This is a genomic window from Nocardia uniformis NBRC 13702, from assembly GCF_001613345.1.
Taxonomy (GTDB): domain Bacteria; phylum Actinomycetota; class Actinomycetes; order Mycobacteriales; family Mycobacteriaceae; genus Nocardia; species Nocardia uniformis.
In genome coordinates, this window is the sequence record NZ_BDCE01000005.1 from 1 (window position 1) to 57,671 (window position 57,671).

The following is a 57,671-nucleotide window of genomic DNA, read 5'->3' on the forward strand; positions in this document are numbered from 1 at the left end:
GCGCCGGAATGACGGGCTGCGGACACGAAGTGCCCGGTTGGGCCTCGGTCGTCAATCCTGGATTCCGGCATAATTCGCCAGGGAGCGCAGTCCGTAAGTGGCACGACGCTGCTGAGCGGCGGCGGTTTGCAGGGCGGTTTTCACTGTGCCGCTGGCGCGGAAGTGCTCGGGGGCGAGCGCACGCGCCTGATGTAGTTCCTCGATCGCATCATCAGGGCGATGGTTCAGAAGATGTGCGCGGGCGACATCGAGATGGAAATGGCTTACCCGCTCGGTGGCCATATCCTGGGGCAGGACAGTGGAATTAGCGATCTGCAATGCCTTACCGATTTGGCCGAGGTCCACAGCAGCGGCCAGGGCGTGCAGGTTGACATTGGCTGGGCCGACGGTCGTTTCATACACCACCCGGTTGCCAACGGTCTCGGCGACTCGAGCTGCTTCGGCGATGTGCTCCGAGGTGGAATCGGCATCGGCTAGCGATGCCGTGATCGTTCCCGCGCGCATATGCAGGGCCGTCCATACCGCAGCGGCTTCCGGATCAGTCGCGATCAATGGCTCCACCTCATTCATCGTCCGATCGAGAAGCTGCAAAGCTTGCTTACCCGCACCGATCCTCGCCAGGGCGGCGGCGCGCAAGTAGTGAGCGGTGGCAGTGAGTAGTGGGTCGCCGCTGTGCGTGGCCGCCCATTCCATGCGATCCATTGCCGTTAGTGAGAGATCGGCGTAACCAAGTTTGTGGGCCAAGGTATTCGAAGCGCGGTACGCATCGGCCAGCAACGCGTAGGCGGGTTCGCCATAATCCCGTGCGGCGGCGAGCAGCTGCTCGACCAGATCCGGCAGAACGGCCCCGATCCGGCCGTACTTGGTATCACGCCGCCAGGTGTTGACCTGTAATACCTGTTCCCGCAGCAGCTCCAAAGACCCGGGGTCGATGTCGTCGCCGATCAGATCGACCGAAGCCAGCGCGCGACGAATGGAGGGCACCAGCTGGTGCAGTTGCTCCGGACTATCCTGTGCGCCAGTCAATCTCGTGGCATCGACACCAAGAGCTTGGGCAATGGCACCGATCCATGCCGTAGATGCCGAAGCGTGGCCGGTCTCCACCTTCGCCAGCATGCTCTTACTGACCCTGGCACGCTCCGCGAGTGCCCGCTGCGTCATCCCTCGCTGCTTGCGAACTCGCGCAATCCGTACGCCGGCTCGCTCTTCCTCGTTCACGCGTTCAACGCTACTTCCGGGACAAGCCCGTGGGAATGGCAATTTGAAACTTCTTGGAAACTTCAAGTCTTCAACTGTGCGTAGCGTCACATTCAGCACCGAGATCGGAGGGTCCACCAATCGGCCCCGACCTCGACGCTCCGGGACCAGGAACGTTCTGACCAGGAGGAACCCATCATGGACACCATTTTCGGCCTCATGCTCGCCGTGCTGACTTTCGCTGTCGTCCTCACCGCGACGGCGACCCGGCCGACACCACGTCACCATCGCGGTCAGTCGGTCGCCACTATCCAAGCTCGTCTGCTAGCCGAAAGCAGTTCCGCACGAGGTGTTCTCACGATCGGACACCGTCGATGACCCTCTCGAGCGTGCCCGATGGGGCCGACGCCGCGACCGTGCGGGCCATGCTCAGCTGCGGAAATCCGCGGTGGGCGCGGCAGCATCCACACAAAGCCATGCAGGTACACCTCGAATGCGAAGTCGGTATCTGCGCTACCAAGACGGTCGCATTTCTGACCTTGCAGCAGCAAGGTCGAATAGTCCCCGATTCCGGCCGTGACCGATGACCGCGACAGCAACCCCCGGACGAAACCCACACCGTCGCAACGATGTCGGCGTGCACTGCTTCCTGGGTCTGCGCCGGTTCGCGAACGAGGCGAACATCCCCTACGACCGTTTACGACGATGGCGACTCAATGGCCCGGTGTGGATCCCGGACCCGGTCGTGGCCGTAGGGCGCTGGCCCGGATGGCCGCTACCGCTCATCCGGTCGTGGACCCCCGACACGATCGCCGGATCCGGACCGGTGCCGCTGCGATGGCCGCAGCCGACGATCGAATACGCGGACACCACAAGCATGTGCCGCAGATACCGTGTCGCCTCGGCCGGGCTCTGGTCACGCATCAGGGATGGCGAGATTCCGGCACCGGATGTCTGGGTGGACGACAGGCCGGGTTGGGCGATCCATCAGCGATAGCGGTGCTTCTGCGGGTCGGCGGGGCTGGATAGTGTTCCAGCCCGGGCTATTCGGAGTTGTCCGACGACCGCACGAACCAATCGACGATCTCCTCGCCCGCCATGATGCCGGAGGACCGGGTGATGGTGAGGTTGGGGTTGGTCCAGTTCAGCTCTTCGAGTTCGCCATGACAGGGGCGGATCGCGGCGTCGGCGGAGCCGAGTAGGTCGGCGTCGAGAGCGCCGTCACCGGCGGCGAGCAGCCGGGCGGCTGGGGCCAGTGCGCCGGAATCGGTGAGGCGGCGGCGGACTTCTTGTACGGCACGGCTTTTGCAGACCACTTTGGGCATGGTGTAGATCTTGCGGCCCTGTTGGGAGGCGGACCAGCCGCGCGGGCGGCACCAGGCATCCCATTCGGCGAGGAAACCGTCGGGGACGGCTTTGGGTTTGACGACCAGATAGCAGAAGAGGTGATCGGCTACTCGGAATTTGTCGACCCAGGAATCGTCTATGCGGGAGCGGAGTTCGGCGTTGATCTCGGAGAGCGTGGCGCTGGTGGCGCGGACTTCGGCGTCGAGGTCGATACGCCAGCGCATATCGGGGATACCGTTGACGAGGATATTGCCGCCGTTGCTCGTGACCGCGTAGCCCCACGGGGCTCCGGGTAGTCGAATCCGATTGAACTGCTTGATGGTTCGGGTAGTGGTGGGGATGACGGCGGCCGGGCCGGTGAGGGTGCGCATCCGCTGGGCCGCCGTGGTGGTCATGTATGACAGCGGTGCGCCCTCTAGGTGTTCGACGCAGACGGTGTGTAGGTCCGGCGTCGCGCCGAAGGCGTTGCGCGAGTAGATCATGGTGCGGTCCAGGTCTGTCGCGACCAAGGTCGCCCTGGCGGCTGTCCGTCTTCGATCGAGCACTATGTCGTCACGTCCTTGATAAGGCCCACACAGGAGTAGGCCAGGTCGGGCACCACCTCGACCGGCACGTCACGTGCGGCGGCCAGCAGGCGGATATGAGCGTGCTCGGGGGCGTCGGCGTCACGTACCAGTACGCGCCACGGCACCCGGCGCAGCAGTACCCGGGTGGTTTCGCCGACACCGGGTTTCACGAAGTTCACACTCGAGATTCCATATTCCGCACGGACCTTCTCCACTGAATCCCACCCCGCCCAGGTCGGTGAGCGGTCGGAGCTGCGTATGGCGGCGACGTTCGCGGCGACCTGGGGCCGCACCGTGTCGAAACAGGCGCTGACCGTATCGATCAGATGCCTGGACACGTCGTCGGCGGCCAGTTCACGGTAGAACTTGGCACCGTGGAAATCATCGGGGCCGATCAGGGCGTCGTTGAGCACCGTGCGTGAAACCAACCCGGACACCGTGGAGTTCAGGCTGGCCGAGGCTATGAGGAAGTCGTCGCGGGTGCCGTAGGTGCGCACACAGCTGCCGGGATCGGCCAGCACCGCCAGGTCGTCGTTGAACCGGGGCCCACCCGCGGCGTGATAGGCATCGAGCGCGGCGCTCAGTTCACGCGTGATGGCACCCTTGCCGGTCCAACCGTCCACAAAGACAGCTGACGCCGGATCATGGTGGTGGGCAATATAATCCAGGGCCACCGTATCGATACCGCGCCCCCGGACGATCGACACCGCGTAGTGCGGCACATCCAGACTCGGAGGCCGGTATTTCAACCAGCGGCGCATGAGAACCCCGATGGGCGTACCCGCTCGCGCCAGCGACACCAGCACGATGTCGTCGCCGCGTTCAGCCACCACCAATTCCGATACGGTCGCCACGGCCAGCGCCAGTCGTTCGGCACTCCGCGCGAGCACCTTCTCGAACAGTTCGCGATAGGCCGCGTCGGGTTGGAACTCCACGGGCAGGGATTCCGCGTAGTGCGCGATCCCGGCCTGGATGCGTCGTTCGCGTTCCGACACATCACCTTCCAGGTTCACTCCGGAAAGGTCCTTCAGCAGCCAGGCGACCTCATCCGGTGGATACGACCCGAATTCCGGTCCTCGCAAGGGTTCCGGGAGGCTACGGCGCTCCGCGAGCCGCTCGGCACGCAGCGTGCGCGGGTCCGCGCCGCGTACCAAAGCCACCACCACGTCGGCACCCGATGCGGTCAGCACGTCGACGAGACCTCCCGCGCCGGTGAGACGTTCGGTATCGGCGGGTTCGTCGATCACGACGAGCAGGATCGGTTCGAGCGCACCGGGTTCGGGCCAGTGCGCGTTGTACAGGTACCGCGGTTCGGCTTCACCGTTCTCCGGCGCGATGAACCGAAACCCGCGCCGCAGCGGATATCCGGGTTCGTCCAGCACGTAGGCGGGTGAGCGCGTGGTGGTTTGGTAGCGAGCCGGGACACCATCGTCCGCGAGGCGAGCCGCCAACCGCAACGGCAGGTACATGAATTCCTCATGCGCGAGCACAACGACCGGCCGCGCATCAGTCGGGCCGCCCCAGGGCAGTGCGTCGATATCGCGCCGGAGCGCATCGGCGGCCTCGGTCACGGCCTTCTCGAAAGCGTCGGTATCCGAGCGCAGCAGGCCGTGCCGACCACCCTCCGGCACATTCCCCGGCCAGGGCAGTTCGATCCGGGCGAACGCGCCACGCGTGGAGGCCGTCGGGTTCAGCGTCGGATCCGGCAGGGTGGCAACAGAATTCACGAGACCGGCGGGAAGTACCGTCATCCCGGATGCGAGACACACGGTGTCGATGCGCGCGCCCAGTTCGACCGCCGCGACTTCGAAGGCGGCGCGATCCGCCTCGGTGCGCATATCCACCAGCGACGCCAGGATGTAGTGCGATCTCGGCGTGAAGGCGTGCAATGCGCGGATCGCGTCGAGGGCGGTTGCTCCGGTGGAGATCTCGTCATCGACTAGCACCATCGGCAGGTCGTCACGGAATACCTCGGCGGGCATGGGTTGCAACTGGTGTGAGGTGGCATGGGAATGCCCCTCCTCGAAACCGGTCAGGGTGTCGGCGGTGGGCACATTACGGCGCGTCGAGTGCAGATAGCACTCCGCTCCGATCCGGGCTGCTACGCAGTGTCCGAGTCCTGTTGCGGTTTCGGCGAATCCGAGTACCACGGCTGCGGCGGATGGTTGGTCGGGGTGGATTCCGGCCAAAAGCATGCTGGAATGACGGGAGGATGACGCACCGGAATGACCTGGGGTTGGCGCAGCCGAGGAACGGGGCGAATTGGTGGTGGCGTGACTCGCGAGTGCCTCGAGTACCAGGTCACCGAGGCGGTTACCGGCGTCGATGACGCGGTGCGGGTCGGTGGGCAGGTGTTTGCCGAGCACCGTGGAAACCAAGAGGTGGGCTCGGCGGGGATTGCGGCGCAACCCGAGTTCGAGCAGGGCGGGGACGCTCCACTGCTGCGGCTCGGTCGGGACGTGCGTGTGCTCGTGGCGCACCGCGAATCCCAGTTCCCTTGTCGCCCACGGCGCGAAACTCACAATGCCACCAGCACTTTCAGCAGATCCACGAACGAAACCCCTTTATTGGTGACCCCGAATATCCGGGCCCGCAGCAATGTCTGCAACGCCCAACTGCGGTGGGGCCGCATCTCGTTCATCTTGTTGCGGTATTCCGACGCGGCGACGCCGCCGACATCGTCTTCCAGAATGTGCAGGGCGTCGGCGTATTCCTCATGGGTGACCACGGAGAGCGCGTGCACCGCCGCGACGTGCGACGGGTGGATGACCGTCTTGCCCTGGATGCCATTGGCGCGGTCGAGGGTGATCTCGCGCAGCAACCCGTCCAGGTCGCGGCTGACCAGGTATTGCCGGAACGGCACCGCATCCGATTCCGCGAACGGCGAGGTGCGCAGCAGCGGCCGGAACATACGTTCGTGGTCGGCGAAGTACTCCCAGACCGGGCCGGTAATGGTGAAGCCGGTGCCATCGGTGCGGCCCAGGTAATTGACGATATCGGCGATGACGTCGGCCACCACCCGCACGTCATAGATGGTGAGGTCACGGTCGCGGCGAATACCGAAGGTGGAGCACATATCGGTGGCGCCGATCCGCACCGCCAAGACCCGCTCCCGGTGTCGGGCGAGCAGCTCCTCGATACCGCGTAGTTCGTGGTCGCGGGTCTGCCGGTGTACCAGCGCCGGTGATTCCAGCACCGGCATACCGAAGATGGTGCGCCCCAACCGTTGCGAAGCCTCGACAATGGCGTCGAGGTATTTGGCCCCGCTGGTGGTGTCGAATTTGGGGAAGACGAATCCGGTGAGCGCGCTCGCGCCGCCGCCCAGCATGTCCACGATCTCGCCGATGGTGTCGGCGTCGCGCACCCGCACGAACAGCAGCGGATGCGGATCGGTCCCGGATGCGAAGGCGTCGAGGGTGGCCACCACCTGCCGCTTACCCAATTCCAGCTCGTGGTCGGCGACGGCATCCTCGAGGTCGATGACCATGGAACACACCCCGTGTTCGGCGCGCCGGGAAATGGTGGCGATCAGATCCTCGCGGGTGGCGGGCACATAGAGCGTCGCGCCCAGCGCCATGGCCAGCAGATCGCGGTCGGTGGAGCCGCCGAAGGCCTCCGGTGCGCGGTGGAACATGCGGCGCATCTCGGGGCCGGGAAGTTGCCGGAAGTGCCGGAGCGGAGTGCGTTTGAAGAGCGAGACCGGGACGGTCACGATGTGCGGACAGGTGGTAATCGCGGCCATCGGCCCCCGTTTCCTTCTGCTCGTACGGCTATTTTTTGGCTTTCCGCATCCGGTCGACCACCCCGGCGATGAACGCGGCGGACGCGTCCAGCTCGGATACGAACGCCCAGTAGTCAGGATGCCGACCGGTCAGTCCGGCGGTGGCCCGATCGATTCGGTCGGATTGAGCATCGAGTACCGAACCCCACTCCGCGACCAAGTCGCGGTGCACAGCCAACATCTGCGCGTCACGCAGTTTGAACCGGACAGCTTTTACCTTCTGCTGTGGGTCGGCACGCACCTCACGCAGTAGCGCAAGCCGGTCGGTCACGGCGTCGGCCCGCTCTTCGGCGGTAGCGAGGTGTGCGCGCGCGGATGTGGTCAGGTCAAGGGCTTGCTCCGGGTCATTCTTTGCCAGCGCCGCTCGGGCACGGGTGAGTTCTGCCTCAGCGGCGCGTATATATTTCCGACTTTCCCGCTCATTGTTCGCTAAATCCGCCGAACTCGCAGCGTTGAACTCACGCAGCAGCGTCGAGAATGCCGGACCGACGCGCTCACAGCGATGTTCGGCCGCCGATAGCCGAGTACTCGCCGACGACAGCGCGATGGACGCCGAATGTTGTTTGCCGGGAGCATCTTCCAGCGCACTCGACAGCGCCCGGGTCAACGTCTCGAGCCGAGTCGCCGCGTCCCGCGCCGCCCCCACACCGGTCGCGATGGCACCGTCGAGTGTGACCAGGCCCTCATCCACAGCGGTCGCGGCCCGACGCACCGAACGGTATCCCGCGTACGCGGAATCAGCCATGGCCAACAGCGCCTCTCCGGCCGCCCCACGCACCTGCTGCACCAATTGCGGCACCGACTCGAACACCGCGACCGAATGCTCGAGGTGCGCCTGGTTGCCGCGGTAGAACTCGTCCACCCCCCGCGCGGCATCGCCCAGGCGCCGGATAGCGGTGTCGATCTCCGGCTGCGGCACCCGCGGTCCATCACGTTCGGCCAGGTCCAGCCGTTCGCCCAGAGCTAAATACGCGGTGGCGGCGTCATAGCAGCGGGCCCGTACCGGCTCCCACCGCCGCACCATCGCGCGTTCGGGAAACATCTGTGCGGATGCGGTGACGGCGGCCTCGGCAATGCTTTGTCGACGATCCATATCGAGGAACGCGGACGTCAGCGCATGCCGCGCCTGCTCCACCCATTCGTTGTTCCGGGACGACCGAAACCATCCGCGTCTACGCCCTGCCACACCGCCGATGGTAGGAGATGCGGCGGCTGTGTGGCCCCTACGTTCACATCTGCGGCCAGCCTGGCGATTCACAATCGCAGCCCGCAGGTTGTTGGCTACCAACTCTGGCGAAAACTACTACTGTCGTACTCACGGACCCGGCGATTCGGACATGCCGGGAACCATTCACGACACAAGACTTTCCAACGGAAGGAATCCCGCATGGGTGTCAGTCTGTCCAAGGGCGGCAACGTTTCACTGTCGAAGGCAGCCCCGAACCTGACCGCCGTAGCGGTGGGCCTGGGCTGGGATGTACGCACCACCACGGGGACCGATTTCGACCTGGACGCCAGCGCCATCGCGCTGAACCCGGACAAGAAGGTTGTCTCGGACGGGCATTTCGTCTTCTTCAACAACCTGAAGTCCCCCGAGGGCTCCATCGAGCACACCGGCGACAACCTCACCGGTGAGGGCGAAGGCGACGACGAGGTCATCAATATCGACCTCGCCAACACCCCGCCGACCATCGACTCCATTGTCTTCCCGGTCTCGATCTACGAGGCCGAGCCCGCAGCCAGAGCTTCGGCCAGGTCCGCAACGCCTACATCCGCGTCGTCGACCGCGCCAACGGCGCCGAGCTGGCTCGCTACGACCTCACCGAGGACGCCTCCACCGAAACCGCCATGGTCTTCGGTGAGCTGTACCGCAACGGCGCCGAGTGGAAGTTCCGCGCCGTCGGCCAGGGCTACGCCTCCGGTCTGGCCGGGATCGCCCGCGACTTCGGTGTGAGCGTCTAACCCCCATTCGCTCGACGTTGAAGGGGCTCGGGACACCGAGCCCCTTCCGCGTATCATCCGCTCGCCCGTACCCCTCCTTTGAAAGGCCACAGCCGGTGCGAATATTCGGCCTCTCCATCATCGTCACGATCATTTCCCTGATCGTGGCGTTTGTGTACGGCGGACCGACCGCCCTGGCGCTGTGCGCCATTCTGGGCATCCTCGAGGTGTCGCTGTCCTTCGACAACGCGGTCATCAACGCCACTGTCCTACAGCGGATGAGCGAGTTCTGGCAAAAGATCTTCCTCACCATCGGCGTGGTCATCGCCGTCTTCGGTATGCGCCTGGTGTTCCCGCTGGCGATCGTCTGGATCACCGCGGGCCTGACCCCGGTGAAGGCATTCGACCTGGCGATGAACCCGCCCCCCGACGGCGCGCTCACCTTCGCCGACGATAGCCCCAGCTACGAGAAGCTGCTCACCGACGCGCATCCCTCGATCGCGGCATTCGGTGGCGCCTTCCTGCTGATGCTGTTCCTGAACTTCATTCTCGAGGAGCGGGAGATCACCTGGCTCAGCTGGCTGGAGCGGCCGCTGGCCAAGCTCGGCAAGTTGGACATGCTGGCGGTGGTGCTTTCCCTGGTTGCCATCGTGCTCGCCGCAGAAATCGCCGCCGCCGACAAGGACCGCCCCACCGTGCTGTTCGCCGGAATCCTGGGCGTGGTGACCTACGTGGTGGTCGACGGGCTCGGATCCATGTTCCACACCGAGGAGATGATCGAGGAGGCCGAACACACCGGACCATCGGGGCTGGTCAAGGCCACCGGTAAGGCGGGCTTCTTCCTGTTCCTGTACCTGGAGGTTCTCGACGCGTCGTTCTCCTTCGACGGTGTGATCGGCGCGTTCGCCATCACCTCCGACCCGATCATTATCGCGCTGGGTCTGGGCCTGATCGGTGCCATGTTCGTCCGCTCCATCACCGTGTACCTGGTCCGCAAGGGCACCCTGTCGGAGTACGTGTACCTGGAGCACGGCGCGCACTGGGCCATCGGCGCGCTGGCGATCATCCTGCTCGTCTCGATCGGCGTCCACGTCAACGAGCTCTTCACCGGTCTCATCGGTGTCGCGTTCATCGGCGCGGCCTTCATCACCAGCCTCATTCGCAATCGTCGCGAGGGCGAGGCCGAAACGGTGGATGCCAAGGAAGTAACACCGGTAGGCTGATTTTGCCTATCAATCGACTTCCCGCACCCGCCAACGCGATTCACGGCGGCGGGTGCGGGAAGATCACGAAAGTCCCTGAGGGGGGATGAGATCCATGGTCGGCAATCAGAATCCCGGCATGAATCTGCCGAAGGTAACGCTGTCCAAGGCCACGCCATCGGTGAATCTCACCAAACCCGGTGACAGCCAGGGCGCCATGCGAGTGAACCTGAACTGGTCGCAGGGCAAGAAGCGGGGGCTCTTCAAACGTTCCAGCGCAGTCGATCTCGATCTCGGCTGCCTCTACGAACTCGCCGACGGCACCAAGGGCGTCGTGCAGGCCATCGGCAATAACTTCGGGGCGTTGAATGCCGTGCCCTACATTCAGCTCGACAGCGACGACCGCACCGGGGAGGCCTCGGGCGGCGAGAATATGCACATCAATCTGGCTCGGCCGGATACCTTCCGCCGCATTCTGATCTTCGCTTTCATCTACGAGGGCGTACCCAACTGGGCCGCCGCCGACGGTGTGGTGACGCTCTACCCGACCGATGGACGGCAGATCGAAGTACCCCTGGACTCCCCGGTGAGCGGGGCCCGCTCCTGCGCCATCGCCCTGCTGCAGAACAGCGGTGGCGGGCTGACCGTGCACCGAGAAGTCAACTACATCAACGGGAATCAGAGCGCCATCGACCGCGCCTACGGGTGGGGTATGGACTGGCAGCCCGGTTCCAAGTAGTCACCACGCCCGCGCGGATCACATCGCGGTACACGAAGGGCCATTCCGGACACTTGAGAAAGTAAAGTGTGTGGAATGGTTCGGAGCTATGGCCAGTACTGCGGTCTCGCCCGGTCGCTCGATGTCGTGGGTGACCGGTGGAATCTGCTCATCGTTCGCGAGCTCCTCACGGCTCCACGCCGCTACCGCGAACTGCTCGACGGAATCCCGGGCGTGGCCACCAATCTGCTCGCCGACCGGCTGCGCGATCTCGAGAACGCCGGGGTGGTCGAGCGGCGGCTGGCCGGAGATGGCAATGCCATCGTGTATGCCCTCACGCCATGGGGGACCGAGTTACGGGAACCGATCGAGGGCCTCGTCCGCTGGTCCACACCACTCATGGTGCGCGGACCCGGCGACGACCATTTCCGACCCGAATGGCTCCTGGTCGCCCTACCCGCCCTCCTCTCCCGCAGGACACCGACGGGCCGCTCGGCAACAATCGGGATCGCCGTCGACGGCGTACTGGCCCAGGTGCGGGCGACATCCTCCGGCATCGAGGTGAACCCACACGACGGTCGAGAGCTCGAAGCCGTGCTGCGCGCTGACGCCGGCATCGTTCTCGGGTTGGCGGCGGGCGTGCTCGCTCTCGACGACATGCTCGGGGTCGTCGACATCGACGGCGATCAGGCCGCGGTTCGAACCGTGTTCGGCGAGCCGGTGCCGCCCGCCTGAACCGCAACGTCTCGCAGCCCTCTCTCGGCACTGCGACTTGCGGCTTTTGCGTTGTCTCACAACAGCTTCACTGCTCACCCGACTGCCCGTGTTGACAGGGACTGAATGCAGTGTCATTATTTGCATGTACATTCAATGCATGTACATGCACAGTCTTGAAGGAGATAAGCCATGACCGCACAGCGCATCGAGAAGATCGCCACCACGCCCGACTGGTACGAGCCGTACAAGATCTCGCAGGCGATCAAGGCGAACGGTTTCCTCTATGTCTCCGGGCAGGCCGGGATCGACGAACGGGGGCGCACCGTCTCCGACGACTTTCTGACGCAGGGACGGCAGGCGTTCGCCAATATCGCGCGGGTGCTGGCCGAGGCCGGAACCGACCTGCGTGACGTAGTGAAGGTCGGCATCTTCGTCACCGATATGGCCGCCAACCTCGACAGGGTCATCGCGCTCCGCGCGGAGTTCCTCAGCGAGCCCTACCCCGCCGACACTCTGCTCGAGGTGTCCGCCCTTGCCCAGCCCGACTGGCAGATCGAAGTAGAAGTCATCGCCCTCGCCCGCTGACCCCGATCCGCCTCCGTGAAAGGAAACCCCATGTCCGACAGCCCTTTGCTGCGTCCCTACCGGCGCGGCGCGCTCGACCTGCCGAACCGCATCGCCATGGCCCCGATGACCAGGGGCCGCGCGGACGACACCACCGGCGTCCCGAACCCGCTGACCAAGGACTACTACGCACAACGCGCGAGCGCCGGATTGATCGTCACCGAGGGCATCTACGCCAACATCCTCGGCAAGGGCGGCCCCGGTATCCCCGGCCTCGTCGATGAAGCGCAGGTCGCGGGCTGGCGCGAGGTGACCGATGCGGTACACGCGGCGGGCGGGCGCATCTTCGCCCAGCTGTGGCATGTCGGCCGGATGACCCACCCGCTGATTCTGCCGGGCGGTGCGACTCCCCTGGCCCCCTCGCCGGTTCGGATCACCGGCTCGAAGATCTACACCAGCCAGGGGTTGGTGGACCATGTCACGCCGCGAGCGATGACCACCGCCGAAGTCGACGCCACGGTCGAGGATTTCGTCGCCGAGGCGCGCAACGCCATCGCGGCCGGATTCGACGGGGTCGAGGTACACGGCGCGAACGGCTACCTGATCCAGCAGTTCCTGGCGGAGAACACCAACCAGCGCACCGACCGCTACGGCGGCTCGCGCAACGGCCGCCTCCGGCTGGCCGTCGATATCGTGACGGCCGTCGCCGCCGAGGTCGGTGCCGAACGAGTCGGCCTGCGCATCTCACCGGACAATCCGGAAAACGAGATCGCGGAACAGGATCCGCGGGACACCTACCGCACCCTCCTGAACACCCTCGACCCACTCGGCCTGGCCTACCTCCACGTCATCGAGCGCGGCGCATACGCCGCCCTCGCCGACCTGCGCCCCCGCTGGTCGAGCACCCTCATCGCGAACTTCAACGGCCCCACCCCGACAACCCGGGACGCGGGCGAAAAGGTACTGGAAAACGGACTGGCCGACGTCTTCTCATTCGGACGGCTGTTCATCGCCAACCCCGACCTGCCCGCCCGCTTCGCCTCCGGAGACCCGATCAACCAGTACGCGCGCGACCTGGTTTACGGCGGCGGCGCCGAGGGTTACACCGACTATCCCGTGCTGCAGGCCGAACGGGTATGAGTCACAGTCGAATACCGGAAGGGCGGCACCAAATGCGCCGCCCCTTCCGCGATTTGCCGCACGACCCCGGCCACTAATCACAGTCCTCCGCTCGGACCGGTGCCGACCAATACGCCGTGGGCGAGGAAGTTGTGGGTGCCGGGCACGGTGGCGCCGTAGACCTCTTGCTCTCCGAGACACGTGACCTCAGCAATGCAATCCCAGAAGAGGTCGCTTCTCGCGAACGTCGAGAGGAGGGGATCGTCGAGGATTTCAGCGACGCGAGCCAAACGCGAGCGGCTGGGTGCGTACTTCCACATCGTAGAACCGCAGAACTTGGTTCCCATGGCGGCCTGGAATTCACGATGGCGGATCTCTTTGGTTGCGAGCAGATTACGCACCCTGCTCCAGATCTCCTTCGGAACAGTGTCCACATTGGTGTTGGGGATCAGCTCTGCCAGTTCGACGAGCGCGCCTTCAGCGGCAACTCCGCGGGCTCCATGAGCGCCAATATCTTCCAGGAAGCTCCGCTGATTGATCATGCCGTCGACAGTAAGATGCCAGCAATCGCGGTAGCCGGGCTTGGTGACGCGTTTTATGCGTCCGTGAACCTCGAGGCGAAGCAGCAGACGTGCGACATCGTGAATCAGCCGAAGACTAGTCGATCCGTAATAGATTCGGGCTTGGCGCGCCCGCGCGTCCCATCGAACCGAGCCGTCGGTGGCCCACAGATGCCGGAGAAAAAGCGCGACCTGATCGGTGGGCAGTGTGAAAACAGGTTCCGGAACGAACTTCTCGTAGCTGCGCAAACCGAAGAGGCCGAGCTCATCGAGCCATGCCGCAATCGGATTACGTCTGCCATGAGTGAGCCGAAAGGGCGCGGGCAAACGGAGCGTGATGACCCGAGCCGCCGGGTACTCGTCCCGAACGGCGGTAATACCGAAGTGTCTCGCTGCCGCTGCTACCGCTGCGAGATTCTCTTCGTCGATACTCGCATAGCGGATCGGTTGGCGCTTCACGCAGGAACCGTCACCGATCATGTGAGCCAGCAGAATCACCTCGGCGTCAGGCATTTCCACCGCAATGGCGGGCGCAGGAGTCCACCGCGGAATGGCCACGCGGGCACCGACCGCCAACTGTGCGACCTGAGTCCATCCATCTACAGTCAGGAGATTGAGGTCTGCCGACGCCTCGATGACACAACCGGAGGCAAGCTGCACTCGCAGGACCCCCTGCCGGCCGTCCGCGCAGACGTGCACCATCTGGCGAGCGACCATACGCATGTGCTGGTCCGCCGACCACACGGCGGGTTGCTCACCGCTGCGCAGTATCGAACCCAGCGAAACCTCAGCTCCATTGTCTGCCCGTAGAATTCGTGCCGATTCGGGCAAATGGCCGATTTGGAGAAAACGCGACGTATCCACTCAAATCCCCCTGTCTGCGACTGCAATCGAAGCAATTATTGCGCAAAAGACGGGGGATTGAGCTAGAATCGAACGTAGATTCGATCAGCCTCGAGCCATATCCACAAAGCGACTGAGGTGCAGCTGATGTGCCACCGTAATGGTGGCAGTCGGACCATTACGATGTTTACCAACAATAAGGTCCGCTTCACCGCCGCGAGGGTCATCTCTTTCGAATGCATCAGGCCGATGGAGCAGGATGACCATGTCAGCATCTTGTTCAAGACTTCCCGACTCGCGCAAATCAGACACCATTGGCCGCTTATCCGTTCGCTGTTCCGGACCACGGTTCAACTGCGAAATAGCGATTACCGGAACCTCTAATTCCTTGGCCATCAACTTGAGGCTTCGAGAGAATTCCGAGACTTCCTGCTGACGTGATTCGACCTTCTTACCGGAGGTCATCAGCTGCAGGTAGTCGACCACGATCAGGCGTAGGTCGTGGCGCTGCTTGAGCCGCCTAGCCTTGGCGCGAATTTCCATCATGGTGAGGTTCGGCGAATCGTCCACGAACAGAGGCGCTTCGCTGATTTCGCTCATACGCCGGGCCAGCTTGGTCCAGTCGTCGTCACTCATCCGGCCCGCGCGCATATCGCCTAGTTTGATCTTCGCTTCAGCGGATAGGAGACGCATGACGATTTCGGTGCGGCTCATTTCCAGGGAGAAAATAACGCTCGCCAAACCGTGCTTGATCGAGCAACTCCGCATAAAATCCATTCCGAGGGTCGATTTACCGACACCCGGCCTCGCCGCAACGATAACCATTTGGCCAGGATGTAGGCCATTCGTCAATTCGTCGAGTTCGGTGAATCCCGTTGGTACGCCCAGGGAAATTCCGCCACGGCTGGCGATGGAGTCGATTTCGTCCATCGTGGGCTGGAGGAGGTCCTCGAGGGGGAGGAAGTCTTCGCTGGCTCGGCGTTCGGTGACGTCGTAGAGCTCGGCCTGGGCTCGGTCTACCACCTCGGCTACGTCTTGGCCGTCGGCGCCGGCGTAGCCGTACTGGACGATGCGGGTGCCCGCTTCGACCAGGCGGCGGAGGATGGCCTTCTCGGCGACGATTTCGGCGTAGTAGCCGGCGTTGGCGGCGGTGGGGACCGTCTGGGTGAGCGTCACCAGGTACGGGGGGCCGCCGATGCGCTTGAGTTCGCCGCGGCGGTCGAGGGTGGCGGAAACCGTGACGGGGTCGGCGGGTTCGCCGCGGCCGTAGAGGTCGAGGATCGCTTCGTAGACGGCTTCGTGGGCGGGGCGGTAGAAGTCGCCGGGGCGGATGACCTCGATGACGTCCGCGATGGCGTCCTTGGACAGCAGCATGCCGCCCAGGACCGATTGCTCGGCGGCCATATCGTGGGGAGGTTGGCGGCCGAAATCCTCGCCGGGGGGTTCGTAGGAGGAGCCGCCCTCGTCGTGGCCGCGATCGTCGACGACTGCCATCAGACTCGACCGTCCTCTCTCATCCCGCCCGGAACCACCTTCGTTGTACGCCTCGGCACCGACATGTATCGGTATCTGTCGCGGCGTTGCGAGCGCGCGTCGGCAAACGCTTGGTGCCGAGCGCTGGGTACGTGAGACCGTGCCATCCCGGGTCCGTGGTCACGGCACTGGAGCGAACCTAGGCGACCGTCCGGGTGCCCGCCAAACCGACCTGTGCACATAACTGGGGACAACGTGGGCATTGTTCACCAGCTGTTGTGCACCCCCTGTGTATGACCTGGGGAGAAACTTCGGCGGAATACATCAATCCGCAGGTAGCGGCCGGTTTCACACTGTTCGCAACTGTGGATCAATTCGGTGCGGCGTGTCGCTGGACATGAACATTCGGGCGTGTTGGATGAACAGCATCCGTCATGATGTGGCTTGCGACACAACCAGGAGGGTCGGTTTGCTAAGTCATCCACAACCCCGGCAAACACCGAGAAGCGGCAAATGTTCCACCGACCCGACGAGCACCGGCAATGTGCGAAAGCCAATCACCAGCAAACCACAAAAGGGGCAAACAGAACCGGAGGCCACCTCCGAGATTGAAGATGGCCTCCGGTCGACGCCTTACCCCGCAATTACTCGGCGGCAGCGACCTGCAGGTCGAACTTGGCGACCACGGACGGGTGCAGGTGCACCACGACATTGTGCTTGCCAGTGGACTTGATATGCGCCTTCGGCAGCTCGATGCTGCGCTTGTCCACAACCGGACCGCCGGCGGCCTTGATGGCCGAGGCGACGTCGGAGGTGGTCACCGAACCGAACAGCTTGCCGGTGCCAGCGGTCTTGACAGACAGCGACACGGCAGCCAGGCCCTCAATGGCCTGCTTCAGCTCGTTGGCGTGGTCGAGGTCGCGCACCTTACGGGCGTCCTGCGCCCGGCGGATGCCCTCGACCTGCTTCTCCGCACCGCGGCTGGCAACGATCGCCAGGCCGCGGGGCAGCAGGTAGTTACGGCCGTAACCGTCTTTGACCTCAACGGTGTCGCCGGGCGCACCGAGGTTGTCCACATCAGCAGTCAGAATCAACTTCATCGCTGTGCTTTCCCTTCTCAGCGAGCCGTGGAGACGTAAGGCAGCAGGGCCACCTCACGCGAGTTCTTGACGGCAACAGCGATATCGCGCTGGTGCTGGACGCAGTTGCCCGTCACCCGACGAGCGCGGATCTTGCCGCGATCGGAGACGTACTTACGCAGCATCGTCGTATCTTTGTAGTCGATATTGACGGTGCCGGACTTGGCTTCCTTGCAGAACGCGCAAGCCTTCTTCTTCAGCACCTTTTCGCGCGCCGGTGCTTTGGCCATGGTCATCTACTCCGTAGTTTCGGGAGCCTTCAGGCTCCAATGCCGTTGTTCAGAACGGCGGTTCATCGTCCATATGCCCGCCCCCGAAGGAGCCGGCCGCGGGCGCGCTGCCCCATGGGTCGCCGCCGCCAGAGCTTTGCTGCTGGCCGCCACGAGCGCCGCCACCACCGGAAGAGTTGGAGTTGGCCGAGTTGCCGCCGCCCCCACCGCTGCCGCCGCCGAAGCCGCCGCCCCCACCGCCACGGGTGGTCTTGGCGATCTTCGCGGTGGCGTACTTCAGCGAGGGACCGACTTCGTCGACCTCGAGCTCGACGACCTGACGCTTCTCACCCTCGCGGGTTTCGTAGGAGCGCTGCTTGAGTCGCCCGCTCACGATCACTCGTGAGCCTCGGGTCAGGCTCTCGGCGACATTTTCCGCAGCGTCACGCCAGATGTTGCAGCGCATGAATAGCGCTTCGCCGTCTTTCCATTCATTGGTATTACGGTCGAAAATGCGGGGAGTCGACGCGACGGTGAAGTTCGCGACGGCCGCTCCCGCGGGCGTGAATCGAAGCTCGGGGTCAGCCGTCAGGTTTCCGATGACGGTGATGACCGTGTCGCCTTGAGCCATGGTTCCTCCTGCTCTCCGGTGCAGTCCGCAGTGCACACGTTCGTTGCGCTCAGCCTAGAGAAAGGGACCGACGCGAAACGAGCGCACATGCTGGAGGACTGGACTTACTTCTTGTCGAGGCGCAGCACCTTGGTGCGCAGCACCGATTCGTTGAGACCGAGCTGGCGATCGAGCTCGCTCACGGTGGCGGACTCGGCGGTCAGATTGACGACCGCGTAGATGCCTTCGCTCTGCTTGCTGATCTCGTAGGCCAGACGGCGGCGACCCCAAATATCGACCTTGTCGACTTTGCCGCCCTCAACCGTCACAACATTCAACATGCTGTTCAGGTTCGGGCCAACGGTGCGCTCGTCCAGGCTCGGATCGAGAATAACCATCACTTCATAATGACGCACGGACCTCATCACCTCCTGTGGACTGTAAACGGCCCACGGACTGTCCGTGGGCAGGAGGGTTCGTTGCGTCAGCAACCCGACAAGGCTACATGAGGGGTTCGCGAGACCGCGAATGGGGCGTACTCAGGGGTTTTGGTCCGTCGATCCCGAAGCGAAATGCCGGGGTCCGGCGGCTTCCGGGGGCAACCCGGGCCGACGGTAACCTCGGCCGCCTAGTCTGGTGGCCATGCCGAACCGACCCGCCGCCTCGGAGCCGGTCGCCGACCATCGAGATGTCGGCCGTCGTGCGGGTGTGGCGGCGAATCTGGTGCCCGCCGTGGTGTCGATGCTGGCGTGCGCCGTCACGCTGCTGCTCGCGTATGCCAATAAGGCGCGGTGCGCGGTGGGCGCGGTCGACGGTGACGGGCGCAGTCTGATCTTCGACACGATCAAGGATTCGAACGCCTGTTACTCGGATATCCAATTCCTATGGCTCGGGCGCGATATCAATGAGCACGTCTTTCCGTATGTGTCGGGGGGTATCACGCCGGATGGCACACTGACCGGTGGTGCGGTCGAATATCCGGTACTCAGTGGACTTCTCATGTGGCTCGGGGCGCTCGGCGCCGATGATGATGTCGCATTCCTGCTGCACTCCGCGCTGCTGCTGGCCCCCTTCGCGCTGCTGACCGCGTGGCTGCTGGGGCGGATGGCCGGTGGGGCGGCACTGCTGTGGGCGGCCGGACCGCCGCTGGTGCTGTACGCGTTCCACAACTGGGAGCTGCCCGTGGTGTGCACCGCGGTGGCGGCGGTGTATGTGGTGCTGGTGCCGACCCGCTATTCGTTGCGGGCCAGGGCGATCGCGGCGGCGGTGCTATTGGGGATCGGGTTCTGCCTGAAGCTGTATCCGGGCATCTTCGTACTGCCGTTGGCCGTGTATGTGCTGGTCGCCGACCGCGACTCGGCCGCGGACAAGCGCTATGACGTGCGCGGCGCGCTCGCGGTGGTGGGGGCGGCGATCGGCACGGTGGTCGCGATCAATCTGCCGTTCGCGCTGGTCGGCTATGAGGGCTGGCGGGCATCGATCACTTTCCAACAGTTGCGTCAGGCCGATATCACCACGAATTCCATTTGGTACTGGGGCCTTCGACCGCTGTTCGATCCGAGCCTGGAGGCGGAGGCCGCCTTCCAGGACGTGGTGTCGATCGCCTCGCCGCTGCTGATACTGGCGGCCTTCGCACTGGCCCTGTGGCTGGGGTGGAGGCGCTACGCGGGCACGGGCGTATTCCCGTGGATCGGGGTGAGCGGGGCCATGCTGTGTGGATTCCTGCTTTTCCACAAGGTGCATTCGCCGCAGTACACATTGTGGCTGATTCCGTTTCTGGTGCTGCTCGAGGTGCCGTGGTCCGCGATCGCCGGATATCTGATGGCGGACGCGGCCATCGGGATCGGCGTGTTCCGGTACTTCTACGCGCTCGGCGCGGGGCATTCGGCGGAGCTGGAGGAGAATATCGTGCAGTTCGGGGTGTGGGGTCGCGCCGTCCTGTTGATTTTCTTCTTCTTCGCTTTCATACGTGCAGCTCAACGGGGTTCGCACCGCGTGCCGGAGACGGTTACCGATCAGCGTCGGGGCGCTCTCGTTCCGGTCTCGTAATGACCGATTACATCTCACCCCAGTAACGCCCAGCTTTCCGATCACGACGTTCTCCTTGACACATGGCCTGTCGGGGGGCCTGTCCGTCCACCTGTCGGTAGTGAAATGGGGAACTGGGCATGGCTCTTCGGGAGTTCTTTGTGCGGCATAGAACGGCTTCGGCCGGTGCCGCATTGGCCACCTTGGCGGTCGCTGCGATCGGCGCGGCGTCAATGGGACTGACATCGACGACGCGAACAGCGGATACCCAGCTGAAGTCATCGGTTACGGAATGCCATGAGATGGTGACGATTTCGGTGGCCGGGCGCAATGACACGCCCGTCTCCGGCACCACGAAAATGCTGGTCGACGCGAACGGTAAGGAATTGCCCGCCGCGCTGGCCGGTGACTACAACAGTAGATGGCTCGATCCGGTCGTCAATGCCCCGGACGCCAACTCGAACGCCGCCATTTACATCGCGTATCCGGCGAACCTGGATACCTATGAAGAGGCCGTCACCACCGGCGTGACGAATACCAAGCAGGTCATGCGGGAGATCGCGGCGGCCTGCCCCGACACGAAGTTCTCGATCGTCGGCTACAGCGAGGGCTCCGACGTGGTGCGGCGGGTCGCGATGGAGATCGGGAATCAGCCCGAGGGCGAGTACGGGATCGTGAATCCCGATGATGTCCTCGGTGTGGTCATCCTCGCCGATCCGGGTCGCAAGGCGGGCGATGGGACGTTCATCGGTGCGCAGGATCCGAATAATCCGGACGGCTTCGACCTGAAGTACGGCGGGAAGACCGCGGGCGGTGCGGGCGCACTGCCCGGTACCGGTGGTGACTTCGGTGCCCTCAACGGCAAGATCGCGTCGTTCTGCTCCGACGGTGACCTCACCTGCTCCGCACCGGAGAACATTTCACTGCTGACCCTGGGTATCAATGTGGGTCGGCAGATCAATGTCGATGCCCTGCAGCGCGACGGGCTCACCCCGGCGACCGGACAGGATGTCGCTGTCACTCTCGGCAATATCGCCTTGGCGGCGTTCGCCGATATCCAGTCGAACCCGAATTGGTGGACGAGTGACGAGACCTTCCTCGATGTGCTGCTGAAGGTGTCGGATCCGGCCTATAAGCCGGGTGAGTCCAAGGCTCCCGCGAAGGCGGACGCCATCGCGGGCGAGCAGATGGCGCCTTTGGCCTATCTGCCGCAGAAGATCTTCAACGAGATCATCGGTCTCATCGTGACGAATCAGAACACCGTTCCGGTGATCATGAACGACCCGTACAAGCAGACGCTCGGGGATAACCACGAGGGTCATCACTTCGATTACTGGAAAGACGCTGATCCGGCCAATGGCAAGGACCTGACGTCGGCCGAGTACGCGGCGGCCTGGCTCACCCACCTGTCGAAGCAGGCGCAGGCCGGCGAGAAGGTCGATACGTCGGCCAAGCCGAACAAGGAGGACCTCGCCACCGTCTACCAGGTGACGGCCGCCTCCACGGCGCCGACCACCACGACGACCAAGAGCACGACGTCGTCGTCGACCAAGTCGTCGTCGACCACATCGTCGACGTCCACCAGCACCACGAAGACCACCACCTCGACGACCACCCCGGCTCCGACAACCACGGTGCCGCCGACAACGACCGCACCGTCGGAGACCTCGAGCACGGCGGTCACACCGGAGGCGACGACAACGGCGTCTCCGGCTCCGGTAGCGGCGTCGCCCACGGAGACCACCAAGCCCGAGACCACCAAGCCCGAGACCACCAAGCCCGAGACCACCAAGCCCGAGACCACCGAGCCCGGGACCACCGAGCCCGCGGCGGCACCGAAGGCGACGACCACCGAATCGGACACGACGACAACGACATCCGCGGCGCCGACTCCCACGAAGTGAGGACCGGTGAGGGCAGCGTAATCGCGCGTTGAGCGAATCGATCACCGGCGATCAGCTTTCGGCTGATCGCCGGTTTTCGTTCCCTTTGTGCCCGATTGTCGGTTATGGGAGAGTCGAGCCGCTGTATCGGGGCGTGCAGGGCGTCGCGGCAGGAGGGGCTCGGAATGTCATTGGTGTTGCTGTCGAAAGATGCTGTCGAGGGGCCACTTTCCGTAATGGGGGCTTCGGGCGATATCTATGACATCGCACGGGAAGTATTCGGGTCCGGTGGTGCGGGGTCGGAGCTGCACCGGTGTCGCGATCGGCAACAGCGGGAGCGCCTGTACAAGCTCTTCGAATCCCCGATTACCGATGCGAATGCCATCGAATGGATCGCCCGCGCAGCCGATTTCGGCCGTGAGGTGGTGCTCGCCGCCGAACAGCGGGTGGGCTCGTCGGGGGCGGCCTCGAGTTCGATCACCTGGCCGATCGACCTGGTGCAGCGCGGCGGTGCGCTGGTCGGAGTAATCCTGCCCGCGGGACCCGGTGACTTCTCGCTGGCCGATGCCTCGCCGCTGACCTTCGACCGGTTGTATTCGGCGCTGGAGAGCCCACCGGACGCGTATCTGCGTGTGGCGCTATTGATTCGCGCCTGCGAGATCGTCGAAATGCTCGATGAGCGCGTGCTGGTGTACGGCGAGCGGTTCAGCCTGGCCGTACTCATCTATCGAGGTCTGTTTCTCGCGCCGGATGCGCCGCCGAGCGAGGACGGCGTATGGCAGTCGTCGGCGGGTATCCCCACCGATCTGGATCCGCGCCTGCGAGCGCTGTTCGATCGGGCGTTCGGCGGACCCTACACCCGCCCCTCCGCCGGGGAATGGCGCACCGGCCTTCGCGAGGTATTCCTGACTCCTGACGGCGCGTTCTACCGGCAGGACTCGATGGTTGTACTCGATTGGCACACACAGCGATTCCGTACTACCGGCGCGGCACCGTCCGGTGGACCGGTGCCGTCGGCGGCACCGGTGGCGATGGAAGCACCGGTCGCGGCGGAAACACCGGTCGCGGCGGGAACACCGGTCGCGGCGGGAACACCGCCTCCGCCACCGGCGACGGTGGGAACACCGTTCGCGCCGACGCCGCCCGGCCGGTCGCCTGCGACATCCCCCGCACCAGCCGGTAATTCGGGAGCTTGGCTCACGGGCATCCTGATCGGAGTCGCGGCTCTGGTCGCGGTGGTCAGTCTGGTCGCACTCAATATGCGCGATACCAGCACCACGAGCAATGTGGCCTCGACAACCAGCTACTCCCATTACTCCTCCGACACGACGACAAGCGGTTACGTCACCCCGACCGCTCCCCCGTTCGACTGGAATTCCCTCGGCAACGCGGCTACCGACAAGACCCCGTTCACCTCGGACGCGCTACTGCCCCAGAGCTTCCGGGATTCGAAGAATGTGGAGTACACCCTGCGAGCCGGTGGCCCGAAGGACTGCATTACCCGAGATATGTCGGAGAATGTGAAAAATATTCTGTCGCAACATAATTGCGAGCAGATGATCGCCGGTTCGTATGTCGATGCCTCCGATCAGATCCTGGTGTCGATCAATGTGCTCGCCTTCCCGACGACCGCCGACGCGGACAGCCTGTACGAGACCATGAGGGGGCAGATACAGGATTGGGCGGTGTGGTGCCCGCAGGACGGGGCCGGAGCGTCGGTGTGCGACAACTATGCCGGCTACGCGACGCGCAGCGGCTGGGGTGCCACGAACTACCGCTACGTCTTCGAATCGACCGCGCTCTACATCAATCTGACTCAGGACAGCGATATCAAGGACTGGTTGGACGCGGCCGCGAGCGCGGTCGTCACGGAGGCCGGGCCGGAAAACTACTGGCAGAAGTAAGCGGGTGGTCGGAAGTACCGCACGTTTGGCGGCCGGGCTGCCCGCAGACACCGATCTTCCTGAACACCGGGACGGCGGGTGCGCGGACAGCCCGCGATACCTACCGTCGACTGGAAGCGGGGATCCGGCGAGGAGTTGCGGTGACGGTCTGGAATGAAGAAGTCGATGTGCTGGTCGCGGGGACGGGTGGCGGCCTCGCCGGTGCCTATACGGCGGCGCGCGAAGGACTGAGTGTGGCGGTTGTCGAGGCGACCGACAAATTCGGTGGCACCACGGCGTACTCGGGCGGCGGCGGTATGTGGTTTCCGGGCAATCCGGTGCTGCGGCGGGCCGGGGTGGACGACAGTTTCGAGGATGCGCTCACCTATTACCGTGCGGTGGTAGGGGATCGGACGCCGGTGGAGCTGCAGGAGACCTACGTGCGAGGTGGCGCGCGGGTGATCGAGTACCTGGAGCGCGACGAGTCCTTCGCATTCCACATGTACCCGTGGCCGGACTATTTCGGTAAGGCGCCCAAGGCCCGGGTGGATGGGAAGCGACACATCGTTCCGGCACCACTGCGCGCGGCCGAACTGGGTGAGCTGAGCGAATCGGTGCGCGGGCCCCTGTCGACCGACCGCCATGGCGCTCCACAGCCGGAGTCGTTGATCGGTGGGCGGGCCCTGGTCGGGCGGTTCCTGCTGGCAATGTCGAAGTATCCCAATGTTTCGCTGCGCCGGAACGCACCGCTGGTGGAGCTGGTGGTCGAGGACGGTGGGGTGGTCGGTGCGATTGTCGAGGTCGAGGGTGTACGGACCGCGATCCGGACTCGAAGGGGAGTCCTGCTGGCGGCGGGCGGTTTCGAGGGCAACGACGAACTGCGGCAGCGCTTCGGCGTACCCGGCGTCGCACGAGACACCATGGGTCCCTCGGGAAATCAGGGCAGGGCGCACGAGGCGGCGATGGCGGTCGGCGCGGATACCGATCTGATGGATCAGGCCTGGTGGTCGCCCGGCCTGATCCATCCGGATGGTCGCGCGGCCTTCGCATTGTGGTTCACCGCAGGTATTTTCGTGAATCAGCGGGGCGAGCGTTTCGTCAATGAATCGGCCCCCTACGACCGATTGGGCCGCGAGGTCATCGCGGGTATGGCCAACGGTTCGGTGACGCTGCCGTACTGGATGATCTACGACGACACCGCGGGTGTGGTCCCACCGGTGCAGGCCAGCAATGTGCCGATGGTCGAAACCGAGAAGTACATCGAGGCCCGACTGTGGCATACCGCCGATACCCTCGAGGAGCTGGCCGCGAAGCTCGACATCCCGGGAGATAGCTTGGCCGCGACGGTTATTCGTTTCAACGAACTGGCCGACAAAGGCGTGGACGAGGATCTCGGGCGCGGCGACGAAGCCTACGATCGAGCCTTCACCAATGGCGCATCGCCACTGGTCCCGATCCGCAAGGGTCCGTTCCATGCGGCGGCCTTCGGTATCTCGGACCTCGGCACCAAGGGTGGTCTGCGGACGGATACGGCGGCGCGGGTGCTGGATACCTCGGGCGCTCCGATTCGGGGTCTGTACGCGGCGGGGAACACCATGGCGGCGGTCAGTGGCACCGCCTACCCCGGCGGCGGCAATCCCATCGGCGCCTCGGTGCTCTTCAGTCACCTGGCCGTCCTGGACATGCTCGACCGTTAGCCCGGTATCGGTCTCGGCCGTCCTACAGTCGATGTCATGACTGAAGTCGCGAACGTGGTGCGGACGGCGTACGACAAGGTGGCGGAGCTGTATGCCGCCATGTACGAGCGGGCGCTCGGCCAGATGCCGTTCGACCGCGCCATGCTCGGCGCATTCGCCGAGTTGGCGGCGGACACCGGCCCGGTCGCCGACCTCGGCTGTGGACCGGGGCGGCTCACCGGTCACCTGCACGCTGTGGGGCTGGATGTATTCGGGGTGGATCTGTCCCCGGAAATGATCCGGCTGGCCCGCATCGCCCATCCCGAAATCCGGTTCGAGCAGGGCAGCATGGCGTCCCTCGACCTTGCCGACGGCGCACTGGGCGCACTCGTGGCCTGGTACTCCATCATTCACACCCCACCGGAACAACTCCCGACCATCCTCGACGAGTTCGCCCGCGTACTACGGCCCAATGGCCTTGCGCTACTGGCATTCCCGGTCACCGATGCGTCGGTGGAGGCCTTCGATCACAAGGTCGCCACCGCCTACCGCTGGTCGCCGGAGAGCCTGGCCGAACTATTGGACCGGCACGGCCTGCGCACCACCATGCGCATGGTGCGGGAGCCGAATGAGCTCGAGCGCGGCAGGCAGGCGTGCCTGCTGGTGGAGAAGGGCGCATGAGGCCGACCCGGGGCCGCTATGACGTGGTGATTGTCGGCGGTGGCCACAATGGTCTGGTCGCGGCGGCGTATCTGGCGCGGGCCGGGAAGTCGGTGCTGGTGGCGGAGCGGCAGCGGCACACCGGCGGGGCGGCGGTTTCGGAGCGGGTATTCGCCGGGGTGGATGCGCGGTTGTCACGGTTTTCGTATCTGGTGAGTTTGCTGCCGGATCGGATTGTTCGGGATCTGGGGCTGCGGTTCGCGGTGCGACGGCGGCGCATTTCGTCGTATACGCCGGTGGGGACGGGTGGGCTGCTGGTGGACGGCGGGTCCGAGCAGCGAACCAGGGAGAGCTTCGGTCGATTGACGGGTTCGGACCGCGATTTCCGTGCGTGGCAGCGGTTTTACGAGGGTACCGGGGAGTTGGCGCGGCGGGTCTTTCCGACGCTGACCGAGCCGCTGCCGACGCGGACCGAGCTGCGCGGGGTGGTGGGCGATGACGCGGTGTGGGAGGCGGTGTTCGAGCGGCCGCTCGGGGAGGTGGTGGCGGCGACCTTCGCCGATGACACGGTGCGCGGGGTGGTGCTCACCGATGCGTTGATCGGGACGTTCACGCACGCGCACGATCCGTCGCTGCTACAGAATCGGTGCTTTCTCTATCATGTGATCGGCGGTGGGACCGGGGAGTGGAATGTGCCGGTCGGCGGGATGGGCGCACTGACGGACGCGCTGGCCGACGCGGCGCGGGCGGCCGGGGCCGAGATCGTAACCGGCTGCGCGGTGACCGGTATCGAAACCGATGGCAGCACAGCGGAAGTCCGTTTCGACAATAGTGCGGTAGGTGCGAAGTATGTGCTGGCCAATGCCGCGCCGTACGAATTGGGGCATCTGCTCGGGCAACCCGTCCAGAAGCCCGAGGGTGCGCAGCTGAAGATCAATATGCTGTTGCGTCGGCTGCCCGCGCTGCGGGATACGACGATCGATCCGCGCGATGCCTTCGCCGGGACCTTCCATGTCGCCGAATCGGCCGCACAGCTCGAGCGCGCCTACGCGGAGGCTGCGTCGGGCCGAATCCCTTCCGCGCCACCGTCGGAGATCTACTGCCATACCCTCACCGATCCGTCGATTCTGTCGCCGGAGCTGATCGCGCAGGGTGTGCACACCCTCACCCTGTTCGGATTGCACACTCCCGCGCGGCTTTTCGATAAGGATCCAGCCGGGGTGAAGGCTGCCCTGGTCGATGCCACGCTGGCAGAACTCGATTCGGTACTCGCCGAACCCATTCGCGACTGCCTGGCCCTCGACGGGAACGGCAACCCCTGTCTGGAAGCCAAATCGCCGCTCGATCTGGAGCGGGAGATCGGCATGCCCGGCGGCCATATCTTCCACCGCGATCTGGAATTCCCTTATCGCGCCGATGATTCCGACGAAAATCCGTCGACCCACTGGGGCGTTTCGACCCCGCATCGCAATATTCTCCTGTGTGGCGCTGGCGCGGTTCGCGGCGGCGGAGTCAGTGGTATCGGCGGTCACAATGCCGCCATGGCCGTCCTCGAAAGTCACTGAGCAGAAAGCGTTTACGATAGATTCGTGACATCGTCCGGTGCGCAGACCTCGAGGCAGCATTGGATGAAATCGCCGACCACCGGATTGGCGTCGGAGGAATCGGGCCAGGCGACCGCCACGCGGCTGGGCCCGATCCCCCGGACCGGCCGGTAGACGATGCCCGGGCGGGGGTAGTAGCGGGCGGCGCTGGCGGGCGCGAAGCTGATGCCGAAGCCATTGCCGATGGCGGTGAGCCATTCGTCGGTGTTGTGCGCGATGGCCCCGATGATCACGGTATCGGCGGGGCGTTCATCGCCGCCGATCCAGAAGTCGCGCCACCAGCCGTTTTCGGGCGGCGAGGCGATGTACGCCTCGTGCCAGAGGTCCACGAAGTCGATCTCGTCCCGGGCCGCCAGTCGATGGTCGGCCCGCAGGACTATCCAGCGTGGTTCGGCGAACAGCTCGCGGGTGCGATAGCGGTGGTCACCCGGGAAGGGCAGCCGGATCAGCGCGGCATCGACCTCACCGTCGTCCAGACCGGCGGACGGGTCGGTCCAGGCGTTCTGGCGCATATCGATACGCCAATCGGGATGTGCGCGCCGGAAGGCAGCGATAATCTCCGGGGTGAATTCGTTTGCGGCGCTGGCGATGAAGCCGATGCGCAGCAGCCGGGCGGCGCGACTGGCACCGCTCTTCGTTTCCCGCAGCATACGATCCCAGCCCGCGAGCAGACCCGCCGCGTGTTCGGCGAAGATCCGGCCGGGTTCGGTGAGGGTCATACCGCTGCGGGAGCGGGTGAACAGTTCCACGCCCAGTTGCTGTTCCAGGTATTTGATCTGTTTGGTGAGCGCGGGTTGCGATACGTAGAGGCGTTCGGCCGCGCGGGTGAGGTTGCCCTCGTCGGCGACGGCGGCGAAATAGCGCACCAGTCTGGTGTCGATATCCATTACGACGGTCGCCGGTGTCCGTCGGCCGACTGGCCGATCACATCGGAGCAGCAGCGGATGAAATACCGCACCACCGGATCGGTTTCGGAGGCGTCGGGCCACACCACGGCGACGCGCGTCGGGCCGATGCCCTGGACGGGGCGGAACACCACGCCGGGCCGCGCGTGGGTGCGGGAGGTGGAGGCGGGGGTGAAACTCACGCCGAATCCCTTGGCAATGGCCATGAGCCATTCATCGGTATTGCGGGCAATGGCGCCGATAATGGCGGTATCGGCGGGCCGGGCGTCCAGACCCATCCAATAGTCGCGCCACCAACCGGTTTCCGCCGGGGAGGCGACATACGGCTCATCCCATAGCTCACGGAAGGCGATATCGTCGCGCTCGGCGAGCGGATGGTCCTCCGGGAGCGCTATCCAGCGCGGCTCGGTGAACAGCTCACGCAGGTGGTATTCGTCCTGACCCGGAAACGGCAGGCGCAGCAGGGCTACATCCACATCGCCCTCGTCGAGTCCGGCGGTGGGGTCGGTCCAGCCACCCTGCCGGATATCGACCTCCCAGTCGGGATGTAGCCGATGGAAGACCCGGACGATTTCGGGGATGTGCCCGTCCGCGGCGCTCTGCACACATCCCAGTCGCAATACGCAGGCCGCCCGGCTGGCATCGCTCTTGGTATCTCGCAGAATTCGGTCCCACCGGGAAAGCAATGCCGGTACCTGTGCGGCGAGCACCTTGCCCGGCGCGGTGAGTGTCATGCCCGCCCGGGACCTGATGAACAGTTCCATACCCAGCTGATTTTCCAGCTGCTTTATCTGGGTGGCCAGCGCGGGTTGGGCAACGTGGAGTCGCTGTGCCGCCCGCGGCAGGTTCTCGGTTTCCGCGACCGCCATGAAGTAACGCAGCAGTCGCGTATCGATGTCCACACCCTAAGGTTACGAACGCGTCTACCCCCAGGCACACCGCGGCGTCCGCGGCCGGGCCTCGCACCGGATGCTATTCGCGATTCCGGCGCACCGTTATTGCGACACAGTGCGCTTTCCCGACACGAATCAGTGGAAGCTCGGACGGACGACCGCGGGGGCGGTGACGCGGTAGGTGGTCAGCAGCACACCATTGTCGAGGGCCCTGTTCTCGCTCAGCTCCAGGGTGGCCTCGGCGTCGACCGATTCCCAGAGGCGGTCGCCCTTGCCGAGCAGGACGGGGTAGACGACCAGGCGGTATTCGTCGATGAGTCCATGGGCGTTGAGGAAGTGGACCAGCTTGCCGCTGCCGAAGACCAGCAGGTTCTGCTCGGCCTTCAGTTTGGCGATGGAATCGGCCAGGTCGCCCTCGATGCGGCTGGCATTCCATTCCAATTCGGACTGGGAGCTGGCGACGTGCTTGGGCATGCTGTTCATCTTGTCCTTGTACCAACCCTCTTCCGGATGGGTCGGCCACGCGGAGGCGAATCCCTCGTAGGTGGTGCGGCCGAGCAGCAACGCGTCGACCTGCCGCATCTCATCGCTCTTGTAGTCGGCGATGGCGTCGTTCCAGAACGGGGCGGTCCAGGCCGGATTCTCGATGATTCCGTCCAGCGAAACGAATTCGGCGACAACGATCTTGCCCATGGTTTCCTCACTCTCTCGGTACTTCCGCTTCAGCATGGCCGTGCGGTTTCGAACATGCAGACCGAACCAGCGGGAAATATTCATCGGTGCGCCACGGGATGAATTCAGCCGACGACCAGGGTGCTTTGTTGCGAAGAGTTCGCTGACCAGGGGCAGGAGGGTTCAGCCGAGGACCGGCAGTCCTGGGTCCGGTTCGGCCAGCCACACTCGCATGTGGGCCGGAGGGTTGCCAGGTGATTACGAAGACGGCGAACCAGACACGCCGGGCCGTCCTCGGCGATGGGCTCGTCCCCTCGCGTGGGTGCGACGGGTTACCGTAACCGACGAGTAGGTAATCGGGTCCGCCCGGTAACCGACCGCCCCCAACCGAGCCGACCATGGGACCGAGGCAGTTCCCACGATCCGAAAGCGCCTATAGGACATGCGAGTCGACGGACGGGAAATTCCCGTCGCCGGCAGCCTGCTGCAGCCGCGGGTCCGGCGGACCAGCGACATCTTGCGGGTAGTGCTGTCGGCGCTGCTGGTCGCCGTCGTCATCGCGGGTTCGCTGATCACCCGGCCGCAGTGGGAGGCCCTGGAAAAGTCCCTGTCCGACATCATCGGATTCCTGACGCCGGAGCAGTCCAACGCCGTCTATATCGTCTACGGCCTCGCGATTCTGGCCCTGCCGTTCGCGGTGTTCGTACGACTGATCCTCGGGCGACAATGGAAGCTGCTCGGCGGCTACCTGTCCGCGGGCCTGATCGCGGTGCTGGCGTTCTCCATCACCGGGGGCGGACTCAACGCACCGCGCTGGCATCTGGCAGAACCGGAGCAGGTCAATACCTTCCTCTCGCAATTCCTCGACGATCCGCGCTGGATCGCCATGCTGGCCGCGACGCTGACGGTGGCCAGCCCCTGGCTGCCGCCGCGCGCCCGCCGCTGGTGGTGGACGCTGCTGCTCGCCTTCGTACCGATCCACCTGGTGGTCAGTCTCGTGGTGCCCGCGCGGGCCTTGCTCGGCCTGACGGTCGGCTGGTTCGTGGGTGCGGTGATCGTGCTGCTGGTGGGGACGCCCGCACTCGAGGTGCCGCTCGACGCGGCGGTGCGAGTGCTGGCCCAGCGTGGGTACCGGGTGACCGCCTTCCGCGTACTGCGGCCGGCCGGGCGGGGGCCGCTGACGTTGGCGGCCAGCACGACGCCGGAGCCGGGGTTCGGCGCGGCGGACGTGGTGCCGGGGGCGGAAACCCGCCGTGCCGACAGACCGGGCGATAGCGAAATCCGGGATCCCGGTGGCCCCGCTGAAACCGAGACCCGGGATCCCGACAGCCTCGCCGCGAGCGAAACCCCGCAGGCAGGCAGGTTCGCCGCAAACGAAACCGGTCATTCCGGCGTGGTTTTGACCGGGATCCACACCGCTGAGACTGCTACTGAGGGTGGTGGATTCCGGCCAAAAGCACGCCGGAACGAGGAGAGCGGGACCGGCAGGTATGACGAGGGGGGGTCGCACGGAAATCCTTCCGGACATGGTGCCGCTGCTACCGAGCGTGTCGCGGGCACCACGATCGTCGCGGTGGACCACACCGCCGAGACCGCTACCGCCACAGTCGACTCGACGCCGAACACCCCGCTCGAGGACGAGCTCGTCGTGGAACTCTACGGCGCGAATCAGCGCAGTCGAGGTGCGCTGCAGGCCCTGCGGCGATGGCTCACCATTCGCAGTGGCGAGTATCCGGCGCTCTTCACGTCCATGCGTCGGGCGGTGGAGCATCGCGCGCTCATGGGTATCGCGATCGGCGATCTGGGGCTGGGCAGCAATAAGCCGCTGACGGTGGCGGCGCTGGATCGCGGTTGGATGCTGTACGCGCACACCGTGCCCGCCGGCACCCCGCTCAGCGAAGTCCATCGGGGTCGGCTGGCCGAGGTGTGGCGAGCGCTGGACACCATGCACCAGGCGCAGGTCTCACACGGCGAATTGCGTGCCGACGATATTCGAATCACCGACGGCGGCGTGCTGTTCGGCGGTTTCACGCAATCGGAGTTCGGCGCCTACGACGCGCGGTTCGAATCCGATGTGGCGCAGTTGCTGCTCACCAGCGCGGCCCTGTACGGCGCGGAGACGGCCGTTCGAACCGCCATCGAGGTCCTGGGCAAGCAACGGGTGCTGACGGCCTCCAGGCGACTGACCAAGATCGCTATTCCGGTGCAGGTGCGCGGTTCCGTACCGGGCGTCAAAGAGGTCATGAAGTCCATCCGCGACGAGGTGGTGCGGCAGACCGGGCAGGACCGGATCGAGGCCGCGCAGATCACCCGGTACTCGCGCAATCAGATCATCCAGCTGGTGCTGTTGATCGGCCTGGTGTACGTGGCCTACCCGTATATCAGTGCGGTGCCGACGTTTACGTCGGAGTTGAGCAATGCCAACTGGTGGTGGGCACTGCTCGGACTGGTGGTGTCGGTACTGAAGTACATCGGTGCGGCCATGGCGCTGTGGGCGTGTGCGGGCGCGGCGGTGAACCTGCGCAATCTCATGCTCATGCAGGTGGCCAATACCTTCGCCGCCACCACGACCCCGGCCGGTGTCGGCGGCCTCGCACTGAGTGTGCGGTTCCTGCAGAAGAGCGGATTGGGCGCCGTCCGAGCGACGGCGGCGGTCGCCATGCAGCAGTCGGTGCAGGTCGGCACACACGTCGTGCTGCTGATCTTCTTCAGTGTGGCAGCGGGTATTTCGGCGGATCTATCGCATATGTTCCCCGATGCCACGGTGCTGTATCTGGTCGGCGGCGTGCTGCTGGGCCTGCTCGGGGTCTCCATTTTCCTGCCGACGGTGCGACGGTGGCTGCGCACCGAGGTGCGGCCACAGCTGGCGGAGGTACTCACCCAGCTGAAGGAGTTGGGGCGCAGCCCCCTTCGGCTGGTCATGATTATCGGCGGCTGTGCGGCCACCACCCTGGGTGCGGCATTGGCGCTGTGGACGAGTATCGAAGCCTTCGGCGGCAGTACGACTTTCGTGACGGTCACCGTGGTCACCATGATCGGTGGCACGCTGGCCGCGGCCGCACCGACACCCGGTGGTGTGGGCGCGGTGGAGGCGGCGCTCATCGGCGGTCTGGCCGCCTTCGGGGTGCCCGCCAGTATCGCGGTGCCGTCGGTACTGCTCTACCGCGTACTCACCTGCTGGCTGCCGGTATTCATCGGCTGGCCGATCATGCGGTGGCTCACCAGGAACGACATGATCTGACAGTGCCCTGCCATACCCGACGACGTAGGGCCCGTATCCGAGTGGATACGGGCCCTACGTCGGCTGAGATGTGCACGGCGGGTCACTTCGCGATGAGATTGCGGCGCAGCCCCTCCGTGGCGATCACGAGGGCGGGCACCAGGACGAGGTGCATCACCGAGAGGGCAATGGTGGAGGCGGTGTCGAATTCGGCGGCGACCGTCATGGCGATGGTGGCGACCGTGAGCACCGAACCGGTGATCGCGGCGAGCCGCAGCACACCGACCCAGCGGTAGGACAGCAGGGCGGCCGCGGTCAGGCCGATCAGCAGCGGCACGGCCGACAGGATGATTACGCCACCGGGTGCGACGCTCTGCATTTCGGTGCCGTTGGGGACCTCGAAGGAGCCGCCCGCCGCGGCGCCGATCAGCCATACGACGATATTGGCCGCCACGGCGGCGATAACTGCGCCGAGTACGGCCGTCGGGCGGTTGAGTGCGGGGATACGGTCGCCGATCCCGGCGGTGGCGGTGGCAGTTGTGGCGGTGGCGGTGGTGCTCATTTCGGGCTCCTCATCAAATGCTCTGCGCTTGTTCTGGATTCATCCTCATACCTGAACAATTGTTGAGGTCAAGCCGACGCATAGTGACCCCGCTCACAGGGTGTGGTGCGCAGTCAGTGCCGGGTGACGTGCAGCTGCTCGAAGACCTGACCGGAGGACAGGCAACCGGCGGTGACCAATTCGAGGTTGGCCAGCGAGGTGGCGTGCGATTCGGGGGTCGCGGCGGCGACGCAATCGGCGATCGGGTGGACGAAGAATCCGAAATCCGTTCCGTGCCGGGCGGTTTGCTCGACGGCCATATTGGTGGCGACACCGGTAATGAGCAGGGTGTCGATACCGCGGGCGGTCAACCAGTGCGGCAGGGCACTGCCCGCCAGTGCGGAGAGCTTCTGATTGTCGAAGACCGCGGCCGCCGCGGCCTGCTCCACCATTTCCGGAACAATTTGCGAGCCTGGGGAATCCGGCCGGAACTCGGTCTGCGCCGCCGCAACCGAGCGCATGAACCCGGTATTGCGCACCAGCCCGCCGCCACCGACCGGAATGCTGAATCGGGCGAATACCAACGGTAGTCCGGCCGACAGCATCGCCTCGTGTAGCGCCGTCGCGCGGTCCACCACCCCGCTGATAGCGACCGGCTCGGCGAGCATGGGCCCGAAAAACCCTTCGGGCCGAATGATATTCACCTGCCAGTGCACGGCGAGCACAGCGGTGTGGGCGGGCTCGAGCATCATCAATCAATGGTGCGCCCGCCCCGCCATCTGGGCGAGCCTTTGGCCGGGATCCACACTTGCTGTGCCCCAACAGTTATCGGTGGATTCCGGCCAAAAGCACGCCGGAATGACGAGAGGGCCACGCCGGATCGACGAGAGCGGGTGGCGCGCCGGACAGGAGGTCCGGCGCGCCGATGATCAGGCGTCGGCGAACTGCTTGCGCAGGTCCACCTTCACGACCTTGCCGCTGGCATTGCGCGGCAGCTCCGCCACGATCACCAGATCCTTGGGGTGCTTGTACCGCGCCAGATTCTCATTGAGGAACGGCGTCAGTTCCTCGAGGGTCAGGTCGGTATCGGGCAGCAGCGCCACCACGGCAACGGGTACCTCGCCCCACTTCTCGTGCGGGCGACCGATCACCGCGGCCTCGTGGATCTTGGGATGGGCGAAGAGCACGTTCTCCACCTCGGCACAGTAGATGTTCTCACCGCCGGAGATGATCATGTCCTTCTTGCGGTCCACCACCCAGACGAAACCCTCCGCATCCTGCTTCACCAGGTCGCCGGAGTGGAACCAGCCGCCCGCGAACGCTTCCGCGGTGGCCTCGGGCCGGTTCCAGTAGCCCTGCATGAGAGTCGGTCCGCGATAGACGATTTCGCCGATCTCGCCGGGGGCGACATCATTCATCTCATCGTCGACCACGCGCGCCTGAATGGTCGGGATGGGCTTGCCGACCGAGCCGAGCTTGCTCAGCGCGTCCTTACCCTCGAGCACGCAGGTAATCGGCGACATCTCGGTCTGGCCGAAGACCGCCACACTGAACGAATTCGGGAAGCAGTCGGCCATGGCCCGCAGCACCGTATCGGAGGCCGGAGCCGCGCCCCAGCACAGCGCCTGCAACGCCAGCTTGCGGTCCTTGACGGTCGGCTCCTCGCAGATCATCTGCCACTGCGCGGGCACACAGAACGCGGTGGTCGCCTGTTCGGTCTCCACGGCATCGAGGTATTCGGTGGCATTGAACGCACCGAGGGGATGCAGCACGGTCTTGCCGCCGAGCATGAAGTACGGGGTGAGGCTGCCCAGACCCGCGATGTGGAAGAGCGGGGAGGTGCAGAAGCCGATGGAATCCGGGGTGATCTCCATGGCCCGAATACAGGTCAGCGCCTGGGCGTTCATATTCGCGTGCGAGAGCACCGCGCCCTTCGGACTACCGGTGGTGCCCGAGGTGTACATGATCAGGCAGGGGGTGTCCTCCGAGATATCCAGCGGCGCATGCGGTTCCCCCGCTTCGGCAATGAAGTCGTCGTAGCCGATGACACCCTCGCCGGTCTCACCGTTGATGACCACGCAGGTTTCCAGTGCTGGCGCCTGCGCGACCATGGCGGTGGCCAGCGGCTGGAGCAGGGAGTCCGTGACGATGGCCTTGGCACCCGAATCGCCCACGATAAAGGCGACCTCGGGTGGAGTGAGCCGGAAGTTCACCGGCACCGCGATGGCACCCACCGCATTGATGCCCATCACGGCCTCGATGTACTCGGTGTAGTTCAATGCGAGCAGGAGCACGCGATCGCCGAACCCGACCCCGCGACGGGCGAGCGCGTCGGCGAATTTCTCCGACCGCTCGTGCAGCTGTGACCAGGTGGTGTCCACACCCTTGAAACGGAACGCGACATCGTTCGGACGCATGGCGGCGTGGGTCGCGATCTGATTGACCCAGTGATTGCGCCGCGACCGGATGGGCTCGTCGAGCGGCTGGAAACCAACGGTCATTCTGATTCCTCTCGGGCGTGAGCGGAGGCCCTCCGGGGTTACGCGAGCTGTCACCTCCGGACCTTGACCGCTCACGCCCAGGTGCTCCTCTCGGACCGTCGTCGCTGACCTGCACCGGGTTGGCCCGGCGGCGTCGACGGCTGAACTCAGGCGAGAATAGCAACTAACTTTTTGGCGTGACAAGGGTTACAGAGAAGGTTTCAGGGAAAAATTATCATTCCTTCATTAACCAGTTCAGAGCAGTAAAATTCGATCTCGCCGAGGTCGGCAGCTACCGAAGTTATCCCCAGAAGCGGCGCAAGTGGGTAGCCAGCTGTGCAAACTCCCACTCACATCAAGGTTGAACACCCGGGCGCGTACGTGCGACGATCGACGTCAGTTCGGGCGTGTGCACGACCCGGAGGGTCGCCGCGCCGCGCGGGGCCGCCAGAGGCGAGAAGGAGAGCGCGATGCTGCGTACCAAGTTCACCGAGACTTTCGGGGTCGAACACCCGATCGTGCAGGGCGGCATGATGTGGGTCGGCCGCGCCGAACTCGCCGCCGCGGTATCGGAGGCCGGTGGCCTCGGCATCATCACCGCTCTCACCCAGCCCACGCCGGAAGATCTGCTGAAGGAGATCGAGAAGGCGCGTTCGCTCACCGATAAGCCCTTCGGCGTGAACGTCACCATCCTGCCGTCGATCAATCCGCCGCCGTACCAGGAGTACGTGCAGGCCATCATCGAGTCCGGTGTGAAGATCGTCGAGACCGCGGGGAGCAACCCGGAACCCTTCCTGCCGTATTACAAGGAAGCCGGAATCAAGGTGCTGCACAAGTGCACCAGTGTGCGGCACGCCCTCAAGGCGCAGAAGATCGGCGTCGACGGCGTCAGCATCGACGGTTTCGAATGCGCGGGCCATCCGGGTGAGGACGATGTCCCCGGCCTCATTCTGATTCCGGCCGCCACCCAGGTGCTCGATATTCCGGTGATCGCCTCCGGCGGTCTCGCCGACGCCCGTGGCCTGGTGGCCGCGCTGGCGCTGGGCGCGGACGGCGTGAATATGGGCACCCGCTTCATGTGCACACAGGAGTCGGCCATTCACCAGTCGGTGAAGGAGCAGATTGTCGCTCATACCGAGCGCAATACCCAGCTCATCTTCCGCACCATGAAGAACACCGCGCGCGTGGCCGATAACGAGATCAGCCGCAAGGTGGTCGAAATCGAGAAGGCGGGCGGCAAGTTCGAGGATGTGCGTGACCTCGTCGCCGGAGCGCGTGGTCGCCGGGTGTTCGAAGAGGGCGATCTGGATGCGGGCATCTGGTCGGCCGGTCAGGTACAGGGACTCATCAATGACATTCCCACCTGCGCGGATCTCATCTCGCGCATGGTGACCGAGGCCGAGGCGCTCATCAATTCGCGTCTCGCGGGCATGATCGCCTGATGTTCTGACGGCCGGGTGCCGGAGGATTGAGACGTAGGGCCCTCGGCGAATCCGCCCGGGGCCCTTGTCGTTTCAGCGGACAGGTGTCAGGCGCGTCCGGCGCAGGCCTCGAAGTCGTGGGACGCGATGAGCTCGATGCCGTCCGGGAGCGCGTGTAACCGCTGGATCGTTCGGAAGGCCGCGTCGCGGTCGGTATCGAAGAGCAGGCCCGGCATGGGCGCCTTCTCGCGAATCAGACTGACCTGCAGGTTGTTCCAGACGGCGTCGCCCGCCAGCAGTACGCGGGTGCCGTCGTCCACGGCGAGGAGGACGCCGATACTGCCGGGCGTATGGCCGTTGAGGTCGACCAGGATTACCGAGCCGTCACCGAAGAGGTCGTGGCTGCGCGGGAAGGTCAGTACCGGCGGACCGTCCAGTTCAAGGCTGCCGATCTTGCGGTCGCGCACGGTCTTGCGGACCACGCTCATCGGGGCGCGCGCACCGGACATGGCCCACTCGTATTCGACTGCCGGAAGGCGTAGTTCGACCGATTCGGGAAGATCCAGCAGACCGGACACGTGATCCCAGTGCAGGTGGGTGGCGAGCGTGAAGTCGATGTCGGTACCCGCGAGATCGCGTGCGGCCAGTGCGTCCACAATCCCCGACACCGGTTTATCGGGCGCCACCAGCATCGGCACCGGGAAGGGCAGACCCGGTAGCACGCGTTCATGCACATTCGTACACAGGGCGGGGTCGACCAGGAACCGGGCCTGTGGATGCTCGATCAGGAACGCGCCCATGGCCATCGGCAGCTCGCGCAGGCTCCGCACACCCTCGGCGATGATGGTCTCGGGCGCTGTCATGCGTCCTTGAATCAGCGCGGTGAGCCGCACCGTGGTGCGCGCGGGCGGTGGGTCGACCAGCTCCAGCCCGGCGAGAAATATCCGATCCGGCTGTCGAGGCCGTAGCAGCCGCGCGGGTGTCGCGGCCAGCGCGACGCAGCAGCGGGCGATAGTGCCGAGAGTGGATGGGCGACCGTCGGTGACGGAGTCATGGCTCACCCGCTTCACGCTAGGCGATCGGCCACGGCTGGGAAGGTCCGCGGGTCGAGGGCGACACCCGCGGATCATCCGCACGTCCCCCATGTGGTAACCCGACATTCCTCGTGAAAAGACCAGTCCGACAGGCCAACTCGGCGGCCACCACCGCCGCCGCCAGCAACGGGCGATCGCACCGCACGTCGATACGTGCGCGGATACAGGCGCATCGGCTCCGCGAAACCCTTTCGGGGCAGGGTGGATTCTCGGCATAATCGCGGGGGGTACCTCGGCGGCCGGGACCGCCGGACGCGGGAGGGAATTCCTGTGCGGCAGAGTTCGACGGCATCGGCCGGATCCACCCCGCGCCACCGGCACGCGCGCGGTATCGCCATGCCCACCCCAACCAGAACCGGACCCCCTCGACTCGTGCGCGGCACGTCATGAGCGGAACCGCCCCCAGCCACCCAATGCCCGCCCCGTCCCTTCCGCCGGTAGCTATCGTCGGAATCGGACAGCGCAGACCGACGGGAATCGCAGGGCCCGACCGAGATCGGACGACGACACCGACAAACGGCGCGCTGAGTAGCACTGCACCAGGAGGCGAGGATCGGCGGCTCGATGCACCAATCATCAGTGGCCGGTCAGGCGCAGCACCACCCGTCGGTGGGCGGTCGGGCACAGCACCAACCATCGACGAACGGTCGGACGCAAGGTCAGCGGGCGGCGGCCGGTCGGGCACGGCACCTGCCGATGGCCGCCGCTCGGGCACCGTACCTGCCCATGGTCGCCAGTCGGACGCGCCGTCCGGCAAGAGCGGCAGCTCGAGCAGTGGGCCGAACGAACATGACCGGTCGGGATTCGATGGTTTCGACAGTTGCTGGTTCGGGATGACGGATCAGGAAGCGGCGGAGCTGGACTCGTGGCAGCGGGTCGGTCTCGAGGTGGCGGTGGAGGCACTGGATGACGCCGGTGTGGGGTATTCCGCGCGGGGATCGAATGCGGCCGTGGTGTTCGGGGCATGTGGGTGCGGGGGCGTGATGCCCTGCCGGTACGGGTCGTGTGGGGATGATGCCGCGCGGAATGTGAGCGCGCGGATGGCAGGGGATGGTGCGCGGCGCGCGGCGGTCAATGTCGCGCATCGACTGTCGCGGGTTCTCGAACTGCGCGGGCCCAGCCTGGTTTTGGACAGCGGTGGATCGTCGTCGGTGGTCGCGGTGGATATGGCGGTGCGGTTGCTCGCCGATGGGACGGTGCCGTTCGTTCTCGCGGGTGGGGTGGATCTGGCACTGCGGCCGGGCCTTTCGGACAATCAACGGGGGCTCGTCGCGGCTGGCGCCGAACCTGGCACCTGCACGGTGGTGGTGCTGCGACGGACAACCGACGCCCGGCTCGCAGGCAGTCGGATCTACGCGGAGATCGCCGGCACCACTGGATTCCACAGCGCCGGAACACATATTCCGCTTCGCGAGGATCGGACCGCCGCACTCAACGACCAGGTGGCTCGGCTGGATCGCGGTGACGAACCACCGGTATTGATCCCGATCGGTGGCCGGGACGTCAGGGAGGTCCACGACACCGCGATGCGGTGGGCCGCGAGTATCGGTACCTGCCGTTCGCTGCGTGAATTCGCGGCGGCCGCCGGACGATTGCTCCCGAGCGATACTCGTGCGGCGATTCTGGCCCGCGATCGCGATGACGCCGCGGTACAGCTGCGGGAACTCGCCAGACGGGTGGCCGCCACGAACCAGCCGGTCTCCGCCGCCGAACGTCGGTCCGGTGCGAACGATACCGCCGTGCCGGGCCGCGCCGTCACCGCCGACGTGTTCGGTCCCACGGGCGGGGCACCCGCCGCCGAGCGCGGTGCTGAATCGCTGCCTGGCAGTGGTGGGCTGCTGTTCTTGTTCTCCGGGGCGAGTGAGCCGTATCCGGGGATGGCGCGCAGTTTGGCGGCCCGGTATCCGGTTTTCGCGCGGGGGCTGATGGATGCCACGGATGCGATTGTCGCGGCGGACGGTCCACGGGTGTGGACGCCGCGGTTCGGGTTCGGGAGCGGTGGTGCCGGCGGACATGGCCGGGCGGGCGGGAATGGTGGTGCTGGCGGGGAGTACGGCGACAGAGGCGAATTCGCGCAGGCGGCGACCTTCGCCTACCAGGTGGCCATGGCGGGACTACTGCGCTGGTGGGGTGTGCGCCCCGACGCGGTGGCCGGATATGGTTCGGGTGAGGTCGCGGCGGCCGCTGTGAGCGGGGCGTTGTCGGTCACCGATGCGGCACGGGTCGTGGTGGCGCGCAGTCGAATACTGTCCCGGCTGGGCGATATGGATGTGTCGGCCGTGCTGGAGGCGACCGCGGTAGAAGCCATGCGTCTGGTGGAGCCGATGCGCGCCGCCGTCGCGGTGGCCGCAATCGACAGTCCGCGCTCGGTCACCATTTCCGGCGAGCCGCGCTATATCGACGCGCTGGTGCGCCGCGCGCACCGGCGGACGATCTTCGCCCAGCGCACCCTCACCAATGGTTCCTGGCACCCGGCCATGCCCGGTCCACGCGCCCGCGACCTGGCACCTGAATTGGTCGCACGCCTGCGCGAGATCACACCGAATCACCCCGGGGCGACCATCTATTCGACCACCCGGAACGGCGCGGCAATCCGCGGTGCGGAGATGGATGCCGAATACTGGGGCGAGAACATTGCCGGCCCGGTGAATCTCGCCGCCGCCCTGGATCAGGCTGCCACCCATGGGGTTTCGTCGATACTGGAGCTCGCGCCACAGTCCTCGCTGCACACCGTTGTCCGCGAACACCTCGCCTTCCGCGACTCCACCTATACCGTGGCAACCCGCAGCGACGAAGCTCCCGCCCTCATGCGCGCGCTGGCGCACCTGCACCTCGAGGGCCGCGCCATCGACTGGATAGCGCTCGGCCCGTTCACCGCGTCTCCGCCGAAACGGAGTTGGCGACGAGAGGCCGCCACCGCTCCGATGCGGCAGCATGAGCAGGAGAAGCCATCGGGGCCAGCGGGTCCGAGCACCAATGACGGTCAAACACTGCGGAATTCACCTCAAACGGTCGCGGCGCTGGACGAGCAATCGGCCTCGGAGGCACCGCCGATTCCGGTGCGCGAGCTGTTCCCGGTCATGGATATCGTCCCGGAGCGCACCTATGTGGTCACCGGCGGACTCGGCGCGGCCGGGGTGGCGGCGGTGTGCTGGTTGCTCGAGGCCGGTGCGTACGATGTGGTGCTGCTGACTCCCGCCCCGCGAGCGCTGCCACCGGCGTTGCACGGGATGGAGGACCGGATCGTCCTGGTGCGCTGCGATATCGCCGATCGCGAGGATCTGGCACAGGTGCTGCACGATTTGCGGGAGTGCGGGCCGCCGATATGCGGAGTGGTGCATGCGGAGTCGGCCGCCGACGGCGTCATCGATCGGTATGGAATACCTGCCGTCGAACTGGCGGCCAATGTTCTCGAACTCACCGCAGCCGACGCCACCGACTTCACCGTGCTGGTCGCGACCGATTCCAGGGACGCCACGGCGCTGGACAAATTGGCTGGGGCGCACGGGTATCGGCAGGTTGTGCGGGTGGATTGGGATGATGGGACCCATCGTCGGCGATGACCGGGCACTTCGGTCACGAAACGCGCGGTACTTCTGACCACCCGCTCAGTCCTCGGTACGCCCCAATAGCCGATCCGTTTCGCGGCGTTCACGTTTGGTGGGGCGGCCGGTCCCGCGGTCGCGGCGCGGAAGGGTGGCGACGATGAGGGGGTCGGGCGGCGGCGGGCTGCGGTCGATCAGACACTGGGCGGCAACCGGCGGGCCGACCCGTTTGGTGATTACGCGCTCGACAATGACGATGCGCTCCAGACCGGCTACCCGAACCCGGATTTCGTCGCCTGGCTTGACCTGGTGGGCGGGCTTTACCTGTGTGCCGTTGACGCGCACATGCCCGGCGCGACAGGCTGTCGCGGCCGCGGAGCGGGTTTTGAACAGGCGAACGGCCCAGATCCACGCGTCAACGCGGGCCTGGGCCGATTCACTCGCTGGAGCAGGAGCCACGCACTACACGATACGGCGTGCGGTGACGATCTGGTCGGAGCGGAGGTTGGTGTAGGAGACCGGGGTGCCGGACTGGACCGCATTGAGCAGCTTGCCGTCACCGGCGTAGATGCCGACGTGGCCGCCGCCGTTGGTAATGACGATATCGCCGGGGGCGAGGTTCTCGAAGGCGACCGGAGCGCCCACGTGGGACTGCTCGAAGCTGGTGCGCGGCAACTCGACACCGGCCTGCTTGTAGGCCCACTGCACGAGGCCGGAGCAGTCGAAGTTGTACGGGCCGGACGCGCCCCACGAGTACTGGGCGCCGACCTTGGTCTTGGCGGCTTCCAGCGCGATATTGGCGGGAGCGTTGTCCTGCTGCATGAAGCCGGGCATTTCGAACTGCGGCACACCGATGCCGGGGAGCTGAGCTCCGCCGCCGACACCCAGGCCGCCACCGAACTGGTTGGACTCGGGGTTGGTGACGCCCTTGGTAAAGGCCTGCACCTGCGAATTGACTGCTGAGGCATCCTGATCCGACAGCGGAGTGTCGAAAGTGCCGATGCCGGGGATCTCGATCGGCGCGGCATTGGCGCTGATCGCCGGGAACGTACCCGTGACAACCGCACCCATAATGAGGGCGCCCTTCACGGAATTCGGCAACCGAGATTCCTGTTGCAAGCTGTGCTTACCCACTGAGCCGCATCTCCGATCTTCCTTGCTCTGACCACCGACCGAGTTAGCTGACGGGTTCGGGCCGGCAAGATCGGCCCTACCCCATCGACCCTGTGGCCGACGAGGATTCACCCCATGAACTCTGGGTCCCCGGCTCGACATCGGTAACTGACCCGATAGTCGATTAGGCGGTAACGTCGCGGGCCGCCTCTCCGATGAAGCGACAGACTCCGCTAAGTCACGAGAAGATTACGGCCAGGCCGCTGTGTTGTCCACCCCACAGCAGGGTGTGTCGCGGCGAGTCGCGAAATGTCCCGCTGAGCGGACGATTCGCGCACTTCGCGCCCGATCACAACCTGGTCTCGACGGACGTACCCCCGTTATCGGAACGAAAACCTGGTGACCAGGCATCAAGGTCACAAACCAGCACGTCCGGCGGCATCCGATGCGCGGCAAACCATCCCGATCCGGGCCCCCGCGGTCGGCATCGACGGAATATAACGACGCATTTGCGCCGCGGCCACCCGCGGTCACGAAATCTCACCCGCGCACCTTCGTCTCGAGCACCCGGTCGACTCAGTTGCCCGGATCGACGCTCCGCTCCAACTGCTCGATCCGCCGCCGCGCATCGGCCAACTCGACCTCGAGCTTGCCCAACGCCATCACCAATGGCCCCACCGCCAGATCGGCGACCAACTGCGGATCGTCGAAGCCACGCTGGATGGCCACCAGAATGTTCTTGCGGATGCGCGTCGCCACGACCGCCTCGTCCGGCACGTTCCAGGATCCGACCACCTCCGCGACGGTGGGCACGGGCACGGCTTCTTCCGACATGAACCCTCCTGCGCTGGATCGTCCGAATCAGACACAAGAGTAGAGAGCAGTGCTCGGCTACGGCGCGGTCTGAACTTCCCGTTCGCGCGGCCGCTTCGACCTGTTCCCGAATCCGGCTGGTATGCCGGTAAATAGCTGTCTCTACGGCCTTTCGTAGACACCCCGATATTTCCCCGATTTCCCGCTACGGTTGGGCGGCATGGATCCCGTACGCAACCCGTACGCCCCCGGGGCGGGTCAACGACCGCCCGAACTCGCGGGCCGAGACCGGCAACTCGCCGCCTTCGATGTGGTGCTCGAACGGGTGGCGCGGGGGCGGCCGGAACGCAGTGTCATGTTGACCGGATTGCGTGGGGTCGGGAAGACCGTCCTGCTGAATCAGCTTCGCTCCGCGGCTCGTTCGCGCGGGTGGGGTACCGGCAAGTTGGAGGCGCGGCCGGATCAGGAATTGCGGCGGCCACTGTCGTCGGCGCTGCATATGGCGGTGCGGTCCATTGCGGTATCGCATCGCAATCCGGAGCAGGTGGACGACTTCCTCGGCATTCTCAAGGCTTTCGCGCTGCGCTCCACCGCGGATAAGGGTATGCGGGAGCGCTGGAATCCGGGTATCGATGTGCCCGCGGTGACCGGTCGCGCCGATTCCGGCGATATCGAGATCGATCTGGTGGAGCTGCTGCTGGAGGCGGCGCAGCTGGCGCGCGACTGCGGTGTCGGGATCGCCCTGTTCATTGATGAATTGCAGGATCTGGGGCCCGCCGACATTTCGGCCATGTGCGGCGCGTGCCACGAATTGAGCCAGGACGCAGCGCCTTTGATCGTGGTGGGGGCCGGACTACCGCATTTGCCCGCGGTGCTGTCGGCGTCCAAATCCTATTCCGAGCGACTGTTCTCCTACCACCGCATAGACCGCCTCGATCGCGACTCCGCCGACCAGGCTCTCATTGCTCCCGCCGAGCGGGAGGATGTCAAATACGCCGAGGCCGCCCTGGACGCGCTCTACCAAAAGGCGGACGGCTACCCATATTTCGTGCAGGCGTACGGCAAGGCCACCTGGGATGTCGCCGCCCAGAGCCCCGTCACCGCCGAGGATGTGGCCGTGGCCGCCCCGGCCGCCGAGGAGGAACTGGCCGTGGGCTTCTTCGGTTCTCGCTATGAGCGCGCGACTCCGGCGGAGCGGGAGTACATGCGCGCTATGGCGGAGCTGGCGGGCGACGAGGGACCGGTCCCCACGGCATCGGTCGCGAAACATTTGGAGCGCAAGCCCGCATCCCTGTCCCCCGCCAGAGACGGCCTGATCAAGAAGGGCCTCATCTACTCGGCCGAACGCGGAACCATCGGATTCACGGTGCCGCATTTCGGCCGGTATCTGCGCGGGGTTCAGTAGCACCGGCTCTCGGCAGCAGGGCGAGGAAATTGCGGATGATCGGTCGGTCATCGTCGATCCGGTTGGCAACGTAAACGGTTGTCTCGGCGTCGGTCTCGGTGAGCGGCAGGATGCGTACGGACGCGGGTGCGGTGAAGGTCGCGCTGCGCGGCGCGATGGTGACACCGAGGCCCTCGGCCACCAGGTAGAGAATGGTGGTCCAGGTATTGCCCTCCTGCACGATCCGCGGACTGCGCCCGGCGCGCAGCAGCGGAGCGAGATTCTTGTCGTGCGCGAGTCCGCCTGCGGCCCTGGGGAAGAAGACCAGGGGGTTGTCGGCGAGTTCGGCTCCGGTGATGGTGGCGTGATCGGCGTCGGGGTGGTCGGCGGGGAGTACCGCCACGAAGGGTTCGGTAATCAGGGGTTCGATATGGATCCCGGGTAATTCGTCGGGGTCTCGCACAATGGCCGTATCCAGCCCACCATGGCTGAGCTGCTCCATCATTCGGGAGGAGTAGCCCTCCACCAGTTCCACCCGGACCAGCGGGTAGCGCTCGCGGAACCGCCGCACGCCGCGCAGTGGTTCCAGGGGCAGCACCGAGGGGACGAAGCCGAGGTGCAACCGCCCCTGGCTGCCCTGGCCGATGCGGGTGACCTCCTCGAGGTCGCGGGCGGCGTGGCCGAGAATCGTGCTGGCGCGTTCGCGCAGCACCGTACCGGCCTCGGTGAGCGCGACACTGCGGGAGGTGCGGTCGAACAGTCGTGATCCGAGCAGGGTTTCGAGTCGCTGAATCTGCTGGGTGAGGGCGGGTTGGGCGATATGCAGGCGGGCGGCGGCCCGGCCGAAGTGCAATTCCTCGGCGACGGCGAGAAAGTACCGCAGGTGCCGCAACTCCACCCCACTATCCATAAGTTGAGCGTATCAATCGCAGCTATCAAGTATTGGACGTTATGGTTCTGCTCCGGCCATGCTGGTCCGGTGCCTCAGCAAACGCAATCCATCGACTCCATCGTCATCGAACCGATGACCACCGCCGCGCACGCGCGAGCCTTCAAGGAGCTCAACGAGGAGTGGATCCGCGCCATCTTCACCCTCGAACCCGCCGACTCCGTACTGCTCGACAATCCGGAGCGCGAGATCATCGCCAAGGGCGGGCAGGTACTGATCGCCCGCGACGGTCATGAGTTCATCGGTTGCGGCGCGGTAGTTCCCGAGGGGCACGGGGTCTACGAGATCTCGAAAATGGCTGTGTCGCCGCGCTATCGCGGTCGCGGCATCGGCCGCCTCGTACTGGCGGCGGCCATCGACCATGCCCGCACCCTGGGCGCGACATCCCTGATCTTGGCCAGCAGTACGAAATTGACCAATGCCGTGCACCTGTACGAGTCGGTGGGATTCGTCCATGTGCCGCCGGAGGAGCTGCCACCGAGCCCCTACGACCGGGCGGATGTGTACATGAAATACGACTTGACCAATTAGCTACGAAATTGCCGCTTATTCAAGATCATTGCACAATAACGCATTTCAGACCGGCAACAGATCTACCGGTGGGTAACAAACGCTCCTACACTCGAATGTGATTCCGATCACGGTCGAGGAGGACATCATGGCGACTACCGCCAAAGTCGACGCCACCGAGGAACAAGCCCGACAACTCGTCGAAGAATCCCGCGAAACCACCTGGGCCAAGCCCTCGTTCGCGAAGGAGATGTTTCTCGGCCGCTTCCGGCTTGACCTGATCCACCCGTTCCCCCGGCCCAGCGTCGAGGACACGGCGAAAATGGACGCGTATCTGACACGACTGCGCGCCTTCTGCGAAACCATCGACGGCAACCGAATCGAGGCCGAGGGCCGCATACCCGACGAATATGTCCGGGGGCTGGCGGAGCTCGGCTGCTTCGGCCTGAAGATCCCCGAATCCCACGGCGGGCAGGGTCTCACGCAGGTCGGGTACAACAGGGCGCTCATGCTGGTCGGCTCCGCGCATCCCAGCCTCGGCGTACTGCTGTCGGCGCATCAGTCCATCGGCGTGCCGGAACCGTTGAAGCTCGCGGGTACACCCGAGCAGAAGCGAGAGTTCTTGCCGCGCTGCGCCGCCGGGGCCGTGAGCGCCTTCCTGCTCACCGAACCCGATGTCGGTTCCGATCCGGCGCGGATGGCCTCCACCGCCGTCCCGACACCCGACGGCGAAGCCTACGAGGTCAATGGCGTGAAGCTGTGGACCACCAATGGCGTGGTCGCCGAACTGCTGGTGGTCATGGCGCGGGTGCCCAGGAGCGCGGGCCATCGCGGCGGGATCTCGGCCTTCATCGTGGAGGCCGACAGCCCGGGAATCACCGTGGAGCGGCGCAATTCGTTCATGGGTCTGCGCGGAATCGAGAACGGTGTCACCCGACTGCACAATGTGCGGGTACCCAAGGAGAATCTGGTCGGGCGGGAGGGCGATGGGTTGAAGATCGCGCTCACCACCCTGAACGCGGGCCGACTCGCCATTCCGGCCATGTGTACGGCGGCGGCCAAGTGGGCGTTGAAGATCGGTCGCGAATGGTCCGGCACCCGCGTGCAGTGGGGGCGGCCGGTCGGTGAGCACGCGGCGGTCGGGGCCAAACTGTCCTTCATCGCCGCGACGACTTTCGCGCTGGAGGCGGTACTGGATCTCTCCGCCACCATGTGCGACGAGGACCGCAATGACATTCGGATAGAGGCGGCGCTGGCGAAACTGTGGGCGTCGGAGATGAGCTGCACCATTGCCGATGAACTGGTGCAGATTCGCGGCGGTCGCGGATACGAGACCGCGGCGTCGCTACGGGCGCGCGGTGAACGTGCGGTCGGCGCGGAGCAATTGGTGCGCGATCTGCGCATCAACCGCATCTTCGAAGGCTCCAGCGAGATCATGCGACTGCTCGTCGCCCGGGAGATGGCCGATGCGCATATGTCGGCGGCCGGAGCGCTGGTCGATCGCAATGCCGAGATGAAGGCGAAGGCGAAGGCCGCGGTCGGTGCGAGTGGGTTCTATGCCAAGTGGTTCCCGCAGCTGACGGTGGGCGCGGGCACCGTACCCGCTACCTTCGGCGAATTCGGTCCGCTGGCGAGGCATATGCGCTACGTGGAGCGGATGGCCCGCAAGCAGGCGCGCGCGCTCATGTACGGCATGGCGCGCTGGCAGGCGAAACTCGAATACAAGCAGGGGTTCCTGGGTCGGATTGTCGATATCGGGGCGGAACTGTTCGCCATGTCGGCGGCCTGTGTGCGGGCGCAGTCGGAGGTGCTGAAGGGCGGACCGGAGGGCGAGGCCGCACAGGAACTGGCCGATGTCTTCTGCCGCCAGTCCCGGCTGCGGATTCAGCGCCTGTTCGACGCGCTGTGGGACAACACCGATGACGCCGATACCGATATCACCCGCGGGCTGCTCGACGGGCGCTATCGCTGGCTGGAGGACGGCGCGCTGGATCCCAGTGAGGGCACCGGGCCGTGGATCTCCGAATGGCAGCTGGGGCCGTCGACAGAGCAGAACCTGCTGCGGCCGTTCCTGCCCTCCACCAGGGCTTCCGCGGCCAAGTAGAGACTCCGGACGCCGAACCGGAAAGGGCCTGAGCGCTCGCGTTCAGGCCAATCTGCCCCTATCTAGCTCTGACCCTAGATAGGGGCAGATTTTTGTCGTAACCGAGGGGGTCACAAGAATCTCAGCCTATCTAGCGATTCTCCTAGATTTATCTAGATTAGGCGAGATTCGCCGCTCGTGGTCGTTCGCAGACAACTGATTTCGTAAGGATCGGGGTAACTCGCCGGGTACGCCCAGAATTGGATTGGCTCCCAACCGGCGGCACGCGTGCGAAACGGTCGACGGCTCTCGGGTCCGCGCTGAAGTCTCGGGGAGGCGGGGGAGTTCGCGTCGTATCGATCATGTGCGTCAGTTGGACAACTTGTGCATAACGCCTGGTGTAGGTAGTTAACGCGGCGGCTATATCTATCGACAACCGGGCAAAAGGCGAACTCTCCCAAGGAGCCGTCATGTCCTTTCTCCCTCGCCCCGCCGCCGACTACGACGGCCACCACACCACGGTTTCCGCCGACGATGGCACCCCCATCGCGGTCCGCGAGTTCGGCGCGGCCGACGCACCGGTCACCATCGTGTTCGTCCACGGCCACTGCCTGCGTACCGAATCCTGGGTATTGCTGCGCGAACATCTGATGCGATATTGGGGCGACGAGAACCACCTGGTCTTCTATGACCATCGGGGACACGGGGATTCGGGCGTGGCCCATCCGCGCACCTACACCATCGACCAGCTGGCGCATGATCTCGATGCCGTCCTGCGCACCATCGCACCCGTGGGACCCATTGTGCTGGTCGGACATTCGATGGGCGCCATGGTGATGCTCGCCTACGCGCGGCTGTTCCCCGAGACCATCGGAACCCGCATTGTCGGTGTCGGCCTCATCGCCGGTGCCGCCAACGGTGTCACCCGGGTCGGGCTGGGCCGTTTCCTGAGCGGACCCGCGGTCACCTCGCTCCAGGTCGCCGTGCGCCGCGCCCCCCGCGTCATGCAGGCGTCGAAACACCTGAGCCGCCGCATTTTCGAGCCCATGATGCGCGATGCCGCACTCGGCACCCGCAAGGTCAGCCCGCGGGTGCTGGCGGTAGCCACCACCATCCTCAACGAGACCCCACTGCTGACCATGTCCAGCTTCCTGGATTCGCTCATTCGCTTCGACGAAACCGCCACGCTGCATCGCCTCGGCGCAATCCCCACCTTGGTACTGGCGGGCTCCGCCGACATCGTGGTCCCGTTCGCGCACTCGGTCGTGCTGGCCTCCCAGCTCGAGAATGCCGAACTGGTCCGGCTCGACGGCGCGGGACACAGCGTGATTCTGGAGCGCGCCGAGGAGGTCGCGGCGGCCATTGTCGGCCTGGTCGGCCGGTCGGCGGCGGCGGTGCACGGGCGTGGTCCGGAATTCGGGCCGGAGTACGCGGTCGCGGGGTGAAACGGGGGCGACGCTCCCGGAGCATCTCCCGCTGAGCTGCCCTTTTCCCTCCGCGACGAGCCAGATCGCCAACCTTGCCGTACTGTGTTGTAGATCACGATGTGTGGTCTGTCACACGGCTCGAGGAGGTTTCGATGACACGCAGCGAAATTGCGGAACTCAGCTACGCGGTCGGCCAGCTCCGGCAGTGCGTCAACGCTCTGCGTTCCCACTACGGGGACGCCGGCTCGGTGCGTCGCCTGGAGAACGACCTCGAACGCCTCGCCATCGATGCCGACGAGTTCGAGCAGGCCCCACCCCCGGAGGTCGCCACCCGGGGCGGGCGCGAGGTTATCTACGTCCCGGACTCCAAGTCCGACGAGGCCGCCTGGATGGGCGCGCAGGACGAGGGCCTCGGCTTCCACTCCCGCCCCCGCACCACGTAGCGCCGGATTTCCTTTACGCGTCCGCCGCGGCGGACGCGTAAAGCACATTCGCTATACAGGCGTAAAGCTCGGCCGTATCGTGGGGTACATGACGAAGCCCGTGAACATGCGCCTGCCCGACGATCTCGTCGACGCGGCCAAGCAGATCGCGCAGCGTGAGGGCATTACGGTCACCGCCTTCGTCACCAGGGCGATCGAAGCCGAGCTGCTACGCCAGGAGTTCACGGATCACGCAGCCATGGTGACAGCGGCCGAGTCCAACGATGCCGGTCGCCTCGCAGAGAAGTCGGTCGCCATTCGCAAGGGCCTCGCCCACTGGAAGCGGACACGTTCCAGCGGGGCCGCGTGAGACAGGGCGATATCTATATCTCCGACCCCTCCCCACTGACCGATGAGCGCGAGTTGTACCTGATCGTGTCCAGCGACGCGTACAACGACGCGGGTGGCCCGACGGTGGTAGTCGTCGAGATCGAAACCGGAACCCGATATCGCGCAACACCTTTCGGTACTGCTGTTGAGACGCCATTCGGCGTAGCCCTCGCCGACCGGCTGCTCTGGTTACCACGCACCCATGTGGGTGAACGGTTCGACGGCTTGGACCCGGATCTGACTCGCCGTGTCGTCGATGCGAGTTGCCGGGTGCTGCGGGGCGCACGCTGAGACATACCGCACCACCCCATCTCAGGCGCGATGGCGGCCGGAGCGGCGGGTGCGCGCGCCGTGGAAGCGCGCTCCCCTGGGAGTTGGTGCCACCGGACGGCCGTTCGCGGATTCGAAGACCGCGGCCAGGGATTGCGAGGGGCCGGAAGAGGTGACAGCGAGGCCGCGACCGCCTTCACGGCGGGTCAGTTCGTGCAGCAGGGTGGTGACCATGCGCAGGGCCGCCGCACCGCCCGGGTCGCCCAGGGCTATCGCGCCTCCGTGCACATTGAGGCGATCACCTTCCGGATCCCAGTCACCCCACCAGCGGTGCAGCGCCAGGACTTCCACGGCGTCGGTTTCGTCCACCTCCACCAGATCCAGGTCGTGAATGTCGAGTTCAGTGCGGGCCAGTACTTTCGCGGCCGCCGCGGTGGAGGTGGGTTGTGCGCCATCGGGTTCGGCGGCATCGGCGGTGGCCCAGCCGACCAGGTAGCCCATGGATTCGAGCCCGAGGTCGGCCAATCGTTCCTCGGCTACCACGAGGCAGGCGGAGGCGGCGAAGGTGCGCGAGCTGCTATTGGCGGCGGTGATCACGCCGCCGGGAAGTAGCGGCACGAGGGTGGCGAAGGCGCGTGGTGAGACATCGTCACGCAAGCCCTCGTCCCGGTCCACCAACTGCACTACGCCCGAATTCATATCGTCGGGGTCCGCGCAAACCACCACGGGCGCTACCTCGGCTCCGAAAACACCCTGTCGGCGCGCGCGGGCCGCGCGGCGATGACTGACCGCCGCGAACTCATCGGCTTCCGCCCGGGTGATCTCGTGCCGTACCGCAAGATCTTCGATGCGCTCGAGCGCCGCACGCACCGGCCCGGGAGAACGCACCGCCGCGGCGGCACCGGCCCCGGCCAGGCGTAGACCGCTGGGACACTGCGCCCCGAGGTCCGCATTGTCCGATCTAGGCGATTCCGCTGTGCCCCAGGGATATTCGGCACCAATCGCGACCACCACGTCGGCCTGACCGGTCTGCACCATCATGGCGGCGGTGATCAGGGCACGCATACCGCTGCCGGGGCCGCTGTCGACGGGGAATTCACCGACGGCGGGCAGCAATCCGGCAATCTCGGCGGCGGCGCGCGCGGTGTGCGGGGTCGGGACTGCGGTGACCAGGTGTTCAATCCGGTGCGGGTCGATGCCGGAGCGGCCGATGACGGCGGTTAGGGCCGTGGCCAGTAGACGGTGGGGCGCTACCGCCGCCAATGCGCCTTCGGGTAAGCCGACCGGTGTGCGCATCGGCATGACGATCGCGGCTCTCCTCATATCCCCGCTCCTCCCCCTGCCTGCTCGAAGCAGTGGAATGTCGATCTCGAGGAAAGGGCATCACAGAAGTGTTGCTGCCGTGTGACGACGGGAGTGCCGAATACCGGGGAGCACATCTCGTTTCCGACCGGCGTCCAATGAATCGCACTGAGCTCGAGCCATGTTCGTGAGGGTTGCGGTCTGTTCACCACCGCGACCAACCCGGGATCGATCTTGGAAATGTGGCGCAAATCACGGGTCAGGGGGCGGGTCTTTATTCACTGGACCACGCTCGAGTGATAGCGCTCCTGTCGTAAGGTGCTGGGCATCACATCCGATGCCGGAGGTAACGATGACGTTCCACGGGGTAGATCAGCGAGGCATCCAGCAGTGAGCGCCGCACCGACCAGCGCCCCTGACAAAGGGACGACCGGAGTCTTCAGCAAGGGCCGCGCGGCCATTGCCGCCCGTACGCTGCGCACCGATCGCTGGTGGTTGCCACCACTGATAACAGTGCTCGGCTTCAGCGTTTTCATTATTTACGCGACCGTCAGAGCCTTTGTGCGGACCGCGTATTGGGTCGACGACTACAACTATCTGACGCCGTTCTATTCACCCTGCCTGAGCACGGTGTGCGTACCCGGTTCCGCACACTTCGGCACCCCGGTGGGCGAACTGCCGATGTGGATTCCGCTCGGCTTCCTGGTGCTGCCGGTCCTGCTGTTGTTCCGGCTCACCTGCTACTACTACCGCAAGGCCTACTACCGGTCGGTGTGGTTCTCGCCCCCGGCCTGCGCCGTCGCCGAACCACACACCAAATACACCGGCGAGACCCGACTTCCGCTGATTATCCAGAACGCGCACCGCTACTTCTTCTACGCGGCGGTCATCGTGACGCTCATCAATACCTACGATGCGATCCTCACGTACCAATCCCCCAGCGGTTTCGGCATCGGCCTGGGCACCGTGATCATCACGGCCAACGTGGTCATGCTGTGGGGGTACACACTCTCGTGCCACTCCTGCCGTCATATCGCGGGTGGGCGGCTCAAGCACTTCTCCGCGAACCCGGTGCGGTATCGGTTGTGGACCCTGGTGTCCAAGCTGAACACCCGGCATATGCAGCTGGCGTGGATCACGCTCGGAACACTCATGCTGACCGACTTCTACGTCATGCTGGTCGCGAGCGGGACCATCTCCGATCTGCGCTTCATCGGCTGACATCCAATCCCCCAGCTTCCCAGGAGTATTCGGTCCTATGCCTGAAGTCGAACGGCACAAGTACGACGTCGTCGTGATCGGTGCGGGCGGCGCGGGCCTGCGCGCCGTCATCGAAGCGCGCGAGCACGGGCACTCGGTGGCGGTGGTGTGCAAATCGCTGTTCGGCAAGGCGCACACCGTCATGGCCGAGGGCGGATGCGCCGCCGCCATGGGTAATGCCAATGAAAAGGACAACTGGCAAACCCATTTCAAAGACACCATGCGTGGCGGCAAGTTCCTCAATAACTGGCGTATGGCCGAACTCCATGCGCAAGAGGCCCCGGACCGGGTGTGGGAGCTGGAAACCTACGGTGCGCTGTTCGACCGCACCAAAGACGGTCGCATCAGCCAGCGCAACTTCGGCGGCCATACCTACCCGCGCCTCGCGCATGTCGGCGACCGCACCGGGCTCGAACTCATCCGCACCATGCAGCAGAAGATCGTCTCGCTACAGCAGGAGGATTTCGCGGAGACCGGTAACTACGAGGCGCGCATCAAGGTGTTCGCCGAATGCGCCATTACCGAACTGCTCAAGGACGGGGATCGCATCTCGGGCGCGTTCGGCTACTGGCGCGAATCGGGCAACTTCATCCTCTTCGAAACCCCCGCGGTCGTACTGGCCACCGGCGGTATCGGCAAGTCCTACAAGGTGACCTCGAACTCCTGGGAGTACACCGGTGACGGGCATGCGCTCGCCCTGCGCGCGGGGGCCTCGCTCATCAATATGGAGTTCCTGCAGTTCCATCCGACCGGCATGGTCTGGCCGCCCAGTGTGAAGGGCATTCTGGTCACCGAGGGCGTGCGCGGTGACGGCGGCGTGCTCAAGAACTCCGAGGGCAAGCGGTTCATGTTCGACTACATCCCCGCGGTGTTCAAGGGCCAGTACGCCGAGAGCATCGAGGAGGCGGACCAGTGGTTGAAGGACAACGACTCCGCGCGCCGCACCCCGGACCTACTCCCCCGTGACGAGGTGGCGCGCGCCATCAATGAAGAGGTCAAGGCGGGTCGCGGAACTCCGAATGGCGGCGTGTATCTCGATATCGCCTCCCGGATGCCCGCCGCCGAGATCGTGAAGCGGCTGCCGTCCATGCACCACCAGTTCAAGGAACTGGCCGATGTGGATATCACCAAGGAGCCCATGGAAGTTGGGCCCACCTGCCATTACGTCATGGGTGGTATCGAGGTGGAGCCCGACACCGGTGCGGCCACCGTGCCCGGATTGTTCGCGGCGGGTGAGTGTTCCGGCGGTATGCACGGCTCGAACCGCCTCGGCGGCAATTCGCTGTCGGATCTGCTGGTCTTCGGCCGTCGGGCCGGCATGGGCGCGGCCACCTATGTCGAGGGGCTGGCGCAGCGTCCCGAGATCGCCGACGCCGATATCGCGGCGGCCACGAAAGCCGCTCTGGTGCCGTTCGATCCACCGGTCACCGGACCCGGCGAGAACCCGTACTCGCTGCATACCGATCTGCAGAATCTCATGCACGACCTGGTCGGCATCATCCGCAAGGAACACGAGCTGAAGCAGGCCATCGAGCGCCTCTCGGAATTGCGCGACCGCTACGACGACGTCACCGTGGAGGGTCATCGACAGTTCAACCCGGGCTGGCATCTGGCCATCGATCTGCGAAATATGTTGCTGATCAGTGAATGTGTGGCGCAGGCGGCCATGCTGCGCACCGAGAGCCGGGGCGGCCATACCCGCGACGATCATCCCGGAATGGATCCGACCTGGCGGAACAAACTGCTGGTGTGCCGGGTCGACGCGGATGAGGTCGGATTCACGGTGCCGTCGGTGACGGTGACTCCGGAGGAACAACAGCCCATGCCGAGCGAGCTCATGAGCCTGTTCGATCCGGCCGAGCTCGAAAAGTACTACAGCTCCAGCGAACTCGCGTCGACACCGGGCGAGGCCGCGCAGACGGCGGAAGGGAAGGCCGAATAGCCATGGGTTACGAGGCGAAGTTCAAGGTCTGGCGCGGCGACCCGGAGAGCGGTGAACTGCGGGACTACACCGTGCAGGTGAACGAGGGCGAGGTGGTGCTCGACATCATCCACCGTCTCCAGGCCACCCAGGCTCCGGATCTGGCGGTGCGCTGGAACTGCAAGGCGGGCAAGTGCGGTTCGTGCTCGGCGGAGGTGAACGGGCGGCCGCGACTGCTGTGTATGACCCGCATGTCGACCTTCACCGAGGAAGACGTGGTGACGGTGACGCCCATGCGCACCTTCCCGGTGATTCGGGACCTGGTCTGCGATGTGTCGTTCAACTACGAGAAGGCGCGCGAAATCCCGTCCTTCACACCGCCCGTTGATCTCAAACCGGGGCAGTATCGGATGCAACAGGCCGATATCGAACGGTCGCAGGAATTCCGCAAGTGCATCGAGTGCTTCCTCTGTCAGGACACCTGTCATGTGGTGCGCGATCACGAAGAGAACAAGGTGTCCTTCTCCGGCCCGCGATACCTGATGCGTATAGCCGAATTGGAAATGCATCCGCTGGATGTGGGGGATCGACGCGAACTCGCACAGGAGGAGGCCGGACTCGGTCTCTGCAATATCACCAAGTGCTGCACCGAGGTGTGCCCCGAGCACATCAAGATCACCGACAATGCGCTGATCCCGCTCAAGGAGCGGGTGGTGGATCGCAGCTACGATCCGCTGGTCTGGTTGGGCAACAAGCTCTTCCGCAGGTAGCGGACCACATCCGGCGCGCTTTCGGCCGGAATCCCAGGGGATTCCGGCCGAAACCAGGTCGGCGCTGCGGGCTGTTCGACGAACCTGGTCACAGCACTTCGACCACGCCGATGGCCACGGCCCCCACCAGCAGTCCGACAGCCAGTGCGGGCACGAATGCCCCGGTCAATACAAATACGCCTACAGTCGATACCGCGAAGAGCATTACAACGATCAGGCGTTCCACCCAATCGTCGGGAAGCAATTTGCGGTACCGGGGATGGGAATTTCTGAGCCCTCGGTCCACGCATTCTTGGTTACCCGTACTTAGCGCTGGCAAACATACTTTCGTTGCCGAACGGGTGCCATTTTGTGATCTTGTGATACTCGCGTGATCTCGTGTACGCCGGGTGATCTCGCGATGGCGACGGGTTGCCCGCCCGCCGCCACGCGCTCAGTCCTCGAACGTGCCGGCACCGATACCCGCGGTGAAGTTCGCCCAGTCCTGGTCGGCGAAGATCAGCGCCGGGCCACCAGGGTTCTTGCTGTCCCGCACGCCGACTCCGCCGCTCGGTAGGAACGCGACC

General features: G+C 65.2%; 51 protein-coding genes, 1 pseudogene and 1 riboswitch (1 of these 53 running past the window's edge). Of the genes and pseudogenes, 27 read left to right on the forward strand and 25 right to left on the reverse strand.

Annotated elements, in window-relative coordinates; translation table 11 throughout:
- Positions 1–51: 51 nt before the first annotated feature.
- Positions 52–1,218, reverse strand: a complete 1,167-nt coding sequence (locus NU1_RS00655; RefSeq protein WP_169814980.1) for a helix-turn-helix domain-containing protein — start codon at positions 1,216–1,218, stop codon at positions 52–54.
- 353 nt (positions 1,219–1,571) lie between these two features.
- Between NU1_RS00655 and NU1_RS00660 the strand changes: the two genes are divergently transcribed.
- Both NU1_RS00660 and NU1_RS00665 read left to right on the forward strand, forming a co-directional pair.
- Positions 1,572–1,784 carry a hypothetical protein gene (locus NU1_RS00660; RefSeq protein ID WP_067516234.1) on the forward strand — a complete coding sequence of 71 codons (213 nt, stop codon included), beginning with the start codon at positions 1,572–1,574 and terminating at the stop codon, positions 1,782–1,784.
- Positions 1,781–2,194, forward strand: coding sequence for a hypothetical protein (locus tag NU1_RS00665; RefSeq protein WP_067516236.1), 414 nt, complete (start codon positions 1,781–1,783; stop codon positions 2,192–2,194). The genes NU1_RS00660 and NU1_RS00665 overlap by 4 nt, the downstream gene beginning before the upstream one ends.
- Positions 2,195–2,240: 46 nt before the next feature.
- On the opposite strand, the gene NU1_RS00670 is transcribed toward NU1_RS00665, so the two are convergent.
- From NU1_RS00670 to NU1_RS00685, 4 genes are all read right to left on the reverse strand, one after another.
- Positions 2,241–3,026 (reverse strand): HAD family hydrolase, encoded by a 786-nt coding sequence (locus NU1_RS00670; RefSeq protein WP_067516336.1) that lies wholly within the window; start codon positions 3,024–3,026, stop codon positions 2,241–2,243.
- A 62-nt stretch (positions 3,027–3,088) separates the two neighbouring features.
- Positions 3,089–5,533: a phosphoribosyltransferase gene (locus NU1_RS00675; RefSeq protein WP_157551918.1), complete on the reverse strand. Its 2,445-nt coding sequence runs from the start codon at positions 5,531–5,533 to the stop codon at positions 3,089–3,091.
- A 95-nt stretch (positions 5,534–5,628) separates the two neighbouring features.
- On the reverse strand, positions 5,629–6,753 hold the full coding sequence (locus tag NU1_RS00680; protein WP_067516338.1) for an HpcH/HpaI aldolase/citrate lyase family protein: 1,125 nt from the start codon (positions 6,751–6,753) through the stop codon (positions 5,629–5,631).
- 127 nt (positions 6,754–6,880) lie between these two features.
- Positions 6,881–8,077 (reverse strand): hypothetical protein, encoded by a 1,197-nt coding sequence (locus tag NU1_RS00685; RefSeq protein WP_067516241.1) that lies wholly within the window; start codon positions 8,075–8,077, stop codon positions 6,881–6,883.
- Between the two features lie 201 nt (positions 8,078–8,278).
- Here NU1_RS00685 and NU1_RS00690 point away from each other — a divergent pair.
- The 6 genes and pseudogenes from NU1_RS00690 (at position 8,279) to NU1_RS00715 (ending at position 13,173) form a co-directional block, all read left to right on the forward strand.
- Positions 8,279–8,853: pseudogene (locus NU1_RS00690) on the forward strand (TerD family protein).
- 95 nt (positions 8,854–8,948) lie between these two features.
- Positions 8,949–10,055 carry a DUF475 domain-containing protein gene (locus NU1_RS00695; protein ID WP_067516244.1) on the forward strand — a complete coding sequence of 369 codons (1,107 nt, stop codon included), beginning with the start codon at positions 8,949–8,951 and terminating at the stop codon, positions 10,053–10,055.
- 118 nt (positions 10,056–10,173) lie between these two features.
- Positions 10,174–10,773, forward strand: coding sequence for a TerD family protein (locus NU1_RS00700; protein ID WP_245719885.1), 600 nt, complete (start codon positions 10,174–10,176; stop codon positions 10,771–10,773).
- A 75-nt stretch (positions 10,774–10,848) separates the two neighbouring features.
- On the forward strand, positions 10,849–11,487 hold the full coding sequence (locus NU1_RS00705) for a winged helix-turn-helix transcriptional regulator (RefSeq protein WP_067516248.1): 639 nt from the start codon (positions 10,849–10,851) through the stop codon (positions 11,485–11,487).
- 171 nt (positions 11,488–11,658) lie between these two features.
- The gene (locus NU1_RS00710; protein WP_067516250.1) at positions 11,659–12,054 is read left to right on the forward strand and encodes a RidA family protein; all 396 of its coding nucleotides are present in this window, start codon (positions 11,659–11,661) and stop codon (positions 12,052–12,054) included.
- 30 nt (positions 12,055–12,084) lie between these two features.
- Entirely contained in the window at positions 12,085–13,173 is a 1,089-nt protein-coding gene (locus tag NU1_RS00715) for an alkene reductase (RefSeq protein ID WP_067516252.1), read from the forward strand.
- Positions 13,174–13,250: 77 nt separating this feature from the next.
- Here the strand turns inward: NU1_RS00715 and NU1_RS00720 are convergent, their stop codons facing one another.
- From NU1_RS00720 to rpsF, 6 genes are all read right to left on the reverse strand, one after another.
- On the reverse strand, positions 13,251–14,576 hold the full coding sequence (locus NU1_RS00720; protein WP_067516254.1) for an LAGLIDADG family homing endonuclease: 1,326 nt from the start codon (positions 14,574–14,576) through the stop codon (positions 13,251–13,253).
- A gap of 84 nt (positions 14,577–14,660) precedes the next feature.
- Positions 14,661–16,049 (reverse strand): replicative DNA helicase, encoded by a 1,389-nt coding sequence (gene dnaB, locus NU1_RS00725; protein WP_067516256.1) that lies wholly within the window; start codon positions 16,047–16,049, stop codon positions 14,661–14,663.
- A 623-nt stretch (positions 16,050–16,672) separates the two neighbouring features.
- Complete coding sequence (gene rplI, locus NU1_RS00730; RefSeq protein ID WP_067516258.1) at positions 16,673–17,128, reverse strand: 50S ribosomal protein L9; 456 nt, start codon at positions 17,126–17,128, stop codon at positions 16,673–16,675.
- Between the two features lie 17 nt (positions 17,129–17,145).
- The gene (rpsR, locus tag NU1_RS00735) at positions 17,146–17,397 is read right to left on the reverse strand and encodes a 30S ribosomal protein S18 (RefSeq protein ID WP_067516340.1); all 252 of its coding nucleotides are present in this window, start codon (positions 17,395–17,397) and stop codon (positions 17,146–17,148) included.
- 49 nt (positions 17,398–17,446) lie between these two features.
- Positions 17,447–18,007: a single-stranded DNA-binding protein gene (locus NU1_RS00740; protein ID WP_067516259.1), complete on the reverse strand. Its 561-nt coding sequence runs from the start codon at positions 18,005–18,007 to the stop codon at positions 17,447–17,449.
- A gap of 104 nt (positions 18,008–18,111) precedes the next feature.
- Positions 18,112–18,402, reverse strand: a complete 291-nt coding sequence (gene rpsF / locus NU1_RS00745) for a 30S ribosomal protein S6 (RefSeq protein WP_067516261.1) — start codon at positions 18,400–18,402, stop codon at positions 18,112–18,114.
- A 325-nt stretch (positions 18,403–18,727) separates the two neighbouring features.
- Between rpsF and NU1_RS00750 the strand changes: the two genes are divergently transcribed.
- The 6 genes from NU1_RS00750 to NU1_RS00775 all read left to right on the forward strand — a co-directional run bounded on the left by NU1_RS00750 (position 18,728) and on the right by NU1_RS00775 (position 27,681).
- Positions 18,728–20,035, forward strand: coding sequence for a glycosyltransferase family protein (locus NU1_RS00750; RefSeq protein ID WP_245719889.1), 1,308 nt, complete (start codon positions 18,728–18,730; stop codon positions 20,033–20,035).
- 119 nt (positions 20,036–20,154) lie between these two features.
- On the forward strand, positions 20,155–21,918 hold the full coding sequence (locus tag NU1_RS00755; RefSeq protein WP_084520860.1) for a cutinase family protein: 1,764 nt from the start codon (positions 20,155–20,157) through the stop codon (positions 21,916–21,918).
- A 164-nt stretch (positions 21,919–22,082) separates the two neighbouring features.
- Positions 22,083–23,801 (forward strand): YML083C domain-containing protein, encoded by a 1,719-nt coding sequence (locus NU1_RS00760; protein ID WP_157551913.1) that lies wholly within the window; start codon positions 22,083–22,085, stop codon positions 23,799–23,801.
- A gap of 140 nt (positions 23,802–23,941) precedes the next feature.
- A complete protein-coding gene (locus tag NU1_RS00765; protein WP_067516266.1) occupies positions 23,942–25,477 on the forward strand; it encodes an FAD-binding protein in 1,536 nt (511 codons plus the stop codon).
- Positions 25,478–25,513: 36 nt separating this feature from the next.
- On the forward strand, positions 25,514–26,137 hold the full coding sequence (locus NU1_RS00770) for a class I SAM-dependent methyltransferase (protein ID WP_067516268.1): 624 nt from the start codon (positions 25,514–25,516) through the stop codon (positions 26,135–26,137).
- On the forward strand, positions 26,134–27,681 hold the full coding sequence (locus NU1_RS00775; RefSeq protein WP_067516270.1) for a phytoene desaturase family protein: 1,548 nt from the start codon (positions 26,134–26,136) through the stop codon (positions 27,679–27,681). Before NU1_RS00770 ends, NU1_RS00775 begins: the two co-directional genes overlap by 4 nt.
- An 11-nt stretch (positions 27,682–27,692) precedes the next feature.
- On the opposite strand, the gene NU1_RS00780 is transcribed toward NU1_RS00775, so the two are convergent.
- The 3 genes from NU1_RS00780 to NU1_RS00790 all read right to left on the reverse strand — a co-directional run bounded on the left by NU1_RS00780 (position 27,693) and on the right by NU1_RS00790 (position 30,295).
- On the reverse strand, positions 27,693–28,607 hold the full coding sequence (locus tag NU1_RS00780) for a LysR family transcriptional regulator (RefSeq protein ID WP_067516273.1): 915 nt from the start codon (positions 28,605–28,607) through the stop codon (positions 27,693–27,695).
- Positions 28,607–29,527 (reverse strand): LysR family transcriptional regulator, encoded by a 921-nt coding sequence (locus NU1_RS00785; RefSeq protein ID WP_067516275.1) that lies wholly within the window; start codon positions 29,525–29,527, stop codon positions 28,607–28,609. Before NU1_RS00785 ends, NU1_RS00780 begins: the two co-directional genes overlap by 1 nt.
- Before the next feature lie 126 nt (positions 29,528–29,653).
- A complete protein-coding gene (locus NU1_RS00790) occupies positions 29,654–30,295 on the reverse strand; it encodes a dihydrofolate reductase family protein (RefSeq protein ID WP_245719886.1) in 642 nt (213 codons plus the stop codon).
- Between the two features lie 337 nt (positions 30,296–30,632).
- Here NU1_RS00790 and NU1_RS42650 point away from each other — a divergent pair, with 337 nt between their 5' ends.
- Positions 30,633–33,431 carry a lysylphosphatidylglycerol synthase transmembrane domain-containing protein gene (locus tag NU1_RS42650; protein ID WP_067516277.1) on the forward strand — a complete coding sequence of 933 codons (2,799 nt, stop codon included), beginning with the start codon at positions 30,633–30,635 and terminating at the stop codon, positions 33,429–33,431.
- A gap of 82 nt (positions 33,432–33,513) precedes the next feature.
- Here the strand turns inward: NU1_RS42650 and NU1_RS00800 are convergent, their stop codons facing one another.
- The 3 genes from NU1_RS00800 to fadD5 all read right to left on the reverse strand — a co-directional run bounded on the left by NU1_RS00800 (position 33,514) and on the right by fadD5 (position 36,452).
- Entirely contained in the window at positions 33,514–33,972 is a 459-nt protein-coding gene (locus NU1_RS00800) for a DUF6069 family protein (RefSeq protein ID WP_067516279.1), read from the reverse strand.
- Between the two features lie 113 nt (positions 33,973–34,085).
- A complete protein-coding gene (locus NU1_RS00805) occupies positions 34,086–34,703 on the reverse strand; it encodes a cysteine hydrolase family protein (protein ID WP_067516281.1) in 618 nt (205 codons plus the stop codon).
- 177 nt (positions 34,704–34,880) lie between these two features.
- On the reverse strand, positions 34,881–36,452 hold the full coding sequence (fadD5, locus tag NU1_RS00810; protein ID WP_067516283.1) for a fatty-acid--CoA ligase FadD5: 1,572 nt from the start codon (positions 36,450–36,452) through the stop codon (positions 34,881–34,883).
- A 449-nt stretch (positions 36,453–36,901) separates the two neighbouring features.
- On the opposite strand from fadD5, the gene NU1_RS00815 reads away from it, so the two are divergent.
- A complete protein-coding gene (locus NU1_RS00815; protein ID WP_067516345.1) occupies positions 36,902–37,873 on the forward strand; it encodes an NAD(P)H-dependent flavin oxidoreductase in 972 nt (323 codons plus the stop codon).
- A gap of 86 nt (positions 37,874–37,959) precedes the next feature.
- On the opposite strand, the gene NU1_RS00820 is transcribed toward NU1_RS00815, so the two are convergent.
- Complete coding sequence (locus NU1_RS00820) at positions 37,960–38,913, reverse strand: MBL fold metallo-hydrolase (protein WP_245719887.1); 954 nt, start codon at positions 38,911–38,913, stop codon at positions 37,960–37,962.
- Between the two features lie 446 nt (positions 38,914–39,359).
- Here NU1_RS00820 and NU1_RS00825 point away from each other — a divergent pair, with 446 nt between their 5' ends.
- Entirely contained in the window at positions 39,360–42,509 is a 3,150-nt protein-coding gene (locus NU1_RS00825; protein ID WP_170264330.1) for an acyltransferase domain-containing protein, read from the forward strand.
- A 45-nt stretch (positions 42,510–42,554) separates the two neighbouring features.
- Here the strand turns inward: NU1_RS00825 and NU1_RS00830 are convergent, their stop codons facing one another.
- The 3 genes from NU1_RS00830 to NU1_RS00840 form a co-directional block, all read right to left on the reverse strand.
- Positions 42,555–42,950: an RNA-binding S4 domain-containing protein gene (locus tag NU1_RS00830; protein ID WP_067516287.1), complete on the reverse strand. Its 396-nt coding sequence runs from the start codon at positions 42,948–42,950 to the stop codon at positions 42,555–42,557.
- Positions 42,951–42,953: 3 nt separating this feature from the next.
- Positions 42,954–43,592 (reverse strand): C40 family peptidase, encoded by a 639-nt coding sequence (locus NU1_RS00835; RefSeq protein ID WP_307642568.1) that lies wholly within the window; start codon positions 43,590–43,592, stop codon positions 42,954–42,956.
- Positions 43,593–43,641: 49 nt separating this feature from the next.
- A riboswitch (cyclic di-AMP (ydaO/yuaA leader) is annotated at positions 43,642–43,805 on the reverse strand.
- A 375-nt stretch (positions 43,806–44,180) separates the two neighbouring features.
- Positions 44,181–44,438, reverse strand: a complete 258-nt coding sequence (locus NU1_RS00840; RefSeq protein ID WP_067516288.1) for a hypothetical protein — start codon at positions 44,436–44,438, stop codon at positions 44,181–44,183.
- A gap of 199 nt (positions 44,439–44,637) precedes the next feature.
- Here NU1_RS00840 and NU1_RS00845 point away from each other — a divergent pair, with 199 nt between their 5' ends.
- Positions 44,638–45,822, forward strand: coding sequence for an ATP-binding protein (locus NU1_RS00845; RefSeq protein WP_067516290.1), 1,185 nt, complete (start codon positions 44,638–44,640; stop codon positions 45,820–45,822).
- On the opposite strand, the gene NU1_RS00850 is transcribed toward NU1_RS00845, so the two are convergent.
- Positions 45,779–46,711, reverse strand: a complete 933-nt coding sequence (locus NU1_RS00850; protein ID WP_067516293.1) for a LysR family transcriptional regulator — start codon at positions 46,709–46,711, stop codon at positions 45,779–45,781. The two genes, NU1_RS00845 and NU1_RS00850, sit on opposite strands and share 44 nt — an antisense overlap.
- Positions 46,712–46,780: 69 nt before the next feature.
- Between NU1_RS00850 and NU1_RS00855 the strand changes: the two genes are divergently transcribed.
- The 6 genes from NU1_RS00855 (at position 46,781) to NU1_RS00880 (ending at position 51,873) form a co-directional block, all read left to right on the forward strand.
- Entirely contained in the window at positions 46,781–47,281 is a 501-nt protein-coding gene (locus tag NU1_RS00855) for a GNAT family N-acetyltransferase (protein WP_212762066.1), read from the forward strand.
- A 127-nt stretch (positions 47,282–47,408) separates the two neighbouring features.
- Positions 47,409–49,364, forward strand: coding sequence for an acyl-CoA dehydrogenase family protein (locus tag NU1_RS00860; RefSeq protein WP_067516354.1), 1,956 nt, complete (start codon positions 47,409–47,411; stop codon positions 49,362–49,364).
- Between the two features lie 449 nt (positions 49,365–49,813).
- The gene (locus NU1_RS00865) at positions 49,814–50,788 is read left to right on the forward strand and encodes an alpha/beta fold hydrolase (RefSeq protein ID WP_067516295.1); all 975 of its coding nucleotides are present in this window, start codon (positions 49,814–49,816) and stop codon (positions 50,786–50,788) included.
- Between the two features lie 134 nt (positions 50,789–50,922).
- Positions 50,923–51,213 carry an Rv0250c family protein gene (locus NU1_RS00870; protein WP_067516356.1) on the forward strand — a complete coding sequence of 97 codons (291 nt, stop codon included), beginning with the start codon at positions 50,923–50,925 and terminating at the stop codon, positions 51,211–51,213.
- A gap of 88 nt (positions 51,214–51,301) precedes the next feature.
- A complete protein-coding gene (locus NU1_RS00875; protein ID WP_157551914.1) occupies positions 51,302–51,562 on the forward strand; it encodes a YlcI/YnfO family protein in 261 nt (86 codons plus the stop codon).
- Entirely contained in the window at positions 51,559–51,873 is a 315-nt protein-coding gene (locus tag NU1_RS00880; RefSeq protein ID WP_067516299.1) for a type II toxin-antitoxin system PemK/MazF family toxin, read from the forward strand. The genes NU1_RS00875 and NU1_RS00880 overlap by 4 nt, the downstream gene beginning before the upstream one ends.
- Before the next feature lie 21 nt (positions 51,874–51,894).
- Here the strand turns inward: NU1_RS00880 and NU1_RS00885 are convergent, their stop codons facing one another.
- The gene (locus tag NU1_RS00885) at positions 51,895–53,175 is read right to left on the reverse strand and encodes a thiolase family protein (RefSeq protein WP_245719888.1); all 1,281 of its coding nucleotides are present in this window, start codon (positions 53,173–53,175) and stop codon (positions 51,895–51,897) included.
- 369 nt (positions 53,176–53,544) lie between these two features.
- Between NU1_RS00885 and sdhC the strand changes: the two genes are divergently transcribed.
- From sdhC to NU1_RS00900, 3 genes are read left to right on the forward strand one after another with little or no spacing between them, the layout of a single operon-like run.
- Positions 53,545–54,375 carry a succinate dehydrogenase subunit SdhC gene (sdhC, locus tag NU1_RS00890; protein WP_067516303.1) on the forward strand — a complete coding sequence of 277 codons (831 nt, stop codon included), beginning with the start codon at positions 53,545–53,547 and terminating at the stop codon, positions 54,373–54,375.
- Positions 54,376–54,412: 37 nt separating this feature from the next.
- Positions 54,413–56,356, forward strand: coding sequence for a fumarate reductase/succinate dehydrogenase flavoprotein subunit (locus tag NU1_RS00895; protein ID WP_067516305.1), 1,944 nt, complete (start codon positions 54,413–54,415; stop codon positions 56,354–56,356).
- 2 nt (positions 56,357–56,358) lie between these two features.
- Positions 56,359–57,105 (forward strand): succinate dehydrogenase/fumarate reductase iron-sulfur subunit, encoded by a 747-nt coding sequence (locus NU1_RS00900; RefSeq protein ID WP_067516306.1) that lies wholly within the window; start codon positions 56,359–56,361, stop codon positions 57,103–57,105.
- A gap of 88 nt (positions 57,106–57,193) precedes the next feature.
- Here NU1_RS00900 and NU1_RS00905 read toward each other — a convergent pair whose 3' ends face one another.
- Both NU1_RS00905 and NU1_RS00910 read right to left on the reverse strand, forming a co-directional pair.
- A complete protein-coding gene (locus NU1_RS00905) occupies positions 57,194–57,391 on the reverse strand; it encodes a hypothetical protein (RefSeq protein ID WP_067516308.1) in 198 nt (65 codons plus the stop codon).
- A gap of 147 nt (positions 57,392–57,538) precedes the next feature.
- A protein-coding gene (locus NU1_RS00910; protein WP_067516309.1) for a DUF397 domain-containing protein crosses the window boundary here: on the reverse strand, positions 57,539–57,671 show its 3' portion. 74 nt of this gene lie beyond the right edge of the window; 133 of the gene's 207 nt are visible here — the last part of the coding sequence; the start codon falls outside the window, past its right edge; its stop codon occupies positions 57,539–57,541.

Excerpts from the sequence above, each read along its gene's own strand:
- NU1_RS00660 (WP_067516234.1), top strand. The coding sequence starts at position 1,572 with ATGACCCTCTCGAGCGTGCCCGATGGGGCCGACGCCGCGACCGTGCGG.
- NU1_RS00665 (WP_067516236.1), top strand. The coding sequence starts at position 1,781 with ATGACCGCGACAGCAACCCCCGGACGAAACCCACACCGTCGCAACGAT.
- NU1_RS00670 (WP_067516336.1), bottom strand. The coding sequence starts at position 3,026 with ATGATCTACTCGCGCAACGCCTTCGGCGCGACGCCGGACCTACACACC.
- NU1_RS00680 (WP_067516338.1), bottom strand. The coding sequence starts at position 6,753 with ATGCGCCGCATGTTCCACCGCGCACCGGAGGCCTTCGGCGGCTCCACC.
- NU1_RS00700 (WP_245719885.1), top strand. The coding sequence starts at position 10,174 with ATGAATCTGCCGAAGGTAACGCTGTCCAAGGCCACGCCATCGGTGAAT.
- NU1_RS00705 (WP_067516248.1), top strand. The coding sequence starts at position 10,849 with ATGGTTCGGAGCTATGGCCAGTACTGCGGTCTCGCCCGGTCGCTCGAT.
- NU1_RS00710 (WP_067516250.1), top strand. The coding sequence starts at position 11,659 with ATGACCGCACAGCGCATCGAGAAGATCGCCACCACGCCCGACTGGTAC.
- NU1_RS00715 (WP_067516252.1), top strand. The coding sequence starts at position 12,085 with ATGTCCGACAGCCCTTTGCTGCGTCCCTACCGGCGCGGCGCGCTCGAC.
- dnaB (WP_067516256.1), bottom strand. The coding sequence starts at position 16,049 with ATGGCAGTCGTCGACGATCGCGGCCACGACGAGGGCGGCTCCTCCTAC.
- rplI (WP_067516258.1), bottom strand. The coding sequence starts at position 17,128 with ATGAAGTTGATTCTGACTGCTGATGTGGACAACCTCGGTGCGCCCGGC.
- rpsR (WP_067516340.1), bottom strand. The coding sequence starts at position 17,397 with ATGGCCAAAGCACCGGCGCGCGAAAAGGTGCTGAAGAAGAAGGCTTGC.
- NU1_RS00740 (WP_067516259.1), bottom strand. The coding sequence starts at position 18,007 with ATGGCTCAAGGCGACACGGTCATCACCGTCATCGGAAACCTGACGGCT.
- NU1_RS00750 (WP_245719889.1), top strand. The coding sequence starts at position 18,728 with ATGCTGGCGTGCGCCGTCACGCTGCTGCTCGCGTATGCCAATAAGGCG.
- NU1_RS00755 (WP_084520860.1), top strand. The coding sequence starts at position 20,155 with ATGGCTCTTCGGGAGTTCTTTGTGCGGCATAGAACGGCTTCGGCCGGT.
- NU1_RS00760 (WP_157551913.1), top strand. The coding sequence starts at position 22,083 with ATGTCATTGGTGTTGCTGTCGAAAGATGCTGTCGAGGGGCCACTTTCC.
- NU1_RS00770 (WP_067516268.1), top strand. The coding sequence starts at position 25,514 with ATGACTGAAGTCGCGAACGTGGTGCGGACGGCGTACGACAAGGTGGCG.
- NU1_RS00775 (WP_067516270.1), top strand. The coding sequence starts at position 26,134 with ATGAGGCCGACCCGGGGCCGCTATGACGTGGTGATTGTCGGCGGTGGC.
- NU1_RS00780 (WP_067516273.1), bottom strand. The coding sequence starts at position 28,607 with ATGGATATCGACACCAGACTGGTGCGCTATTTCGCCGCCGTCGCCGAC.
- NU1_RS00790 (WP_245719886.1), bottom strand. The coding sequence starts at position 30,295 with ATGAATATTTCCCGCTGGTTCGGTCTGCATGTTCGAAACCGCACGGCC.
- NU1_RS42650 (WP_067516277.1), top strand. The coding sequence starts at position 30,633 with ATGCGAGTCGACGGACGGGAAATTCCCGTCGCCGGCAGCCTGCTGCAG.
- NU1_RS00800 (WP_067516279.1), bottom strand. The coding sequence starts at position 33,972 with ATGAGCACCACCGCCACCGCCACAACTGCCACCGCCACCGCCGGGATC.
- NU1_RS00805 (WP_067516281.1), bottom strand. The coding sequence starts at position 34,703 with ATGATGCTCGAGCCCGCCCACACCGCTGTGCTCGCCGTGCACTGGCAG.
- fadD5 (WP_067516283.1), bottom strand. The coding sequence starts at position 36,452 with ATGACCGTTGGTTTCCAGCCGCTCGACGAGCCCATCCGGTCGCGGCGC.
- NU1_RS00815 (WP_067516345.1), top strand. The coding sequence starts at position 36,902 with ATGCTGCGTACCAAGTTCACCGAGACTTTCGGGGTCGAACACCCGATC.
- NU1_RS00825 (WP_170264330.1), top strand. The coding sequence starts at position 39,360 with ATGCCCGCCCCGTCCCTTCCGCCGGTAGCTATCGTCGGAATCGGACAG.
- NU1_RS00840 (WP_067516288.1), bottom strand. The coding sequence starts at position 44,438 with ATGTCGGAAGAAGCCGTGCCCGTGCCCACCGTCGCGGAGGTGGTCGGA.
- NU1_RS00845 (WP_067516290.1), top strand. The coding sequence starts at position 44,638 with ATGGATCCCGTACGCAACCCGTACGCCCCCGGGGCGGGTCAACGACCG.
- NU1_RS00850 (WP_067516293.1), bottom strand. The coding sequence starts at position 46,711 with ATGGATAGTGGGGTGGAGTTGCGGCACCTGCGGTACTTTCTCGCCGTC.
- NU1_RS00860 (WP_067516354.1), top strand. The coding sequence starts at position 47,409 with ATGGCGACTACCGCCAAAGTCGACGCCACCGAGGAACAAGCCCGACAA.
- NU1_RS00865 (WP_067516295.1), top strand. The coding sequence starts at position 49,814 with ATGTCCTTTCTCCCTCGCCCCGCCGCCGACTACGACGGCCACCACACC.
- NU1_RS00870 (WP_067516356.1), top strand. The coding sequence starts at position 50,923 with ATGACACGCAGCGAAATTGCGGAACTCAGCTACGCGGTCGGCCAGCTC.
- NU1_RS00875 (WP_157551914.1), top strand. The coding sequence starts at position 51,302 with ATGACGAAGCCCGTGAACATGCGCCTGCCCGACGATCTCGTCGACGCG.
- NU1_RS00885 (WP_245719888.1), bottom strand. The coding sequence starts at position 53,175 with ATGAGGAGAGCCGCGATCGTCATGCCGATGCGCACACCGGTCGGCTTA.
- NU1_RS00895 (WP_067516305.1), top strand. The coding sequence starts at position 54,413 with ATGCCTGAAGTCGAACGGCACAAGTACGACGTCGTCGTGATCGGTGCG.
- NU1_RS00900 (WP_067516306.1), top strand. The coding sequence starts at position 56,359 with ATGGGTTACGAGGCGAAGTTCAAGGTCTGGCGCGGCGACCCGGAGAGC.